We start from the raw sequence: 56120 nt of genomic DNA, 5'->3' as shown, positions 1-56120 counted from the left end.
GTCCTGGAGAACTTCCTGTACCACGGCGCGGGCCTGGCCCCCTCCTGGACCGCAGCCAACATCCTGGACGAGCAGGTCGAGAAGATCCGCGAGCAGGTCGGAGACGGCCGCGCCATCTGCGGGCTGTCCGGCGGCGTCGACTCCGCCGTGGCCGCCGCCCTGGTGCAGCGCGCCATCGGCGACCAGCTCACCTGCGTGTTCGTGAACCACGGGCTGCTGCGCGAGGGCGAAGCCGAACAGGTCGAAACCGACTTCGTCGCCGCCACCGGCGCCAAGCTCTACATCGCCGACGAGCGCGAGCGCTTCCTGACCGCGCTGGACGGGGTCACCGATCCGGAGACCAAGCGCAAGATCATCGGCCGCGAGTTCATCCGCGCCTTCGAGGCCGCGGAAACCGCGATCCTCGCCGAGGCAGCCGACTCCGGCCAGCCGGTGAAGTTCCTGGTCCAGGGCACCCTGTACCCGGACGTCGTCGAATCCGGCGGCGGCGAGGGCGCCAGCAACATCAAGAGCCACCACAACGTCGGCGGCCTGCCCGAGGACCTGGACTTCGAGCTGGTCGAGCCGCTGCGCGCGCTCTTCAAGGACGAGGTCCGCGCCGTGGGCAAGCAGCTTGGCCTCCCGGCCGAGATCGTCATGCGCCAGCCGTTCCCCGGCCCGGGCCTGGGCATCCGCATCATCGGTGCAGTCAACGAGGAACGCCTGGAACTGCTGCGCAAGGCCGACGCCATCGCGCGCGCCGAGCTGACCGCCGCCGGCCTGGACGAGGAAGTCTGGCAGATGCCCGTCGTCCTGCTGGCCGACGTGCGCTCCGTGGGCGTGCAGGGGGACGGCCGCACCTACGGCCACCCGATCGTGCTGCGCCCGGTGTCATCCGAGGACGCGATGACCGCCGACTGGTCGCGACTGCCCTACGACCTGCTGGCAAGGATCTCCAACCGGATCACCAACGAGGTCGACGGGGTCAACCGCGTGGTGCTGGACGTGACGTCCAAGCCGCCGGGCACCATCGAATGGGAGTAGGCCCGAGGACGTAGGCGCCGGAGGGAAAGTTCAGGGGGAGGCCCACGCCAGGGGCTCCCCCTGAACTGTATGTGCGGGGAGCCCCGGCTCCCCGCGCGGCAACGGGGCCGGTGCGGACGTGTTTCGGTCCGGCACCGGAGCCCCGTTTTGCACTAGGTTGGTAAGGGCTGACTGTATCCGTGCGGCAATGCGCCACGCGGCTGCGGTCGCATTCGCGGCAGAGGTGAAGGGACGGTATGGTGACAGAGCACCAGCAACACACAGATGAATTGGTCTCCACGTGGGTTGACTCCCTGGGCCCCGGGGTGGGGACCGACACGCTGCTGCGGTTCGCGCCCTCGGTGTCCAACAGCATCGACATCACCCATGCGCACCCCTCGGGGCTGGCCCAGTTCCTGGCCGGACGACGCACCCGGCTCTCCACGCTGCTGCGCGACTCCGACCAATACGACTCGGCCCGCCGCACCGCCGATGCCCTGCGCGGGAAGATCCGCGAGCTCTGGGATGAGCGCGGCATCGACGTCGGGTACCTCTCCGCCGGCCAGGCCAACTGGCGCGCCGTGCACGAGGGCCGCAGCGAACAATTCAACGCCCCGATCATGCTCGGGCGCATCGTGCTCTCGGTGCGCGAGGACCAGGACGACTTCGAGATCCAGCTGATGGGCCGGGCCGAGTTCTCGCCCGCCCTGCTGCGCTACTTCAAGCGCCAGCACCACCTGGACATCGACGTCGAGGGTATCAATGCCGCCGCCTACTCGATCGCCCGCTTCGACCCGACCCGCGCCATGGATGCGCTGCGCACCCAGGTCGCCGACGTCTCCGGCATGGTCATCGCCCACCGCCTGCTGATCTCCACCTTCGCCGACCTGGCCGATCCGGCCGACCCCGGCACCATCGATCTGCAGCACCCGGTGCTGGCCAGGCTCTTCGACGCGGAAATCAACCGCACCCGTGATTCCGCCCAGGGCACCGGCGAGGCGATTGCCGGCGCCGCGGGCGGCCGCCAGGGCACCAGCCCCCGCCGCACCAGCGACCAGCGCGACCCGGCCGACGAGCTGTTGCTGCTGGATGCCGACGAATCCCAGCAGGCGGCCCTGGACCTCATCGAGGCCGGCGAATCGGTGGCCATCAGCGCCCCGGCCGGCAGCGGGCAGACCCAGACGGCGCTCAACGCCGCCGGCGTGCTCGCCGCCGCGGGCAAGCGCGTGCTGGTGGTGGCCGAGCGCCGCTCCAGCGCCGAGGAATTCGTCTCCCGCTTCGCCGAGCTGGATCTGGCCGGCACCGCGCTGCTGCTTTCCCCGGAGGACGACCCCGATGCGCTGCGCAACCTGCTGACCCGGGCGATCCTGCGCAACGAGCGCGCCACCGAACCGTCGCTGGGCAAGCTGCACGCCGCGCTGCGCGACCACCGCCACGCCCTGCTGGAGCACGTGCACTCGCTGCACTCGACCCGCGCCCGCTGGGGCTGCTCCCCGTACCGGGCCATGCAGGAACTGGCCCGGCTCACCTCGCTGTCCCCGGCCCCGGCCACCACGGTGCGCCTGAAGCGCTCGGTGCTCGACTCGATCACCGACCGCACCGCCACCGCCGCCAAGCTCACCCGCGCCGCCGAGCTCGGCGCGTTCGTGCGCGCCTCGGCCTCCAGCCCCTGGTACGGGGCCCGGCTGCGCAACAAGCGCGACACCGACACCGCCCTGGACCTGGTCACCGGCCTGCAGCGGGACCTGCCGATCCTGCGCGACCACATGCTCAAGGTCGCCGCGCACTCCGAGATCCGCCTGGCCGACTCCTACAACAAGTGGGGCGAGCAGCTGGACCTGCTGGTCGCGGTGCGCGGCTCGCTGGACAAGTTCGAGTCCGACATCTTCGACAAGTCCGTCGAGGACCTGATCTCCGCCACCGCCTCCTCCTCCTGGCGCCGGGAACGCGGCATCGAGATGAGCTCGATGACCCGCTCGCGGCTGCGCAAGGTCGCCAAGGACTACGTCCGGCCCGGCGTGCACGTCTCGGACCTGCAATCCGCGCTCGAGGCCGTTCAGGAACAGCACCTGGCCTGGCACCACCACGCCACCTCCCAGCGCCACCCGATGGTTCCGGCGGGGCTGCTGGACGTCAACGCCGGATACCAGGACGCCGGGGCGCGCCTGGACAAGCTGGCCACGCTGCTGCCCGCCGCATCCGGCGCCCACCTGCGCGACGAATCCATCGCCACGCTGCTCGAGCGCATGGGCAAGCTGCTGGAGCACCAGGGCGAGCTGGCCCAGCTGCCCGAACGCACGTTGATCACCGAGCAGCTGGCCGAACACGGCCTGGGCGAGCTGATGGACGACTTCCGGGCACGCAACGTCGCCCCCGGCGCCGTGCCCGCGGAACTGGACCTGGCCTGGTGGCAGTCGGCGCTGGAGGCCATGATCTCCGGCGACGACTTCCTGGCGATGAACGACGGGGAGAAGCTGCGCCGGCTCGAGGCCGAGTACCGGCTGGCCGACTCCGCGCACGTGGCCTCCGGCGCCTCGCGCCTGCGCTGGGCCCTGGCCAAGAACTGGAAGGCGGCGCTGGCCGACCACCGCGCGGCCTCCCGCGAGCTGCGCGCCATGCTCAAGGACGGGGAACCGGCGGTTTCGGACCTCGAGGCCCTGGGGGACGCGCTGCTGAACTCGCTGTGCCCCGTGTGGGTCGGCTCCCCGCTGCTGATCCCCGCCACGGTCCCGGCCGGAATGGAATTCGACGCGGTGATCCTGCTCGACGCCGACTCGCTGTCGCTGCGTTCGGTGCTCGGCTCGATCTCCCGCTCCAAGCAGGTCATCGCGTTCGGCGACACCATGATGGGCGCCCCGAACCCGTTCGAGGTCTCGGTGGACCCGACCGCGCACGCGCGCATCGAACCCGCCCCGATCTCCGCGATGGAATCCCTGCAGGGGGTGCTGCCGCTGTGCCGGCTGGCCACCGCCTACCGGGGCATCGACGAGGGGCTGACCGAGTCCCTCTCGCACGACTTCTACGCCGACTCGCTCTCCCGGCTGCCTGCCGCCCGCTCGCTGGGTGCCGGCACGCCGGCGCTGAAGGCCGAGTACGTGATGGACGGCACCGGGTCCCTGGGCGCAGACGGCGAATCGGTGGCGACCACCGTCGCGGAGGTCCAGCGCGTCGTGGACCTGGTCTTCACCCACCTGGCCAGGCGCGGCGAGCAGACCCTGGCCGTGGTCGCCGGGAACCGCCGGCACGCCGCCGCGATCGCCGAGGGCATCCGCGTGCAGCTGCCCAACCACCCGTGGGCGACGAAGCACTTCCGCGCCGCCAAGGAGCGCTTCCTGGTCACCAGCGTCGACAGGCTGGCCGGACTGCAGCGCGACTCGATCATCCTGTCGCTGGGCTACGGCCGGACCACCCACGGCAAGGCGGTGCACGACTTCGGCGCGCTCTCGGTGGCCGGCGGCGACGAATTGTTCGTCAACGCCGTGACCCGGGCGCGGGAGTCGATGGTGCTGGTCTCGGCGTTGCGCCCGCAGGACATGGACCTGTCGCGGATGCGCTTCGGCGCCTACCGCTTCCTGGAGCTCTTCGGCCGGGTGCTCGGCGGGGACTCGGGCATGTCCGCCACCGCCACCCCGTTGCAGGACCCGCTGGTCACCGACCTGATGTCGCGGCTCTCCGAGCGCGGGGCCATCGTCACCCAGCACTACCGCGGCGTGCTGGACATCGCCGCGCACGCGCTGGATGTCACCGGCAACGGCACCGCGGTGCCGCTGGCCGTGGTGTACGACGGCACCCAGGGCTACCGGGAACTGTCGGTGCGCGAGCGCAGCCGCCTGCGTCCGCAGCTCTTCGAGGCCCTGGGCTGGCGCTATGTGCCGCTGTGGACCATCGACGTGTTCTCCGACCCCGACAAGGTCGCCAACATGCTGGCCGGCTTCCTGGGCCTCGAGGGCACCGACGAGGGCGCCGGCGCCGGCGCCAATGCCGCGCCCGCGGGTGGCCCGGGGCAGGGTTCCCGGTCCTCCGGGACCCCCGGTTCCGCGGCCCCGAACGCCGCGGGCCCCGGCACCCGCGCCTCGGACCTGGCCGATGCCTAGCCATGCCCGCCGCTAACGACGCGCCGCGGCGGAAAAAGCCGCGGCGCTTCACCGCCCCGCCCCAGCAGGTCAGCGAATCGACGCTGGTCGGGGTCTTCCGGCTGCCCCACGGTGCCGGCCGCCCCGAAGCGGCACCCGGCACCCAAAAAGCGACGCCGGCGAAGCAGCCGGATGCCCCGGGGACCGGCCCGGTCCTGGAACAGCGCGCCGCGGACGACGACCCGCGGCGCTGGGGAGATGCGGACGACGACCTCGGCGACTGGATGAAGGCCCAGCGCCCGCCGCACTGGGACTGACCCGCCCGCCTACGGGTTGACCAGGACCACCGATACCTTGCCGCGCTGCGCCGCGGTGGAAAGCTGCTCGGCACTGCCCGGACCGGCACCCACCACGATCAGCCCGCCCTGGCCCGATCCCGCGGCCACCGACCACGGCGCCTGCCCGTCCGGCTGCGCCTGGGCCCCGGTCCACAGGATCGGCACGGCCCGCGCGAGCACCCGGGAGACCAGCTTGGTCTCGAACCCGTTGCCCTCGGTGAGCACCACATCGACCAGCTGGCCCGCCCGCACCAGGGACGCGGTCTGCTCGTCGTCCAGCCGCAGCGGCACGGCCACCGACCCCGGGGCCAGCCCGGCCAGCAGCCCGGGCCCGATGACCATGCCGGGCAGCACCGGGGTGCCGGCGGGCACGGGTATCGCCAGCCGCGACCCGGCCGCCGGGGGCTGGCGGTCGGAGGTGCCTGCGGGCACCAGCGAGCGCGCCACCGGCTGGCGGCGCAGGTCGCCTTCGCGCAGCGCGGCGCCAACCGGCAGGTCGTGCGCGGCGACCAGCACCTCGACGCGTTCCTCGGTGTCGGGGGCCAGCACCGCCAGGGACACGGCCAGCGAGAGCATCAGCAGCGCCGCGGCAAGGTGCCTGCGGTACTTGGCGAACAGCTCAGGGCCGGTGCGGCGGGGCACCCGGGTGGCGGTGGACGGGCGGGCCATGGCGGAGCGGCGAAAAAGGGACATGCCTTAAGCAACTCATGGGCCCCACCCAAACGGATGGAGCCCATGGCGAAGCGGTGATACGAGCGGCCGGGGCGAAGTCCCTGTGCGAGGAAGTGCGCCGCGGCCCGCCGGGGAAGAAGCCTAGGCCGAAGCCGACGCGGAGGCCGACGCGGAAACCGGTGCCGCGGCAGGAGCCGGCGCGGATGCCTTGGTGTCGGCGGCGGCCGGGGTGCTGGAGCTGGTGGTCGAACGCGAATCGTTGCGGTAGAAGCCCGAGCCCTTGAAGACCACGCCGACGCTGTTGAACTTCTTGCGCAGGGCGCCCTGGCATTCGGGGCAAACGGTCAGTGCCTCGTCGGTGAACGACTGGACGACCTCCAGGCCGTGGCCACAGTCCTTGCAGGCGTAAACATAGGTAGGCATATCGATCCTTTCGCACGGGCAGTGCGTGCATGGCGCGGGCCGCCGGGGCAGCAAAGCGGCACGGCACGGCACCCGGGCAAGCGACTGTTGATGGGGGAGTGCGGGCGCCCGAGGGCGTCCACCTGCACCAATTCTAACGCACCCGCCCGCGGCTACCGGGTGAGGTTACGCACCCCGGAGGGCAGCACGACGGCCTCGACCCGCTGGTCGAAGGGCTCGACGGGGATCTGCCCGGCCGCGACGAACTCGTGCTCGAACACGATGCTCACCAGCTTCGGGCGCTTGCCGGGCCCGGGAAGCGCGGAGATGAAGCGGTCGTAGTAGCCGCCGCCCTGCCCCAGCCGCTCCCCGTTGGCGTCAACCGCCTGCGCGGGCACCAGGATCACATCGACCTGCTCCATCAGCCCGGGGCCGAAGCGCTCACCGACGGGCTCGTCGATGGGTCCGACCGCGCTGCGGGCCATCTCGACGCCGGGGTGCCAGCGCGTCCAGGACAGCTGCCGCCCCGGCTCGCAGATCGGCACGTGGATCGTGTAGCCGGCCGCATGGAGCCGGGCCAGCAGGGCCTCGGTGGGCGGCTCGGCGCCGTAGGACAGGAAGCAGGTCACGGCCCGGCGCGGTGCATTGGCCTCAAGCCACGGCAGCAGGTGCTCGGTGAGCAAGGCCATTTCGGCGGCGCGCTCCGCCGCTCCCATGTCCCGGCGTCGGGCACGAAACCGGTTCCTCACCTCGTCCTTGGAGTTCATCTGTGTCACGATCCACAGTCTAGCCCCGCCGCCGCGGGCCCCGGGGCGGTGCATGCGCGGGGCCCGCGCATCGCTAGGATTGTTGACATGTCCGAATTCGATCGCCACTGGCCCGTCACGGTGCAGGGCCCGCGCGTGGTGCTGCGCCCGATGCGCCGCCGCGACAAGGCCGAATGGATGCATTTGCGCCGCACCAACGAGCAGTGGCTGACCCCCTGGGACGCGACCCTGCCCGAGGGGGCCGGCTACCCGGCTGACTTCGGGCAGATGGTCTCCACGCAGAACCGTTCCGCACGCCTGGGCCAGTGCCTGCCCTGGGCCATCGCCCTTCCGTCGCTGCACTCCAAGCACGCCCCGATCGTCGGCCAGCTGACCGTCTCCTCGATCATGTGGGGTGCTGCGCGCAGCGGATCCATCGGCTACTGGGTGGACGTGCGCCACGCCGGGGAGGGCATCGCGCCGGAGGCCGTGGCGATGGCGGTGGACCACTGCTTCAAGGCGATGGGCCTGCACCGGATCGAAATCAACATCCGCCCCGAGAACGGCCCGAGCCTGCGCGTGGTGGAGAAACTGGGCTTCCGCGACGAGGGGCTGCGCAAGGACTTCCTGCACATCAACGGAAACTGGGCCGACCACCGCAGTTTCGCGCTGACCGCGCCCGAGGTCCCGGGCGGGATGCTCAATCGGTGGCTGGGCATGACGCAATAGCGACACAAGCCCCCCAAACACCCCGAAATCCCGATTTTGGCCAGAGTATTGCCAGACACACCGGGTCGAATGCGGCATCGCACGCGCTTGCATGCTTAATGTGGTTGACGTGGACGTTTCACATTGGTGAGCCAAACCCCGCAGCAACCTGCGCGAGCGGGGCCGAGGCACCGCCAGTGAACCGCCGCGACGGGGTAAACCGGCCACCAGGACACTGGGCCGGGCGGATCCGCCACAAAGAAGTCAGTCGCCAGCCGACGAAGGAGCAACATGGCACCGGTAGCATCCAACGCTTCAGCCGCGTCACGTCCGGCTGCGCAGGCGCCCTTGCGGATTTTCTACGACCGCCTGGCCGTTGCACTGCTCGGATGCCTCGCCGTTCCCACCCTGCTCATCGGCGGGGTGCTCGCCCTGGTTTCGGTGGTCTCCGGCTGGGTGCCGCTGATCGCCCTGCTCGTGGGCCTGGCCAGCTTCTCCACGCTGCGCGGCCTGGCCGTGCGCGACCGGCGCAAGAAGCTCTTGGCCCGCCTGGATGCCACGCGCACCCGTGCCATGGAAACCGGCCGCACCCCGGTGAGCGAACCGGTGAAGAAGACCGCCGTGGTCTTCGACGCCCAGCCGAACTCCAACAAGCGCGCCCCGCGGCTGACGGTCCAGGAATTGCGCGCCGAGGCGCTGCGCATCGCCCACAAGGGGGCAGCGGTCCAGCGGCCCGAGGGCTGGGAGCCCACCGAGGTCCCGCTGCCGCAGTACGTCGTGGCCAACACCGCCAAGCGCCAGGCCCCGGCCCCGCTGGAAGCCGCCGAGGCGCCCCAGGCATCGTCCAACGCGACGCTGCGCTCCCAGGAGGCCGCCGCGCGCCTGGCCGAGGCCACCGGCTCCGCCAACGCTTCCGCGTCCGCCGATTCCTCGATTGCCACCCTTCCCGTGGTCCCGGCAACCCCCGTGGTTCCGGCGGCCGAAGCGACCCCCGCAGCACCGGCCCCGTCGGCCGGATCCGCACCCTCGACCGCGCCGAAGACCGCCGCCGAAGCATCGGCGGCCAACGGCCCCCGCGCCCCGCGCACCGAGAAGGCCGCCGACCGCATCAACCTCGACGACGTCATGCAGCGTCGCCGCGCCTGACCTGGTCCACCGGGTGACCCGATGACCGCCGGCGAATCCGGCCCCGCGCACGCCTTTACCGACGCGGCAGGGAACATCGATGCCGACGCCCGGGAACTTGCCGCCCTGCCCGCCGCCATCCCCGAGCTGGTGCGCCGGCTGGGCGGGCGCGTGCCCACCGGAAACTGGGACTACGAGGCCAACCGGCTGCGCATCCAGCACCGTCCCGGCGCCGGGATCAGCGCGATGTACCGCATGCCCGCGGGCACCGGGTTCAACGAACTGGGCGTGAGCACCGAGGCGATCACCGTCCCGGGAGTCGCCGCCACCAGCGTCCTTGGCACCCACCGCACCCCCGGGGTCCTCGTCAGCGGCTGGATCCACCCCCGCGACCCCAGGCTCCCGGCCCTGGTCCGGGCCGCGGACCGGGCCTTCGTGCAGGAAACCTGGGGCGAGGGGGACTTGCTCACCAAGCTCAAGACCGTCGCGTACCGGCCGCTGCGCCGCGCGGTGTTGCGGGCGACCTTCACCACGCGCGGCCCGCTGCGCATCGACCGGACGATCTACCTGAAGGTGGGCCGGCCCCCGGCGATCGAGGCCCTGAACCTCCGCCACCGGCTGCTGGCCGGAACCCCGGTTCCGGTGCCCCCGGTGCTGGGGCCGGAGATCGCCGGCATCCTCGCCCTGGAGGCCGGGCGCGGGGAGTCGCTGTCCGCGGCCATCCGGCCCCACGCAGGAGCGGACCTGGACCCCCGGGACTTCATTTCCCTGCTCGAGGCCCTGCCCGGGTCGGCCATGGCGCTGAAGCCCAGGGGGGCCTGGAGCGATTCGACCAGGCGCTACCAGCAGGCAGCGACCCTCGCCCTGCCGCATCGCGCCGAACGGATCGAGGAGCTCACCGGGCGGATCGAGGCCCATCTAGCCGCCTCCGACCGCGGGGAGCAGGTGCCGGCCCACGGGGACTTCTACGACGCGAACATCCTGTTGGACGGCGGGAAGATCTCCGCGCTGTTGGATTTGGACTCGTTGGGGCCCGGATACCGGGTCGATGACCTCGCCTGCCTGCTCGGACACCTGGCAATCCTGCCCACGCTGGGGGAGAAGAACGACGGCGCCGGGGCCGCCCTGGAGCGTTTTGCCGCGGTCTTCGAACGCTGCGTGGACCCACGCGCCCTGTGGGCCCGCTCCGCCGCGGTCGCGCTGACGTTGATTGCCGGGTCCCGCGGCCTGGGCGAAGAACGCTGGCTGCAGGTGGCCGAGGCCCGGCTGCGGGTCGTCGAGGCGCTGGTGCGCCGCGCCGACTCCCGCGCCTAGCAGGCACCTAGCCGGCGTCTAACCGGCGCGGACCGGTGCATGCCGGCCTCGTGGATCCCTGCGCGGGGCCTCGGTGCCTAGCGGGCGCCGGCCCGGTGCTCGGCCGGAACCTGGCCGGGTTCCTCCGGGATCGGTCCGCCGGCGCCCTTGTGGTGCCCGAAGACCAACGTGGTTTCGGTGTGCCCCACCGACTCGTCGGTGGCCAGGTTGTCCAGCACCCAGTCGCGCAGGGCCTCGGTGGAGCTCACCGCAATGTGCAACAGGTAGTCGGTGACCCCGGAGGTGTGGAACATCGAGAGCACCTCCGGCAGCTGCGGCATCTTCTGCGTGAACTTGTCGATCAGCACGCGGTCGTGCACGCGCAACCGCACCGAGATCAGCGCCTGCACGCTGCGCCCGACCGCCGGCAGGCTGACCTCCGCGTGGTACCCGGTGAGCACCCCGCGTTCGACCAGTGCACGGGTGCGCAGCAGCGCCGTCGAGGGTGCGATCCCGGTCCGCTGCGCCAACAACGCATTGCTTATGCGCGCATCATTGACCAATTCCTGAATAATCCGACGGTCAACTGCGTCAAGATCAACGGGTTGTTGCGGAAAAGTTGAAGGTGCCATGCTGATATTCCATCACAGTTGCCCGTTGTTCGGGAGATTTGGACCCCGGGATTCCGCCGGCGACACCCTAAAATGGAACAATGACTACCCCTGAACCCCCGGTCCACCGCGGCTTCGACACCCGGCTGGCCGCCTATGCCGTGGTGGTCCGCGACGGCGAGATCCTGCTGGCGCTGTGGGACATGCGCGGCCGCGACCCGCAATTCGTGCCGCGCTGGACGCTGCCCGGCGGGGGAGTGGAGCTCGGCGAGGCGATCGCCGACGGAGCGGTCCGCGAGGTCGAGGAGGAAACCGGGTACCGGGTGCGCATCGACGACCTGCTGTCGGTGGACTCCGGGGTGATCCCCGCGCACAAGCGCTACAGCGGCACCGAGCACCCCATGCAAACCGTGGCGGTGCTCTATTCCGCCTCGGTCACCTCGGGGGAATTGCGCCACGAAGCCGACGGCACCACCAGCCAGGCCGCCTGGTTCCCCCTGGAAGAAGTCTCCTCGCTGAACCGCGTCGAGCGCGTGGATGCGGCCATCGCGCTGTACCGGGAAAACCTGCACAAGGAAAGCACCAAATGAGTCGCACCACCGGCCCCTGGGGCCTTTTGGGCCTCGGCGCGGCGCTGCTGTCCCTTGCCGCCTGCACCTCAAGCACCGAGGTCACCACCTCGCAGGCCGCCACGACGCGCGAGCTGGTGCTGGTCCAGGGCCCCGACGCCACCTCCCAGGCACTGGGCCATGCCTACCGGGACATGCTGGCCGACGCCGGCATCGATGCGCGGATGGCCGACCCGGCCACCGATCCGGTCGGCGAGGTCCTGGCAGGACGGGCCGACTTCACCGCCGCGGGATCCAGCCGGTTGCTCACCGCCCTGGGCAAGCTGCCCGGTGCGCACGGCGCGGATGCCTCGGCGTCCGGGACCTCCGCCGCCGCGTCCGCGGACGCCACCGCCGGCCCCGACACCTCCGCGGGAAACGCCTCCGCTGCCCCCGGGGACCTGGATGCCGCACAAACCAAGCGGGAGCTGCACGCCCTGGCACTGAAGGGCTTCGCCGTGCTGGAATCGGCCGACGCCGAACGCACCGGCACCCTGGTGCTCACGGCCGCCACCAGCGCGGGGGACCGGCTGGTGAACACCTCCGAGCTCGCCCCGCTGTGCCCGCAGCTGGAGTTCGGCATCGCCGGCGGCATCAAGGCGGAACTCACCTCCCAGCTCGCGGCCAAGCTCGCCTGCCACCCCAAGGCCGTCATCGAGCTGAGCGACGCGCAGGGCCGCGGGGTGCTGCCGGTGATCAGCGACGAGGTCCAGATCCAGGCCACCACCCTGGAGAACGCCGGGATCCCGGACAACGCGCTGGTGGTGCTCCAGGGCGCCGAAAAGCTCTTCGCCCCCGAATCCATCACGCCGCTGATCACCACCGACGGGGTGGGGCAGGACGCGGTCAAGGCCATCAACAGGCTCAGCTCCGCGCTGAAGCAGGAAGACCTGCTGAACCTCAACCGCATGGTCACCGGCCGCGACGCGCTGGAACCGCCCAAGGCCGCCGACGACTGGCTCACCGACAAGGCACTGGTCACCAACCCCAGATGACGCCGCGGCTTCACATTCGCCGCAGGCCGCGAGTTGGCTTGCTCACAGTGCAGGCACGCCCCCGGCCCCCAATGAGAAAGTAGAACATGCCAGAATTCAAGCAGTCCACGAAACTCCACAATGTGCTCTACGACATTCGCGGGCCGCTGCTGGAACACGCCCAGCGCATGGAGGCCGAGGGCCAGCGCATCCTCAAGCTGAACATCGGAAACCCCGCGCCCTTCGGCTTCGAGGCCCCCGACGCGATCCTCGTGGACATGATGCGCAACCTGCCCAACGCGCAGGGCTACTCGGACTCCCGCGGCATCTTCTCCGCCCGCACCGCGGTCTCGCAGTACTACCAAACCCGCGGCATCCAAACCATCGGCGTCGACGACGTCTACCTGGGCAACGGGGTCTCGGAGCTGATCACCCTGTCGCTGAACGCGTTGCTGAACAACGGCGACGAGGTGCTGATCCCGGCCCCCGACTACCCGCTGTGGACCGCCTCGGTCTCGCTGGCCGGCGGCACCCCGGTGCACTACCTCAACACCGAGGAAGAGGGCTGGCTGCCGGACCTGGCGGACATGGAAGCGAAGATCACCGCCCGCACCAAGGGCATCGTGGTGATCAACCCCAACAACCCCACCGGCGCGGTGTACCCCAAGTCCACGCTCGAAGGCATCCTGGAACTGGCCCGCAAGCACAGGCTGATCGTGTTCTCCGACGAGATCTACGAGAAGATCCTCTACGACGACGCGGTGCACATCAACACCGCGGCATTGGCCGACGACGTGCTGGTGCTGACCTTCTCCGGGCTCTCCAAGGCTTACCGGGTCTGCGGCTTCCGCTCCGGCTGGATGGCCATCTCCGGGCCCAAGCACCTGGCCCAGGACTACATCGAGGGCATCAACCTGCTGACCAACATGCGCCTGTGCGCCAACGTGCCGGGCCAGCACGCGATCCAGACCGCGCTGGGCGGCTACCAGTCGATCAACGACTTGATCCTGCCCGGCGGGCGGCTGAAGGAACAGCGCGACACCGCCTTCACGCTGCTCAACGAGATCCCGGGCGTCTCGGTGCAGCAGGCCAAGGGCGCGATGTACCTGTTCCCGAAGCTGGACCGGGAGATCTACCCGATCCACGACGACGAGCACTTCGCCCTGGAACTGCTCAAGCGGCAGAAGATGCTCATCACCCAGGGCACCGCGTTCAACTGGGTCGCCCCGGACCACTTCCGGCTGGTCACCCTGCCGGCGGTGCGCGACTTGCAGGACGCGATCGGGCGCATTGCCGAGTTCCTGGCGGAGCTGCGCGAGGGCAAGCTCAGCGTCTAGGCCCGCCGCACGGCCCTCCCGGGGGCGCGTTCCTTCCCAAGCCGACGGCGGGGAAGGAACGCGCCCCCTGGCGTTCCCGCCCGCCCCGGGATGCCCACGCAGACACCACCGACTGCCGCGGTCCGCCTGCGCAGGTTGTTAATGCCCATGCCGTACGCTGATCTCCACAAGCCCCGAGCATGAAGGTTGCAGCCATGAGCAAGAAGCAGAAGTCCAAGTCACGCCCCGTTCCCTTCGCCGATGCCGTGGGCCCCGCGCTTGCGGCCTCCGCGGACTTCGAGCTGGCCGGCGTCGACCCGTCCTCGACCCCGGGCTACACCGGGGACAAGGCCAGCGGCACCCGCGACCTGGCCCTGGTGGGACGCGAACTCGGCGAGCTGCAGGAACGCTTCTATGCCGCCTCGCGCGCCGGCGCCCCGGCCAAGGTCCTGCTCATCCTCCAGGCGATGGACACCGCGGGCAAGGGCGGCATCGTGCGCCACGTCATCGGCGCCGTCGACCCGCAGGGCGTGCAGCTGAGCGCCTTCAAGGCGCCCACGGCCGCGGAGGCCAAGCGCGACTTCCTCTGGCGCATCAACCGGGCGCTGCCCCAGGCCGGATTCATCGGAGTTTTCGACCGCTCGCACTACGAGGACGTGCTGATCCACAAGGTCAGGGGCCTGTCGCCGGCCGGGGAGATCGAGCGCCGCTACGGCGCCATCAACGACTTCGAGGCGCAGCTGGCGGACAAGGACACCACCGTCATCAAGGTCATGCTGCACATCTCCAAGGACGAGCAGCGTGCGCGCCTGGCCGAGCGGCTGGAGCGGGCGGACAAGCACTGGAAGTTCAACCCCGCCGACATCGACGAGCGCGAGGTGTGGGACGAGTACATGGACGCCTACCAGACCGCGATCCGGCGCACCCACACCCCGGAAGCGCCCTGGTTCGTGGTTCCCGCGGACCGGAAGTGGTACGCCCGGCTGGCGGTGGCGACCCTGCTCGCCCAGGCGCTAAAGGGCATCGATCCGCAGTGGCCTGCAGCCGACTTCGACGTGGAAGAGCAACAGCGCCGCCTGGCCGCCTCCTAGCGCCGGCAGCTTCCCGGCACCGGGCGCCAACGGGACCGGCGCCGGACCCTCTCCGGGCCGGCGCCGGCGCCGGATCAGGACGCGGGCGCCGAGGGCCCGTTGGGCTCGCGGGCGGCATCCAGGCGCGCGGTGGCGCCCTGCAACCAGGCCTCGCAGCGGGCGGCCAGCGCCTCGCCGCGCTCCCACAACCCCAGGGACTGCTCGAGGGTTGCGGCCCCGGCCTCGAGCTGCGCGACCACGGCCACCAGTTCCTCCCGGGCCTGCTCGTAGCTCAGCGTGGCGATGTCGGTGTTTGCTGCTTCGGTGTTCATGGGGTTCATCCTTCTTCCGGGGAGTGGCTGTTGGTGACGGTTGCGGCCAGGCGGCCGCGGGCCAGGCGCACCTGGATCCCGGCGCCCGCCGGTGCATCCGCGGCGGAGCGGAGGATGCCGCCGTCGTCGAGCTGCACCACCGCGTAGCCGCGGTCCAGGGTCTGCTGCGGGGACAGTGCGCGGACCTGCGCGCGCAGGTGCCCGATGGAGTCGTGGCCGCGCGCCAGCGCCGAACGCATCGCCAGGGTGCTGCGCTGGCCCAGGCGCACCACGTCCTCGCGGCGCAACTGGACCATGGATTCGGGGTTGGCCAGCACCGGGCGGGCCCGCAGCGAGGCGAGGCGCTGGGCCTCGCGCTCCACGTTCCCCCGCACGGCCCGGTCCAAGCGGTTGCGCGCCATCGCCAGGTTGGCCAGCTCCTCGGCCAGGTCCGGCACCACGCGCTTGGCGGCATCGGTGGGGGTGGAGGCGCGCACGTCGGCCACGTCGTCGAGGATCGGTCGGTCGGCCTCGTGGCCGATGGCGGAGATGACCGGGGTGCTGCAGGCGGCGACCGCGCGCACCAGGTCCTCGGAGCTGAACGGAAGCAGGTCCTCGAGCGCGCCGCCGCCGCGGGCGATGATGATCACATCGACGTCCGGGTTCGCGTCCAGCTCGCGCAGCGCGGCGGTGACCTCGGAGACGGCGTTGACGCCCTGCACCGCGGTGTTGCGGATGTCGAAGGCCACCGCCGGCCAGCGCAGCGAGGCGTTGCGGACGACGTCTTTTTCCGCATCCGAGTCCCGGCCGGTGATCAGCCCGATCCGGTTCGGCAGCAGCGGCAGGGGCAGCTTGCGTGCCGGGTCGAAGAGTCCCTCGTCGAACAAGGCCCGGCGCAGCCGCTCCAGGCGGGCCAGCAGGTCGCCCAGGCCCACCGGGCGCAGGTCGAAGGCGTTCAGCGAGAGCCGGCCGGTCTTGGCGTAGAAGCTGGGCTTGACCCGCGCCACCACCCGGGAACCGACCTCGGGGGGCATGTCCAGCGAGCGCATCACCGAGGCCCAGACCGTCACCGAGAACGACTGGTCGGCATCCACGTCGCGCATCACCAGGTAGGCGTGCCCGTTGCGGACGTTGGCCTCCAGCAGCTGGCCCTCCACCCAGGATTCGGGGGAGTTCTCGATGTGGATCTTCAGCTTGTCGCTGAGCACCCGCAGCGGCCAGGGGTTCTCGGGCGTGGTCGCCGCGGCGGTGCGCGGCAGCGAACCGTCTTGCTTCTGTGCTTGCTCCACGTGTGCTGGGCCTTCCTTGCCGCCGGGTCTGCAGGGGCGGTTTGCCGGGCTGCCGGGATTTGCGGCGGCACCGGTTTTGCAACCACACCAAGTCCATTCAAGCAGTAACGTGGGACAAAACGCAGACGGCGGGGAAACACCGCCCGGCCCGGGACCGACCGGAAGACCACCAGGAGCGCCACAGCCATGCAAACCACCATCCGCAACACCGCCGCGATCGTCCTGATGGTCCTTGCCGTGCTGCTGGGCTCCGCGGCGATGCTCGGCTCCGCCGCAGCCCGCCTGGCCGACACTCCCGGCCCGCTGCAGTCGATCCTTGGCCCGCTGGCCTCGGACCCCGAGCTGCGCCGGGTCCTGCCCGGCACGCTCGGCACCGAACTCGCGGCCCGCATCACCGCCCTAACGGCCGTCCCGCAGATCCTGGCCGGGCCGCTGGAAAGCGCGATCGCCACCGCCGGCGGCGCCCTGCTCGAGGACCCGTCCTTCCGGCCCGCGTGGGACGCGACCATCGAGTCGGCCCGCGCCGACTTCACCGCACGGCTGCAGGCGGCGCAGGACCCAGGGTCGGGAAGCCCCGCGGCGGGAAGCCCCGCGGAGGCCGAACAAGTCACCCTGCACCTGGACCTCGCCCCGTTGCTGGGCTCGGGCTACGGGACCTTGCACGCGTCCCTGCAGGGCTCCGCCCTCGGTGCCGTGCTGCCCGAGGCGATCCCCGCCACGCCCGTGCTCCTTGACACCGGGTGGCCGCGGGCGGACCAGCTGCCCACCGCAACCCTGAACAACTGGCTGTCGCTGGCACGCGGTGCCAGCTGGATGCTCGGTGGCGCGGTGCTGGCTGCGGCGGCCGGGATGCTGCTTGCCACCCGACGGACACGCCCCTGGGCACTGCTCGCCGGCGGGGCCGCGGCCCTGCTGCTGGGCACAGCCACCCGCCTGTGGGTCGGATCCCTGGGCTCGGCCGGCACCGAAGACGGGACAGCCAACCTCCAGGGCCTGGTCACCGACAGGCTCGTGGCCGGGGTGGCGGGGGAATTCGGTGCGGCCACCACGATCCTTGCCACCGGCGGCATCATCGCCATGCTCGGCGGCGCCGGATGGGCATGGCTGGCCTCGCGCACTCCGGACGCCGGCCCGCGCGGCTAGGCCGGTGGCGGAAAGCCGCCCGCCGATTTTGCGCACCCCAGTAGACTTGGACCCATGGCTACCAGTTCCACCGTTCAGGTCTCCCTTCCGATGCCCACCATCCCGCGCTCCCGCCGCTCCCCGGCAGAAATCGCCGCCGCGGCGCCCGTGAGCGGGGAACGCCACGTCCTGCTGGCCGCCCCGCGCGGCTACTGCGCCGGCGTCGACCGGGCCGTCATCGCGGTGGAAAAGGCGTTGGAGCACTACGGCGCACCGGTCTACGTCCGCAAGCAGATCGTGCACAACCTCCATGTGGTCTCCACCCTTGAGGCCCGCGGCGCGATCTTCGTGGAGGAAAACGAGGAAGTCCCCGAGGGCGCCCTGGTCGTCTTCTCCGCCCACGGCGTCTCCCCGGCGGTCGTGCAGTCCGCCGCTGACCGCGGCCTGCGCACCATCGACGCCACCTGCCCGCTGGTCACCAAGGTGCACAAGGAAGCGGTGCGCTTCGCCCGGGAGGACTACGAGATCCTGCTGATCGGGCACGAAGGCCACGAAGAGGTCGAAGGCACCTACGGCGAGGCCCCGGACCACACGCAGATCGTGAACAACCCCGACGAGGCCGACACCATCGAGGTCTCCAACCCCGACAAGCTCATCTGGCTCTCGCAGACCACCCTGTCCGTGGACGAGACCATGGAGACGGTCCGCCGCCTGCGCGCCCGCTTCCCCAAGCTGCAGGATCCGCCCAGCGACGACATCTGCTACGCGACCACCAACCGCCAGGATGCGATCAAGGCCATCGCCCCGAAGAGCGACCTGGTCATCGTGGTCGGTTCCTCGAACTCCTCCAACTCGGTGCGCCTGGTGGAGGTTGCCCTGGAATACGGCGCGAAGGCCGCCCACCGCGTGGACTACGCCTCGGAGGTCGACGAGACCTGGTTCGAGGGCGTGGCCACCGTCGGGGTGACCTCCGGCGCCTCGGTGCCCGAGGTCCTGGTGCGCGACGTGCTCGCGCTGCTGGCCGACTACGGCTACGGCAGCGTCGAGGAAGTCACCACGGCGCAGGAAGACATCCTCTTCTCGCTGCCCAAGGAGATCCGCGCCAAGCTCAAGGAAGCCGGCGACGATTCCCGCGGGCCGGGCGGGCGCATCACCAAGTCCGACATCAGCAGCTAGGCACGTCCCGCAGCGCACCTTGGCGTTGCGGCGCGAAGCCAGTGGCGTGGAGCCCCACCATCCGGTGGAGCCCCACGCCACACCCGCTTAACCGCCGGCCTGGCCCTTCTTGGCCTCGCGCCGCGTCAACGGCGTCAGCGGGCCATCGACGCGCCCGTCGCCGAATCCGTCATCGGCATCGGCCCCGTCCGGGTCCTGCCGGCCACCCGCGTCCAGGTGCTCGAGGAACTCCCCGGCACCGAGCGCGCGCGGGGTCCCCTCGATGACCGGCAGCCCATGCAACGCGGCGGCCGGATCGTGTTCGTCACCGAGCCCCGGGTCCAGGTCCCGGATGCGCCGGGCACTGGGCAGCACCCGCGATTCCAGGGTCCCGACGAATGCGTTGTACTTCTCCACGCTGGAACGCAATGAGGATCCCAGCTTGGCCACGTGCCCGCCCATGGTCCCGAGCCGTTCGTAGAGTTCGCGCGAGCGCACAAAAAGCTCGCGCGCGTTCTCGGTCAGCAGCTCCTGCCGCCAGGCGAACGCCAGCCCCTTGAGCATCGCCAGCAGCGTGGCGGGGGAGGCCAGGGCGACGTTCTTACCGAAGGCGTGGTCCAGCAGGGAGGGGTCCGCGGCCAGCGCGTCGGCCAGGAACGACTCGGCGGGAAGGAAGCACACCACCAATTCCGGGCTGCCCGCAACCGCATTCCAGTAGGATTTGGAGGCCAGCGCATCGACGTGCAGGCGCAACGCCTTGGCATGCTCTTTCATCGATTCCTTGGCCCGGGCCCGGGAGGGGGCATCGAGGGAGGCCGAAAGCTGCTGCGCCTTCAGGTAGGCCGCCAGCGGCACCTTCGCGTCCAACACGATCAGCTTGTTCCCCGGCAGCCTCACCACCATGTCGGGGCGCAGGCCCTCGCCGGTGCGCAGCTGCTCGGAAAAGTCCACGTGCGCCAGCATGCCGGCGGCCTCCACGACGCGGCGCAATTGCGCCTCGCCCCAGGTGCCGCGCACCGAGTTGTTGCCCAACGCGGCGGCCAGCGATCCGGTGGCGCGCAACAGCTCGGCATCGTTGGCCGCGGCATGCACCAGCTGCTCGCTCAGCTGCCCGAACTGTTCGACGCGGTCCCTCTCCAGCACCGAGACCTGCGCCCTGACCTGGCGCAGCTGCTCCGCCACCGGTGCCAGGGCATGGAGCACGGACTGGTCCTCGCTGCCGCGCAGGCGTTCCTCGGCAACGCGGTCGCGCAATTCCAAGACCTGCGCCTGCGCCCCGGCCAGCAGCTGTGCGGTCCGGGCCAGCTCGTCGCGTGCAGAGCCGGCGGCGGAAATGGCCGCGGCCCGCGGTTTCCGGTTCACGTACCACCACGCAACAACACCCAAGACGAACCCAACAACCAGCGAGCAGAGGGCCGCCACCCAGACCAAAGCATCCATGGACAAATCATCCCAGCAAGCACCGACGGTTTTTCCCCGGTAGACTCTATTCCCGTGGCTCTTACAATCGGAATCGTCGGACTGCCCAATGTCGGCAAGTCAACCATGTTCAATGCTCTTACCCGCGCGCAGGTCCTCGCGGCCAACTATCCGTTCGCAACCATCGAACCCAACGTGGGTGTCGTGCCGTTGCCGGACGCGCGCCTGAAGGTGCTCGCCGGAATCTTCGGCTCCGAGCGCATCCTGCCGGCGACGGTGTCCTTCGTGGACATCGCCGGCATCGTCAAGGGCGCCTCCGAGGGGGAAGGCCTGGGCAACAAGTTCCTGGCCAACATCCGCGAAGCCGAGGCCATCTGCCAGGTGACGCGCGTCTTCTCGGACCCCGACGTGATCCACGTCGACGGCAAGGTCGACCCGGCCTCGGACATCGAGACCATCGCCACCGAGCTGATCCTCGCGGACCTGCAGACCATCGAGAACCAGCTGCCGCGCCTGGAAAAGGAGCTGCGGGCCAAGAAGATCGAGGCCTCGTTCATCGAGACGGTCAAGGCCGCGCAGAAGGTGCTCGAAGAGGGCAAGACCCTCTACGCTTCCGGCAAGGCCGCGGGCATCGACATCGACGAGCTGGCTCCGCTGCAGCTGATGACCACCAAGCCGTTCATCTACGTGTTCAACACCGACGAAGAGGGCCTGGCCAACACCGCCATGCAGGAAGAGCTTTCCGCCCTGGTCGCACCGGCCGAGGCCATCTTCCTTGATGCGCAGTTCGAATCCGAACTGGCCGAGCTGACCGAGGAAGAAGCCGAGGAAATGCTCGAGGACGCCGGCTACACCGAGTCCGGCCTGGACAAGCTCGCCCGCGTCGGCTTCGACACCCTGGGCCTGCAGACCTACCTGACAGCCGGCCCGAAGGAAACCCGCGCCTGGACCATCCCGAAGGGCGCCACCGCCCCGCAGGCTGCCGGCGTCATCCACACCGACTTCCAGCGCGGCTTCATCAAGGCCGAGGTCTTCGGGTTCGAGGAATTGGTCGAAGCCGGTTCTGTGTCTGCGGCCAAGGCCGCGGGCAAGGCGCGCATCGAAGGCAAGGAATACATCATGAAGGACGGCGACGTGGTGGAGTTCCGCTTCAACGTCTAATTCCATTCCCGCAAGGGACGCGGCAACATTCGGCCCCCGGCTCCATTTCATGGAGCCGGGGGCTTTGTCGTTTTATGGTGATGGAGCGATTTTGCAGATGGAAGCTGAACGTGTCCCGGCCTGGCAATGCTTTACCCACGAATACAATCGCAGTTGGGTTCGCCGGGCATTGGCGGACTCTCAGCTCAACATCCGGGTTCGTAACGTCCCGGAGAGATTCAACTAGCGAGGAGCAAGCGATGGCTGCTATCGAGACCATCACGATGGAAGCGGAGCTCGTCGACGAGGACGCAGCACGTGACATCGCGAAGGCGGTCAGTGCTCGTCATTCGATCGCTCGCAAGTACATCATGAGGATCCGCCGCCGGAATCCGGAAGCCACCCCTGCTGAAGTGATCCAAATGCTCGAGCGTCACTACGGTACGTCTATCACAACTGCCGGTGCCGTCATCACCGCAGGCGTGATCGCGGCCGATATCGGCATCGCGATGATTCCGGGTGTCGGGGCCGCAGCAGCCGGTGTAAAAAGTGCGGGCCAGCAGGCTGCGAAGAAGACCGGCAAGGAAGCTGTGAAAATTGCTGCGAAACAAGCCGCCAAGCAAGCTGCTAAGAATGTGGCGCTGGGCACCGCGAAGAACGGCGCACTGCGAGCCGCGGCGCTCCTCCCTGCGGGCGATGAGCAGCTGCAGTTCGAACTAACCGCGATCTTCGGACTCGCAATAGCCGACATTCACGGAATGGACCTCGACCAGGACCAGGCTCATGCCCTTGTCTACGGATTGTCGAACGAACGCATTAGCCAGCAGCAGATCGCGACGATGGCTGCGGACCTCTCGAACGCCTCCTCCGGAGGTGTTGTCGGCGTCGGCAACAGGATCGCAGCTGGCCGCACGGACTGGTCCCATTGGGCGAGCACGCTCGCGGACACGCTCCCTGGGGGAGCAGCTCAGAGCTTGGTTCGGACTATGCAGACGGGGCAGCTGGACACCGTGCGCGAGAACTTGAGTCAAAAGCAGCAGGCAACGATCGAGTACGGAGTTGGAGCCTTGGCAGGAGGGGTCACGCGCTTCGTATTCGGTCGAGAAGTCATCCTCGCGGCCCGGGCCGCGTTTGCCGCCGCCCCAGACATGTTCCCGGCACATTTAGCCGTCACGGCCAAGACGAAGCCTGACACCGATGACCGGGAAGACGAATCGAACAGAGCTCTCGCTGCATTGGAAGACGCAGCAAAGGCGACGGGAAACTGGATCTCCGATACTGCCAGCACCGTTGGTGGCGGCGTCGCGACGGGGGCTGTCGCAGCGGGTACCGGCATGGCAAGCGCAGTCGGCACGGTGACTCGCCAGTTTCGGAGCGTAGACATCGACGGGGACGGGATCCCGGATGAGCCGGCAGCGCTTACCAGGGTCAAGGGCATCGGGGGCACCATTGCCGGTACGGCGGGCTCGGTCGGTGGGAACGTCGCAGGGCTATTCAAACGGAAGAATCGAGGCGCAAAGACGGACGGCGTGCCGGAGGCCGGCAGCGAGGAAATAGTCGAGAAATAGCCCGGTGTAGCAGAGGTTATTCACCTACGGCACGTGGTGGAGTTCCGCTTCAATGTCTAATTCCGTTCCCGCAAGGGACGCGGCAACACTCGACCCCCGGCTCCATTTCATGGAGTCGGGGGCCTTGTCGTCTTATGCTGATGGAGCGATTTTGCAGATGGAAGATGAGCGTGTCTCGACCCTGCAATTCTGCATCCACGAATGCACCCGCAGTTGGGGCCGCTGCGGCACCATCCTCAGACGGCTGCATCCATCCCGCGGTCCTTCAACCGCTCGCGCTGGTTCGGGTTGACCGAGTCGCGGAACGGCATTTCGACCACGCCGGCGCTGACGGGCCGCCCGGGCTCTGAGGCATAGGAATCGGGCAGGTGTATCCACAACTCCGTGCCGAGCGCAGCAAGGCCCACTGGGACCATTCCCATCGCAATGTTGGATTCCAGCTCCGGAGAGTACCAGGGCGAGGTGACATAGCCGATCGGATCGCCGTCCTGCGCTGCGCTGATCAACCAGAAGTCGGGCGCATAGTCGTCGATCGGCCGACCACCGAGCTTCATGCCCACGAGGGTGTGGGTATAGGGAGGTGATCCCGCTTCCACTGCGTCGCGTGCCGTCTCCAAGGCTGCTTTTCCGATGTAGTCCGCGGTCTTCTGGCGGGGTACCTGATAGCCCAGATTCACCTGGAACGGCAACGTCTCGGCGTCCATATCCTGGCCCCAGGATAGAATTCCCGCTGCGATCCGCCGGTGGTGTGCCGGAGCAACCACCATGAGGTTGTGGCGTTTACCTGCCTCCAGAACGGAATTCCAGAGTTCTTCCGCGTGCAGGGATGCGTCACGGAGATAAATTTCGTACCCCTTCTCGCCGGTGAAGCCAGTCTGGGAAACGATGACCTCACACCCGCCAACCGAAGAGGCGAGTAGCCCATAGGAAGGAATGTCCGCGGCTGCCTGACCAATCAGGTCCACCATAAGGTCAACGGATTTCGGTCCTTGAATCTGCACGGGTGAAACGTCGATTTCCTCGATACTCACATCGAAGCGCTTGCCTACATTGACGCCCTGAAGCCATAGCCAGAGGTCGGAGTCGGAAATACTGAACCAGAACTCGTCCTCGGCCACGCGAAGCAACACCGGGTCGTTGAGGATCCCGCCAGCTTCGTTGCACAGGATCACGTACCGGGCCCTCATCGGGGGAATCTTTGTGGCATCGCGCGTAATAACGAAGTCCACAAAGGCCTCCGCATCCGGGCCCTTGACCTGGATCTGCCGTTCCACGGCAACGTTCCACATTGTCACGTGATTGACCAGGGCCTCATACTCGGCCATCATTCCGCCGTCTTCGGGCCGAATGTAGCCTCTCGGGTGGTACATCCGGTTGTAAACTTGGGCACGCCAGCATCCTGCTTCATGGGAAAGCTGCCAGTACGGTGATTTGCGGACCCGGGTGTCGATCTGCATCTCCACCGGCGTCGGGCCGGATTGGCGGAGATTGATCGGAACGGTTCGGTCACGTTGGTCAACAGATGGAACGTTGTGATGCATTGTGAACTCCCTATCGACCGGCTCAGGGGAATTACGGACCGAAGCAGTCGGCCTAGTCTCATAATGTGGAACTTAAGTCCCACACGACGAGTGTATAATCACGCGGATGTGGCAGGCAAGGGGCTTCGCGAAGCCTTCGTAGCGCAGGCTGCTGAGCATGCCCGGTATGAAGTCCTGCCGACGGCATCCATGGTGGATGAGGTGATGGCGCACCGAGATCACTTCGCTCGATGAAAATGGGGATCCAGGTGAAGCGGTCGAGCTTCTGGTTGTGATTGCACCAGACATTCGTGGCATCTTGCCACAATTGGTTCGGAATACCGTTCAACATGCAAATGGGCGGAGGAGTGGAAACCCGGACACGTGGACCCCTGCGGAAGTCCCCATCAACCTTTGCAGCCCGGTAGCGATCTGAATTGGTCCCGGCCACGTGACCTCCAAAACGATTGCGCTTGGAAATCACACTGGCTAGGGTTCAAATGTTTCCTGATTTCAACTACGCAGGGAGTTGCCATGGTCCGGACGCGGGTGCACAACCTGTTCGTTTCTTCGGATGGATATGCCGCTGGTGATCACGTGACGCTCGAAAAGCCCATCGGTGGAGCCGAAGCGCTCTTCGGCAGGTTCGACGGACGCGTCATCCATGGCATCCATGGCGTGGACGAACCCGTGACCGTGGATCGAGCCATGTTCAGCATGTGGGGCCAGGGCATCGGGGCGGAAATCATGGGCCGACGCAAATTCGGTCCGCAGTCGGGCGAATGGCCCGACGACGGCTGGGAAGGATGGTGGGGTGATGAACCGCCCTTTCTCACCCCGGTCTTCATCCTGACCCACTATCCCCGCAAGAGACTCGAGTTCGCCAACGGCACCAGCTTCCACTTCGTGGATGCGTCCCCGGAGAAAGCGCTCGCCCTGGCGCAGGATGCTGCCGGCGGGTTGGACGTTCGGATTGGCGGCGGGCCCTCGACCGTGAGCGAATTCCTCCAGGCTGATCTCATCGACTTCCTGCATGTGGCGATCGTTCCCATCGTGCTCGGCTCCGGTGTCAGGATCTGGGATCACCTTGCTGGCCTGGAAGACCGGTTCAGCGTCGAATCCATCAGTACCTCCAGTGGACTGACGCATCAGCTGTGGAACAGGGAGGACCGCGTGTGAGGGCTCCACGTCCTTACCAAGAAGTTGCCATGCACCGAAATAAGGTGGAGTCCCGCTGCAACGCCTAAGCCGCCTTCAGGCGGGGGCGCGATCGAGCTGCCTGCCAACGAACGACGATCCTTCGTTTCATGGGATGTTTCCCTGGGACGGAGGATCTTTTCGTTTCCGGCACCGGCAAGGACCCCGCGGGCCGGATCAATATGTCGACATGCCCCGGTCAGCTCGCACTTTCGTCCCGGTGGTCGCAAGGCCAACAGCGAGACGACTCATGGACTTGTTGTTTCTTGCAAGCGGTTATTGGCGGAGGAAGAAACACTCGAACGGTGTCAACCATGCGCTTGGACAGTGCATTCGCGTTGTGGGGAACCGCCGGTTGCGGTGAATTCGTTGTTCATGCCGGTTAGGGTCACTGAAAACGCGGCTTCATCAGCGCCAACGTTGGTTGTTTTAGTGTGGCAAAACATGTTTTCTATAGTCAGCACACTATTCGGAAAGGACAGCGGTTCGCAGGCACGATTCCTCCAAGTGAAGGATTTCTCATGAACATGGAAAGTTTCGATTGGACCGGCATGGCGCAAAAGGTTGCCATCGCCGTAATCATCCTGCTGGTGACTTGGCTTCTGGCCAAGTTGGTCAAGTGGGGTATTGGAAAACTCGTGGGGCGGGTTAACCCGGCCTTTCATGAAGCGGGGCGTCATTAAGTGCCTTTAACGTCGAAAAGGTGAGCTGATCTGGGAAAATAGAGGTACCACACCTTTTTATCCACCAGAACAGGGCTCACCTTTTCGATGCTTAACGATACCCGTGCTTTCCCGTCCCTCCCGGCAGCCCCGACCGGCCAGTCGCTGGTTTCCCACGCCGGCCTGAACGTGCTCACCTCCTTCCTGGACGCGACCGGCTTCGGCGCCCTGTGCGAAGAGCAACTGGCCGGGTTCGTTCCCGAGACGGCCACCCACCGCCCGGGACGGGTCCTCGGCTCCCTGGCGGTGATGCTCCCCGACGGCGGCGAACACGTCTCGGACCTCGACACCCTGCGCGACAGCCCGGACCTGTTCGGCCCCGTCGCCTCCAACGCGACGGTCTCCCGCTTCGTGGAACGAGCCACCGAGGAGCCCGAGGCCTTCACCTTGGGCTTCGCCGCGGTCGCCAAGGCCCTGCGCTCCAGGATCTGGGAGGCCGCCGGCCCACGGAACCCCGCCACCCTGGCCACCAGGCTGGACCCGCTGATCATCGACCTTGACGCCACCCTCGTGGACGCGCATTCCGAGAAGGAATTGGCCACCGGCCATTACAAGCGCGGTTTCGGGCATTCCCCGTTCGTTGCCAGCCTCGACTAGGCAGGGGAAACGGCACCGGAGAGGTCCTGGCCGCGGAACTGCGGGCCGGCAACCAGGGTGCCAACAGCGCCAAGGACCACATCCGTGTGCTCGACAAGGCCCTGGCCCAGCTGCCCGACTCGATGCGCGACGAGCACGGGAAACTGCATGCCGACAGGATCCTGGTGCGCACCGACAGCGCCGGGGCGTCTCGCGAGTTCCTGAACCACCTGCACTCCCTGGGACTGCAGTTCTCCACCTCCTACACCCTGCCGGTTCCCAACGAGCGCTTCGTCCACTGGATCAATGACAAGGACCTCTGGGAGCGGGTCATTGAGCAGGACGGGTACGAACGCCGCGACGCGTGGGTCATCGATGCAACGAAGGTCATCAAGCTGCATGGCTACCCGGCAGGAACCCGTCTGTATCTCCGGGCCGAACCCTTGCATCCCGGGGCCCAGGCCTCCATCTTCGACGTCGACGGGCACCGGGTGACCGCGTTCCTGACCAACGCCCCGCGCTGGAACGTCGCGTTCCTTGATGCCCGGCACCGCGCCCGGGGACGGTGCGAAAACCGCATCAAGACGCTCAAGAACAGTGGCATGGGGAAGCTGCCCTTTTTCCGGGCTTCGGCGAACCAGCTCTGGACGGACCTCGCGATGCTCGCGATGAACCTCGTCGCGTGGATGCCACTGGCGATCCTGCCCGCCGGCCACGACGCCGGTACCTGGGACATGAAGCGGTGGCGCTACCGGATGTTTTCGATTGCCGGAAAAATCATCAGCAGCGCCCGGCAGAAAAGGCTGCTGATCCCCGAGTCCGCCCCCGAATCACCACTCTTCTTCACCCTCGTCGAGGGAACCGCCCGGCTGCGCGAACGCTGGCGCAACGGACACCTCGCGGCATAGGACCCCCTGCCGCGACCCCTTCGAAACGACAGAAGCGAGCCCCTTTCGGAAGATGGAACCCGACGCCCCCGGCCGGCGACCTGGCCGTTCCTGGCGTGCCCGAAAATACGACAGGCCGCCGAATCCGGGAAAATCACGGATTCGGCGGCCCGTCGGCGTTCCATGAAAAATCAGGGTTAAGGGGTTGCAGCGTCAGGGCAACGACGGACAACAACTTGGGGAATCACTCGGCAAGATTGCGGCACTGATCATCTGGCTTTTTGGGCTCGTTGCCATTTTGCAGGTCTTCGCACTATCCGAGGTCTTGGCCCCGGTGCAGGATCTGCTTGGCAAGGTCATGGCCTTCGTCCCGAATCTCATCGGTGCGGGCATCATCTTCTTCATCGGCTACATGATCGCCAAGATCGTACGCCAATTGGTGACGACCGCCCTGGGTGCCGTCGACTTCAGCAGGTTGACCGCCAGGTTCAGGCGCGGAGCCATGGAGCCCGACCTCGTGCAAACCCGTGAACAGAACGCCAAGATCATTTCGATCATCGGCAACATCCTTTTCGCGATAATCGTCATCGTGGTCGGCATCAGTGCCTTGCAGGTGCTGGGCATCGCGGCCATCTCCGATCCAGCCCAACAGATGCTGGCCTTGATCCTGAACGCCATACCGCAGATCATTGCCGCATTGATCTTGCTGGCCATCGGCTTCGTCATCGCCAAATTTGTCGGAACGATCCTGGAAAGCACGCTGCAGGGAATCGGCACCGACCCGGTCGTACATCGGTGGGGAATCGTCCCCGCAGACAGGAGCCCCTCGGGCATCATCGCGCTGTTGGTGAAGATCGCCATCATGCTGTTCTTCGGCATCATGGCAGCACGCCTGCTGAACTTCCCGGAAGTCACGGTCATTCTCAACGAGATCCTGGCCTTGGGCGGCAACGTCCTCTTCGGCGGTTTGATCATCGCGGCGGGCTTCCTGATCGCCAACGTCGTGGTCTCGATCGTCGGACCGGGAACGCCTGCGACCATCATCCGGTGGGCTACGATCGTGCTTTTCGTCGCGATGGGCCTGAAGTACATGGGCCTGGCCGATTCGATCATCAACATGGCCTTCGGTGCGTTGGTCATCGGAGCCGCTCTCGCCGCGGCCCTCGCCTTCGGGCTGGGCGGGCGTGAGACTGCCGCTCGGACGCTGCAAAAACTGGAACAAAGGCAGCCTCCTGCGGCACCTGCCGGGCCGGTGGCCCCTCTCGCCTAAGCGGCAGCCAAGCAAGCAGTAGTTGATTTCTGCAAGTTCCACGGGAAGATGGGGGCGGCGACGGGTTTCCCGCAGCCGCCCCCTTTCCGTCGGATCGGACCACTCGTGGCCGCCGCGGCATCGTGGCCGTGGCCGCAAAATTCCCGGGATGACGGGGCGCAGCAGCCCTTCGCGCAAATTTGTCCACGTGAGATAAGGCACGTTTTACACCAGATTTCCCATTGGGACTAGAATGGTTAATTGGGTCAGTCGTGGCCCCGATCCCCGAGACCCAAAATTCTCTAGAAGAAGTGAGCCTTTTCGCATGTCAGATACCACCACCATTCGTCGTGAAGACCTGCGCAACGTTGCCATCGTTGCCCACGTCGACCACGGCAAGACCACCATGGTCAACGCAATGCTCCAGCAGACCGGTGCGTTCGACAGCCACGGTGAAACCGAAGACCGCGTGATGGACTCTGGCGAGCTGGAACGCGAAAAGGGCATCACCATCCTGGCCAAGAACACCACCGTGTTCTACAACGGCCCGGCCGCCAACGGCCACAACATGACCATGAACATCATCGACACCCCGGGCCACGCCGACTTCGGCGGCGAGGTCGAGCGCGGCCTGTCCATGGTCGACGGTGTCGTTCTGCTCGTGGATGCTTCCGAAGGTCCGCTGCCGCAGACCCGCTTCGTGCTGCGCAAGGCGCTTGTCGCCAATCTGCCGGTCATCATCGTGGTCAACAAGACCGACCGCCCCGATGCCCGCATCGACGGCGTCATCTCCGACTCCATGGACCTGCTCCTGGGCCTGGCCTCGGACCTGGCCGACGAAGCACCGGACCTGGACCTGGACAAGATCCTGAACGTCCCGATCGTCTTCGCCTCGGGCAAGGCCGGCTACGCGTCGGTCAACCAGCCTGCAGACGGCACCCTGCCGGACAACGAGGACCTCGAGCCGCTGTTCGAGACCATCATCAAGCACGTCCCGGCCCCGACGTACACCGAAGGCGAAGTCCTTCAGGCACACGTCACCAACCTTGACGCCTCCCCGTTCCTGGGTCGCTTGGCCCTGCTGCGTATCTTCAACGGCACCCTGCGCAAGGGCCAGCAGGTTGCCTGGGCCCGCCAGGACGGCCAGCTCAAGACCGTAAAGATCACCGAACTGCTGGCCACCAAGGGCCTGAGCCGTGTTCCGGCCGAGTCCGCAGGACCGGGCGAGATCGTCGCAGTTGCAGGCATCGAAGATATCATGATCGGTGAAACCCTCACCGACCTGGAGAACCCGAAGCCGCTGCCGCTGATCACCGTCGACCCGCCGGCCATCTCGATGACCATCGGTATCAACACCTCGCCGCTGGCCGGCAAGGTCAAGGGCGCCAAGGTCACCGCACGCCAGGTCAAGGACCGCCTCGACAAGGAACTGATCGGCAACGTGTCGCTGAACATCCTTCCGACCGAGCGTCCGGATGCCTGGGAAGTCCAGGGCCGTGGCGAATTGGCCCTGGCCATCCTCGTGGAGCAGATGCGCCGCGAAGGCTTCGAGCTGACCGTTGGCAAGCCGCAGGTTGTCACCAAGATGATCGACGGCAAGATCAACGAGCCGATGGAGCACATGACCATCGACGTGCCCGAGGAATACCTTGGCGCCGTGACCCAGCTGATGGCTGCCCGCAAGGGCCGCATGACCAACATGGCCAACCACGGCACCGGCTGGTGCCGCATGGAATTCATCGTTCCGGCCCGTGGCCTGATCGGCTTCCGCACCCGCTTCCTGACCGACACCCGCGGTGCAGGCATCGCTTCCTCGCTGGCCGAGGGCTACGAGCCGTGGCACGGCCCGATCGAATACCGCAACAACGGTTCGATCGTGGCTGACCGCTCCGGCGTCGTGACCCCGTTCGCGATGATCAACCTCCAGGAACGCATGTCCTTCTTCGTGCAGCCGACCTCCGAGGTCTACGAAGGCATGATCGTGGGCGAGAACTCGCGCTCCGATGACATGGACGTGAACATCACCAAGGAAAAGAAGCTCACCAACATGCGTGCAGCTTCCTCGGACACCTTCGAGAACATGACCCCGCCGCGCCAGCTGACGCTGGAAGAGTCCCTCGAATTCGCCCGCGAGGACGAATGCGTTGAGGTCACCCCGGAAGCGATCCGCATCCGCAAGCTCATCCTGAACGCCAATGACCGCGCCAAGGCCTACCGTGCCCGGGCCAAGGCCTAACCAGGCCCAAGGCGCCGGCGCCTCGGCAATCGGCAGCGTCCTGGTCGCCTTGGCGGCCGGGGCGCTTGCCGCGGTGGTCGGCACGATCCTGCATGCCTCGCTGGGCTATGTTGGCGACGTCCCGGTGCCGTGGGGTGCCGCCCTCGCCTTGCTCCTTACCGGGACCCTGACCTACTGGGTCGGCCTGGTCCGGGGAAAGCTGTGGGTCAGTGCGCTGACGGGCCTGGCGACGTATGTGTTTGTCGCGTTGATCTCGACCGACCAGCACAACCAGATGATCGTCTCGACCCAGTTCTTCAAGATGTTGCCCGGCCCGGCTTTGGCCGGCGGCATCTGGGTGTACGGCATCATCGTCCCGGTCGTCGTGGCGATCCTGCTGGTCTCCAAGCAGTTGCGACTCCTGGCGCGCTCCGGGCGCTGATTCGTCGGCTGGCCCGGACAACGCAGGAACCTAACATCTAATAAATAGCTTGGCCCCCGCAAGGATTCTTGCGGGGGCCAAGCTATTTGGTTTACGGGGCGGCTACGCCGACTTGAGATCCAGGTGGTGGGCCAGGAAGAGGGAGGTGGCCACTCCGTCGGGCTCGGCGTCGCGCATGGCGTAGTCCTCGATGACCGAATGGATGCGGGCCATCATTTCCTTCTGCGTTCCTTCACTGAGCTTCAGCCCCACCCGCATGACCTGGATCTCCTGCGGGGCCAGGCCGTCGATTTCCTGCAGGAACGTGTCGACGAGCAGGGGTGCGGCGTCCGGCAGCTTGGTGCCCCAGGAGAGCTTGGTGCTGCGGTAGGGCACTTCCTTGGCCCCGCGGTTCCCCCGGCGGGTTTCCTCGGCCGCGAGGAACCCGTTTGAGAGCAGCGTGCGCACATGGTGGAGCGATGTTGCCGGATTGATCTCCAGCAGGTCCGCTATTTCCTTGTTGGTACGAGATTCGTGCAAGCAAAGTCGCAAAATGCGGAGACGGAGCGGGGAGCTCAACGCCCGTGCACGGGCCTGTACCTCTTCATCTGTGGCCATGGAATCAGCATACGGGAAAATCCGCCACTGATTGAATCATTCAAATCACATGTCCGGGGAGTGCGAATTCACGGCGTCGGGGGCCTGCACGCGGCTTGCCGGCTCAGCCGCCGGGAGCGGAGCGCCTGCGCGCCGGGGGCGGGGGCACCCGCTTGGCGTGGGTGATGGCCGCCCGGCTGACCTGCACATCCCCGGTGCGGGTCTGGACCGTCACGGAGTGCTCGTCGACCGCCAGCAGGTATCCCAGCGCGTCACTCATCTGTTCGCCCGCCTGCCCTTGCTCGCCGGGGGAGAGGCGATAGCGAAGCACCACGCGGGCGCCGGGGTCCAGGGAATCCAAGAAGTCCGTGCTCATGCACCAATCCTAGGTCCTGGGCTGTGCCCGCCGTTGGTGACGCAATTCGTAAGATTTCCAGCATGGCGGGTTCCTGCGGGTTCCGGATGCGATGCGGGACGTAAGAATTCGCCGGGAGCGGCAGCGGGGGCGACCCGCACTGTGACTCAGAACGTAAGAATTCCCCGGCGGGGGAGCTGCTGCGGCATTCGGGGCAGGTCGGGACTAAGCTGGTGTCATGCATGTCTAGCCGCATGCAAATCACCGAATGTTTCTGTAGTGAAGGAAGGCCCCGGGTACCGTGACCTACATCATCGCCCAGCCGTGCGTCGACGTCAAAGACAAGGCGTGCATCGAGGAATGCCCCGTGGATTGCATCTACGAAGGCGAACGCTCGCTGTACATCCACCCCGACGAATGCGTTGACTGCGGCGCCTGCGAACCGGTGTGCCCGGTCGAAGCCATCTATTACGAAGACGACACCCCTGAGCAGTGGGCCGAATACTACAAGGTCAACGTCGAGTTCTTCGACGAGGTGGGGTCCCCGGGCGGGGCCGCGAAGCTCGGCAACATGGGCATCGACCACCCGATCGTGGCCGCGCTTCCGGCGCAAGCACAGGGCTGATCCGCGACACCATGCTGACGCTCCCTGACTACCCGTGGAACGCCCTTGCCCCCTACCTGGCGCGTGCCGCCGAGCATGAAGGCGGGGCGGTGAACCTGTCCATCGGCACGCCGGTCGACCCCACCCCCGAGATCATCATGAACGCGCTGCGCGACGGCGCGAACGCCCCGGGATATCCCACCACCCACGGCACGCCCGCGGTGCGCGAGGCCATCGTGAACTGGTTTGCACGCCGGCGCGACGTGCACGGCCTGTCGAGCGACGACGTCATGCCGACGGTCGGCTCCAAGGAACTGGTCGCCTGGCTGCCGCTGCTGCTGGGCCTGGGCGCCGGGGACCTGGTGGTCCGTCCACTGGTTGCCTACCCCACCTACGACATCGGCGCGCAACTGGCCGGTGCGGACTCGATCGCCGCCGACTCGCTGGCGTCTCTCTCCGACGCTGACCGTGCACGGGTCAAGCTGGTCTGGGTCAACTCGCCGGGGAACCCCACGGGCATCATCCGCGGGGCCGCGGACCTGAAGGCGCTGGTCGATGACGCGCGTTCGCTCGGTGCCGTGGTGGCATCGGACGAATGCTACGCGGAACTCGGTTGGGGCGAACACGAGGCCGGGGTGCCCAGCATCCTGCACGAGTCGGTCAGCGGCTCGGACCACAGCGACCTGTTGGCGGTGTACTCGCTGTCCAAGCAGTCGAACCTTGCCGGATACCGTGCGGCCTTCGTGGCCGGGGCGCCGAACCTGATGCCCGCGCTGATCAACAACCGCAAGCATGCCGGGATGATCGTGCCGGCCCCCGTGCAGTCCGCCATGGTTGCCGCACTGAACGACGACGAGCACGTCAAGGCGCAAAAAAACACGTACCGGGCACGCCGCGAGGCGCTGGTTCCGGCGCTCAACGCCTTCGGGCTGCGCATCGAGGAATCGGTGGGCGGACTGTACCTGTGGTGCACCGCGGACGAGGACTGCTGGACCACCGTTGGCCGGCTTGCCGACCTGGGCATTGTCGCTGGCCCGGGGGCCTTCTACGGAACGGCCGGGGAGAACTTCGTGCGCATTGCCCTGACCGAGAGCGACGAGCGGATCGCCAGCGCCGTTCAACGGCTCAATGCGGCAGCCTGATACACAAACGTGACCAACCAATTGGTGTCAAGAGCCTACTAAAAGGTAGCGTGACAGTGATTACTGACCATCGGACTCATCTGCATTCCGGTTAGGAGAGACAATGACGGAAAACAATTCTGCTCAGCTCAGCTTTGGCGGCAACAGCATCGAACTACCTGTTGTGCCCGCGGTAGAAGGCAACAACGGCTTTAACATCGCGCCGCTCTTGAAGGCGACGGGTGGCGTGACGTACGACCCCGGCTTCATGAACACCGCTGCGACCAAGTCCGCTATCACGTTCATCGACGGCGACGCGGGCATCCTGCGCTACCGCGGTTACCCGATCGAGCAGCTGGCGCAGAAGTCCAGCTTCCTCGAGACCAGCTACCTGCTGATCTACGGCAACCTTCCCTCGGCCACCGAGCTGGAGGCCTTCGACCAGAAGATCCGCCGCCACACGCTGCTGCACGAGGAGCTGAAGGGCTTCTTCGGCGGCTTCCCCCGCGACGCGCACCCGATGCCGGTGCTGTCCTCCGCGGTTACGGCACTGTCGACCTGGTACCAGGACTCGCTGGATCCCTTTGACGAGGAGCAGGTCGAGCTCTCGACCATCCGCCTGCTGGCGAAAATGCCGGTGCTTGCCGCCTACGCCCACAAGAAGTCCATCGGCCAGGCCCTGCTGTACCCGGACAACTCGATGAACCTGGTCGAGAACTTCATGCGCCTGAGCTTCGGCCTTGCCGCCGAGCCATACGACATGGATCCGGTCATCGTCAAGGCCCTGGACCAGTTGCTGATCCTGCACGCCGACCACGAGCAGAACTGCTCCACCTCCACGGTGCGCCTGGTGGGTTCGTCCAACGCCAACATGTTTGCCTCGGTCTCCGCAGGCATCAACGCGCTTTCCGGCCCCGCACACGGCGGCGCCAACGAAGCGGTGCTGAAGATGCTGCGCGAGATCCAGTCCGAGGGCCTGAAGCCAGCGGACTTCATGGAGAAGGTCAAGAACAAGGAAGACGGCGTCCGCCTCATGGGCTTCGGGCACCGCGTCTACAAGAACTACGACCCGCGCGCCAAGATCATCAAGTCGACGGCCCACGAGATCCTCAACAAGCTCGGCGGAAACGACGAACTGCTGGACATCGCCATGTCCCTGGAAGAGCGCGCACTGAGCGACGACTACTTCATCTCGCGCAAGCTCTACCCGAACGTGGACTTCTACACCGGCCTGATCTACAAGGCCATGGGCTTCCCGGAGAAGATGTTCACGGTCCTGTTCGCCATCGGCCGCCTGCCGGGCTGGATTGCCCAGTACCGCGAAATGCTGCAGGACCCCGAAATGAAGATCGGCCGTCCGCGCCAGCTCTTCGTCGGCGAAACCGAACGCAACTACCCGAACCGCTAAACCGCCGGCCTTCCTGCGGGTCATTGCATCCCGTGGGCCCAGGTGCACGGCAGCGTTCCCTCAGGGGGCCGGTGACGTGGAAGGAAAGCTCCTTCCACGACACCGGCCCCCTTTGCCGTGCCGGGGCAGCTGCCCGGTCCCCGGTTTTTCGGGCCAATTGTGCGGTTTCGGGCTTATCCTTGAGATAGGCGAGGGAATGGAAAGAAACGAGTGTGCCCGCATGGTGCAGGATTCTGGATCCGGTTGGAAGGTTTCGGCTGATACCCACACGGAGATGATGCTGGCACTGTACTTTCGGGACCTGGCGGCCATCGAGCCACTTGGAACCCCGTGCCTGGCACCACTGACCCCCAAGGTCAAACCTGCTGCAGCCAGTGAACTGGGGGACCATTCCGCCGGGGAACTGCGCCAGGAATGGCAGAGCTGGTGGGAGAGCATCATTTCCGACACCCACCCGGCCATCGACATCCATGCGGAGCCGGACTTCGCGGACTTCTCCGATTCCCCGAGCCTGCAGCACCTTCTGCGTGCCCATTACGGCAATGCCTACACCTGGACGCAGAACAGGCTGGGGGAGTACCAGGAATCCTGCCAGGACAACACCAAGGAGCGCCTGGCGTTGGTCGCGCAGCTCTTTGCCGAGCGCGAGCTCGAAGGCAAGAACGTCTCGGACCTGCACCTGAAGCTGGTGGAGCTGCCGCTGGCCGAGCGCCGCGCCTGGTTCGTGGAGCCGGACACCGTGATCCTCAGCCAGGACCTGATGCGCGATGCAACGCTTTTCCGCAGCTACCTGCAGCCGATCATCGACATGCTGGCCTAGTTCCCGGCCGGCTATTTTCCGCTGTCGGCCAGGGACACCACGACGTAGCCGTCGCTGGTCGCCGAGGGCACCCAGTGGCCCTCGGAGCGGTTCCACACCAGACCGGCGTAGGAGACCGACTCGGTGTGCTGCTTGTCCGCGTTGGCCACGGCCCATTGGGCGATGGCCCAGCCCTGCTTCCCTTGCACCGGGATCCGCACCCGGTTCCCGCCCAGCACCTGCGCCGCCTGGCCCGTGGCCGCCTTCAGGTCCGCGGCCAAGTCCTTGGCCGACCCGGCGCCTTCGGCCGGGCGCAGCGTGCAGTTCAGCGTCGAGGGCGAGGCCCCGGTCAGCGCCGAGGCGAACGCCGCGGCCTTCTCCTCGTGGGGGGCGTAGGCCAGCGGGAACGCCGAACGCTGCACGCGCTGCGCGGCGTCCGTCAGCGACATGGAGGCGTAGTCGAAGGTCTCCAGCTCCTGGAAGAAGCGGTTGGCCGCGTACAGCGGGTCCATGACCTGGGCTTCGGTGCCCCAACCCATCGAGGGCCGCTGCTGGAACAGCCCCCGGGAATCGGGTCCGGCATTGTCGCCGTAGTCGATGTTGGTGAGCTTGGATTCCTGCAGCGAGGTGGCGATGCCGATGGTTGCGGCCCGCGTGGGCATTCCGCGCCGGGTGGCCACCGCGGCGATCAGTGCCGCGTTCGAGGCCTGGTCGGGGCTCAGGGTGTGCAGCGTCGAACCCACCAGCGCGGTGCATTTTTGCCTCACCACCGCGGTGTCCAGCCCGATGAAGTTCACCGCCGCGTAGAGCCCGCCGCCGATCAGCCCGGCGGCCAGGGTCAACGCGAGCAGCGTGCGGCCCCAGCGGCGCGGCCCGCGGTGCCGTCCGTGCTGGTCTTGCGCCTGCCGCGAGCCCAGCGCGAGCACGCGTTGGTGTGCGTCAATTGGCATGCAGGATGCTGTTCAATTCAACGTGTTGGCCGGCGCGCGGCAGCGCCTCCACGGCACCGGAAATCGAGTTGCGGCGGAAGAGCAGGTTGGGCACGCCGGAGAGTTCCACGGCCTTGACCACGGCGTCCCCGAGCTGGACGAGGGTGCCGGCGGTGACGTACAGCCCGGCTTCGACCACCGAGTCGTCTCCGATGGAGATGCCCACGCCCGAGTTGGCGCCCAGCAGCACGCGCTGGCCGATGGTGATGCGCTGCTTGCCACCGCCCGAGAGCGTGCCCATGATCGAGGCGCCGCCGCCCACATCGGACCCGTCGCCGACCACGACCGAGGAGGAAATGCGCCCCTCGACCATGGAATGGCCCATGGTGCCGGCGTTGAAGTTCACGAATCCTTCGTGCATGACGGTGGTGCCCTCGGCCAGGTGCGCGCCCAGGCGCACCCGCCCGCCGTCGGCAATGCGCACGCCGGTGGGCACGACGTAGTCAAGCATGCGGGGGAACTTGTCGACCCCGAACACCGTCAGGGCGCCGCGCGAGCGCAGCTTCAGGCGGGTGGTTTCGAAGTTGCCCACGGCGCAGGGCCCGAAGTTGGTCCACACCACGTTTTGCAGCAGGCCGAAGGCCCCGTCGAGGTTGACGTTGTTCGGCGCCACCAGGCGGTGGGAGAGCAGGTGCAGGCGCAGCCAGACATCCGGTGCGTCCGCGGGGGCCACATCGAGGTTGATCTCCAGCGAAATGACCGACTGGGTGGTGCCGCGGGCTTCATCCTTCGAAGCGGCGGCGGCCAGGTCGCCGGAGACCTGCGCGGCGTCCTCGAGGAGCGCCATCACCGGATGGGGGAACCAGACGTCCAGGACCGTGCCGTCGGATGCGTAGGTGGCCAGGCCGTGGGCCGAGGCGATCCTGAGGTCTTGGGTGGAAGCATGCGTCAGTCTGGTGTCTACCGGAGTCATGAATCAATCCTAGCGCGGGCACCGGTACTAATCTTGGATTGTGCACAGCAAACCCAGCCCCGCTTCCGCCATCCGCCCCGCCGCGCCCATCGACCTGGACCTGCAGGGGGACGTGGCCGAGCTGACCGCCCGCCTGATGGACATCGAGTCGGTTTCCGGCAACGAGGGGCCCCTGGCCGACGCCGTCGAATCGGCCCTGCGCAAGCTCCCGCACCTGGTGCTGCACCGGGACGGGGATGCGATCGTGGCCCGCACCATGCTCGGCCGCCCGGAGCGGGTGGTGCTGGCCGGGCACCTGGACACCGTGCCGCTGCCCACCACGCCCGGGGCGCGGGGAACCGTCCCGGCCAGCTGGGACGGCGAGACGCTCTACGGGCGCGGGGCCACCGACATGAAGGGCGGGGTTGCGGTCCAACTGGCGCTGGCGGCCACCCTGGAAAACCCCAACCGCGACGTCACCTTCATCTTCTACGACCACGAAGAGGTCGAGGGTTCCAAGTCGGGCCTGGGCCGCCTCTTGCGCAACAGCCCGGAACTGCTTGCCGGCGACTTCGCGATCCTGCTCGAGCCCACCCACGGGACGGTGGAGGGCGGCTGCAACGGCACCAGCCGCTACAAGGTGCGCACCCGCGGAACGGCGGCACACTCGGCCCGCGCCTGGATGGGAGAGAACGCCATCCACGCCGCGTCGCCCATCCTGCGCATCCTGGCCGGCTACACTCCCAGGACCGTGGACGTGGACGGCCTGGCCTACCGCGAATCGCTCAACGCCGTGCGCATCACCGGGGGCATCGCCGGGAACGTGATCCCGGACTTCTGCGAGGTCGAGGTCAACTACCGCTTCGCCCCGGACAAGGATGTGGCGGCCGCCGAGGCCCATGTGTTCGAGCTGTTCAAGGGCTTCGAGATCGTCCGCACCGACGGCGCCCCGGGGGCGCGGCCCGGGCTGCAGCACCCGGCGGCGGCCTCCTTCGTGGCGGCCGTGGGCCGGGAGCCGAAGCCGAAGTTCGGGTGGACCGATGTCGCCCGCTTCACCGAGCTGGGGATCCCGGCGGTGAATTTCGGCCCGGGCGATGCGCTGCTGGCGCATTCGGACGACGAACACGTCACCCGCGCGGCCATCCACGAGTGCCTTGCCGCCCTGGAACTCTGGCTGGGCGGGCCGCCGGCCACCGGCGACGGGTCGTAGCCCGGGAACCCCACGGCGCGCGCACAAGCAAAGGGCCGGGCGGCGGTCGGGGCCTCGTTCAATACGAGGTCGACTGCTGCCCGGCCCTTGGCCGCACCGCACGGGCGCGTAGCCCGATCGGGCGGGATCAACCCTTGGGGTTGCCGCCCGGAACCGTGGTGTTCAAATCCGCGACGACCACGGGGACCGCGGGGTCCAGGGGCTTGCCGGCACTGATGCCGCGGCTGCTGAGCCGGCCCGCCACCACGGTGGCCAGCTTCGAGAGCCCGAAGTTGATCAGGATGAAGATGGCTGCGACAACCACCAGCGCCTGCAGCACGTTCGCGTTGCCGGTGCCGATGAGCTTGCCGTTGAAGAGCAGTTCGTTGAAGTTGATGATGTACCCCAACGCGGAGTCCTTCAGGATGACCACGAACTGTCCGATCAGTGCCGGCAGCATCGCAATGAGCGCCTGCGGGATCTCGATGTTGCGCAGCGACTGCCCGCGGGTCAGGCCGATGGCAATGCCCGCCTCGCGCTGGCCCTTGGGCAGGCCGAAGACGCCGGAGCGGATCAGTTCGGCAACCACCGAGCCGTTGTACAGGGTCAGGCCCACGACCACTGCGACGAACGGGGCATCGCTCGGAGCCACGATCCCGGAGCGAGCCAGGATGATCCACAGGAAGATCATCATCAACAGCACCGGGACGGCGCGGAAGAATTCCACGACGACGGAGCTGATCCAGTTGATGACCTTGTTGGTGGACAGGCGCCCGATGCCGAAGATGAACCCGAACACCATCGAGGTGACGATGGCGACGGCTGCCGCCCTGAGGGTGTTCAGCAGGCCCGGGATCAGGTAGTTCTCCCAGATGGAGCCCTTGCCGAACACGGCCCACTTTTCGGCCGTCAGCTGCCCGGCGTCGTTCATGACCTTGTACAGGTAGTAGACCAGGGCGAGGGCGATCAGCACGCCAATGATGTTGACGATGACGACGCGACGGCGGGCCTTGGGGCCCGGGGCGTCGAAAAGGACCGATTCGGAGACTTTCATCGTGCCACCGCCAACTTCTTGGATAGGTAGGTGGTCAGCAGGCCCACCGGGATCACGACGATCACGAAGAACACGGCGATCGTAAGGAAGATCAGGATTCCGACATCGGCCCGAAACTCAAGCATGGTCTTCATCAGGCCGGAGATCTCGGCCACGGATCCGGCCACGGCGACCGTGGTGTTCTTGATCAAGGCGATCAGCACATTGCCCAACGGGGCGATGGCCCCGCGGAAGGCCTGCGGCAGGATGACCAGTCGGGCGGCGGGCATGAAGCTCAACCCGATTGCACGGGCCGCCTCCGCCTGGCCCAACGGCACGGTGTTCACGCCGGACCGGATGGCCTCGCAGACGAATGCGGAGTGGTAGATCGTCAGGCCCACGATGGCGATCTGGAAGAAGTTGAGATTGAAATCCGAGCTGAACTGGACCTTGAAAACGCCGAAGAGCACCAGCACGCCAAAGGTCATGATGATGGTCAGCGGTGTGTTTCGGAAGATGTTCACGTAGGAGGTCCCGAAGGCACGGAAGCTTGGCACCGGCGAAATTCGCATCAGTGCCAGGATCGTGCCCAGGACCAACGACCCGATGGCTGCCCAAAATGTCAGCTGCAGGTTGCCCCAGAAGGCGGACAGCATTTGTCCGCCGTATTCATCCCATAGGGAAAGGTAGCCTTGCACGGCTTACTCCTTTAGGGTGCGATTGGTGGAGGACCCACCCGGCACGGATTGCGTGCCGGATGGGTCCGATGAAGAAACAGTCAACGACTAGGCGCAGGGCTCAGGCGTCGGAGGGTTCAGCTTGGCATTCGGGGTGTAGCCGGTGCCCTCGGTGTTGGCCTTGAGCGACTTCTCCCATTCACCGGAATCGATCATCTTGGTGATGGCCTTGTTGATGTCGGCGCAGGTGGTGTTTTCCTTGTTCAGGCCAACTCCGTACTTCTCCTCGGAGAAGGTGTTGCCAACGACCTTGAACTTGCCCTTGTTTGCCGGGGTTGCTGCCAGGCCGGCGAGGATGATGTCATCGGTGGTGACGGCGTCGATGCCGCCGGTCTCCAGCAGGCCGAGGCAGTCGGCGTAGCCGCCCTGCTCAACGAGGGCGACACCGGGGTAGGAATCGGAGACCTTCTTGGCCGAGGTCGAACCGGTCACCGAGCAAAGCTTCTTGCCCGTCAAGGTGTCCGGGCCGGTGATGGACGTGTCGTCCTGGCGGACCAGCAGGTCCTGGCCTGCGACGAAGTACGGGCCGGCGAAGGCAACGCGCTCCTTGCGGGCATCGGTGATCGAGTAGGTTGCGAAGATCATGTCAACCTGCTTCGTCTCCAGCAGGGTTTCGCGGTTGGCCGACGGTGCGGAGACCCACTCGATTTTGTCCTCGGCGAAGCCGAGTTCCTTCGCCACGTACTTGGCGACATCGACGTCGAAGCCCTTGTATGCCTCGCCGTCCTTGAACCCGAGACCCGGCTGGTCGAACTTGATGCCGATCTTGACTGTGTCGCCGCCGTCGCCGGTATCTCCGCCGGAACCGCCGCAGCCGGTCAGGGCCAACGCCGCGGCCGCTGCCATGGCTGCTACTGCTGAAATGCGAGACTTACGCATCGTTTCTCCTTGTTTGGTCAAGGATGAGAGCGAGTTTCTCATCCATCGAGCATGAAATGTCCTGTGGGTGGCCCTAGCTCGTGATGAGCTTGCCAAGGAAGTCCTTGGCGCGGGCACTTTGGGGGTTGGTAAAGAACTGGTCGGGCGTGGACTCTTCGACAATCTGGCCGTCGGCCATGAAGATCACTCGGTCGGCGGCCTTGCGGGCGAAGCCCATCTCGTGGGTCACCACGATCATGGTCATGCCTTCCTTGGCCAGGCCGACCATGGTGTCGAGCACCTCGTTGATCATTTCCGGGTCCAATGCGGAGGTCGGCTCGTCAAAGAGCATGACCTTCGGACGCATGGCCAGGGCGCGGGCAATGGCAACGCGTTGCTGCTGACCGCCGGAGAGCTGTGCCGGAAGCTTGTCCTTCTGATTTGCAACACCAACCCGCTCCAGGAGGGTGAGCGCGAGCTTGTCGGCTTCGGATTTCTTCATCCCCTTGGCCTTGATCGGGCCGAGGGTTACGTTCTCCAAAATCGTTTTGTGTGCAAAAAGGTTAAACGACTGGAAAACCATGCCGACATCGGCACGGAGTTTGGCCAGCATCTTCCCTTCTTCTGGCAACACCTTTCCATCTATCTCGATGGTCCCGCTATCGATGGTTTCCAGGCGGTTGATGGTGCGGCATAGGGTCGATTTGCCCGAGCCCGAGGGGCCCAGAACCACGACGACCTCACCCTTGGTGACTTCAAGGTTGATGTTCTGCAGAACATGGAGTTGGCCATAGTGCTTGTTCACTGCGGATAGCCTGACGATGGGAGTCAGGTCCGACTTAGCGCTATTCGAGTGGGAATCAGTGCTCATGACATGAACCCTATCCGAAGTGACGCGCTTCACGGCGACATTTTGGCTAGTCGATGCCAAATCTTTGCCTAAACGCGCCGTGACGCGGCCAGTGGGAGCGGGTATTGCCGATACAGTGGGGGGCATGCAACGCCAGAATTCGCAATCCAAGAACTTTGATTCCCTGCCGGATCCCGCACGCAGGAAGGGCTCGGTTGTCTTGCGCCGGGCACAGGCGAAAACCGAGCAATCCGACGCCTACTTGCTCGATACGCGCGAAAACCAGGATTTCACCCATTCCGACCCTTGGCGGGTGCTGCGCATCCAGAGCGAATTCGTTGAGGGGTTCGGCGCGCTTGCAGGGTTGGGGCCGGCCATCAGCGTGTTCGGCTCGGCCCGCACGCAGCGTGGATCGGAACGGTACATCCAGGCCGAGAAGATCGGCGAGCTCATTGCCGCCGCCGGGGTGGCAGTGATCACCGGCGGCGGACCCGGAGCCATGGAAGCCGCGAACAAGGGCGCCGTGGCAGCCGGTGGGATCTCCGTCGGCTTGGGCATCGAGCTCCCCTTCGAAACCGGTCTCAACGAGTGGGTGGACCTGGGAATCAATTTCCGGTATTTCTTTGCCAGAAAGACGATGTTCGTCAAGTACTCGCAAGGATTTATTGTCTTGCCGGGCGGCTACGGAACCTTGGATGAACTATTCGAGGCGCTGACCCTGGTCCAAACGGAAAAGGTCACGGGATTCCCGATTGTTTTGGTGGGCACCTCCTATTGGGGTCCGCTTCTGGAATGGCTGAGAAACACTGTTGCCGAAGAGGGTGCAATTTCCGTTTCGGACATTGACTTGGTCCACATCACCGACGATATCGAAGAAGCCGTGGATATCGTGGTGAATTCCGCCCGCCCCAATGGGTTTATCGCTGCCGAATAAAACCCAACAGATTCATTCCCACACCGAAGGAGCCCAGGTTGGTGTACATGTTGTTGGTGGTCGCCATCGTGATACTCGGTGCCGGTGTGTGCCTCGGCGTCGGCACCAAACGCAGTCGCACCAGCCAGGACGGACGCCGTTTCGAACCGATTCGTGGTCCGCTCCAAGGTCTGGTGGAGCCGGTCGCCAGCTTGCCTCCGGTGCTCCTTCCCGCGCGGCCGCGCGCCGAGGACGTTGACTCGGTGAATTTCTCCTTGGGCCTGCGGGGGTACCGCTGCGATCAGGTCGACGAGGTCCTCGATGCGCTTTCGGCCGAGATTTCCCGGTTGCATGAGGTCATCGCGGCACACGGAAAAGACCCTGTGATTAGCAACACGAGCCATTCTTCGGAATAATAGGACGTAGCAAGTTGAAAGCGGATCACTAACGTCATGATTTGCCGATTAACTCACCACTGGGTGAAGGACCAAAAGCCCTTTACCTCAAATGAAAGGGAACAGCGCTAATGGCTGCGATGAAACCACGTACCGGGGATGGTCCGATGGAAGTCACAAAGGAAGGCCGTAGCCTGATCATGCGCGTACCGATTGACGGTGGCGGACGTCTGGTTGTCGAGCTGAATGCCGACGAGGCCGCCGAGCTGCGCGAATGCCTTGTAGGTGCCACCGAGTAGTGCTCGGTGTCGAAATGCCGCGGGGCGGGACTTGGCCGGTAAGGCCAGGTGCCCGCCCCGAGGTGTGTCACGGGGCGGATGAGGCCCGACGCTGTTGGAACCCTGCGGCGTCCCAGACCGCGGGGGTCAAGTTAGCCGATGCGGGCTGCGATCTGCAGACCCAGTCCCGTGGGCACCAGCGTGGAGACGAATCGTTCATCCTCGCGCAGCATGCGGGTCGCATTGCGCGTGGCCACGGTGCTGGGCCGTCGGACCGCGGGCTTGGGGACCCGATGCTGGTCGAAGGCGTCGTGCATGATGACCATCCCGCCGACCTTGACCAGGCGAATGGCCTGGGTGACGTACTCGAGCAGGTGCGTCTTGTCGGCATCGATGAACACCAGGTCGTACGCGCCGTCGGTGAGCCTGGGCAGCACGGCCTGGGCCCGGCCGGAAATGGCGCGGGTGCGGGAACCGTCGACGCCGGCGTCATGGAATGCCTCGCGGGCGGCGGCCAGGTGGTCGACATCGATGTCGATGGTGGTCAATGCGGACTGCTTTCCCGCCCCGCGCAGCAGGCTGGTGCCCGACACCCCGACTCCGGTCCCGATTTCCACGATGTTCCGGGCCCCGGAGACGGCAGCCAGGACCGTGAGGAAACCGGCGGTGGCAGAACCCACCGATTCGACCCCCAGCTCGCGCCCGCGTTCGCGGGCCCGCTCGAGCACCGCATCCTCCGGGGCTTGGGCCTGTGCATATGTCCAGCTGCTAAAGATGTCCAGGTTCATGGTTGTGCAGCAAGTCCTTTGCGGTGCGAAAGAGAGTACGTGTGCGAGCGGTGCGGCCGGGATGCGGCAGCGGAACCGATCGCGTCGGAGGGAAAACCCTGCGCCCATCTTATCCCCGCGCGGTCGGCCCCGCCCGGGGACGCCAAACCAAAGTGGGGGCACAGGCCGCTTTCAGCTTCTGCTCAGGAGCCTACGCGAGACTTGTTGTCGTGAATGCATCGAAATTGTCCGTGACCAGCAACGTACGCTCCCTTGAGGAGCCTGCGGAGCACACGGTGCCCAGCTGGGACGAAATCGTCAGGGACCATTCGCCGCGGGTATACCGCCTGGCCTACCGGCTGACCGGCAACAGGCAAGACGCCGAGGACCTGGCCCAGGAGACCTTCGTCAGGGTCTTCCGCTCCCTGCACACCTTCACCCCGGGCACCATCGGCGGCTGGCTCCACCGCATCACCACGAACTTGTTCCTGGACCAGGCCCGCCGCAAGTCGCGGATCCGCTTCGACGGACTGGCCGAGGATGCCGAGGCCAAGATCCCCGGGACCGCACCGGGACCGGAACGCAGTTTTGAATACAACAACCTGGATGTCGACGTGCAGGCGGCGCTCGAAGCGCTGGGCCCCGAATTCCGGGCGGCCGTGGTCCTGTGCGACTTGGAGGGACTGTCCTACGAAGAGGTCTCCGAAGCGCTAAACGTGAAGCTTGGCACGGTCCGCTCACGCATCCACCGCGGGCGGGGGATGCTGCGCGAGAAGCTGGCGCACCGCAACCCCGCAGCCCGGCAGCCTGCAACGATCTCGTTGCCCAAGATTCGGCGGACGATCCCGGGAGTGCGCTAGGGCATGCATCGTTATGAACGTTGGATGGGTGAATACGTCGCCGGCTCCCTGGATGGGCGCCGCGCGCAGGCATTGGAACGGCACGTGCAGCATTGCGCGCAGTGTTTGGCGGCGCTGGGACATGCCCGGCGCGTCGGGTCGCGCGGGCCGGCGTCGGTGCCCCGTCCACTGGGCCCGCTGAACGCCCAAACCCTGCTGGGCACACACTACTCGCTGCCGCGTGAACGCGAAGCCGGATCCCGCAGTGCCGCCGCCTTTGTGCCCATGGCCGTGTTGCTGATGGTCTTCGCCCTGGTGGGCACGATCGCCGCGATGTCATGGTTCCTCGGTGCACCGGCTGCCCAGGGGACACCGGAGCGTGATCCGGCCGAATCCTTCAGTGCCTCGGCCCGCAACCTGGATGCCGAAGCCATCAACCAATTGCGCCAGGCCGGCTGGACCTGCCCGGTGATCGAAGCCGCGGGGTTCACCCTCACGTCCGCCACCGGGTCGCTGAACCAGGGCGAGGCGACCGTGACCCTGGTGCTGAGCGACAGCCGGCACACCGTGCAGGTGGCCGAGACCCGGGCCCTTTCCGGCAGCCCGGCCGCGTCGCTGCAGAAGTCCGTGGCCGCCGGGGCAACCGCCGACCCGACCTCGGGCATGCTCACCGAGCTGGGGCACCGCCTGGGCGCCAAGGCGGCGGCAGCGGTCACGTATGCTGATGGAACCGCCACGTTGAACATGGAAGACGTCAAGTACAAGGTCACCACGAATCTTTCCAAGTCAGACGTGGAAGGAATCCTGCAGCGGCTGGTCGTGGGGGAGCACACGCGCATTGTGTCGCTGGACCCGGCGGCCGAGAATTTCTCCCAGCGCCTGCTGCGGGGCTTTTCCCGTCTCATGGTTTTGGACTTCCAATAGCAAATGGCCTCACCGCCGCTCGAAAGCAGGTAGTCTACAAAGGTGTTTTTGGGAATCAATGGCAGTGAACTGCTCGTGCTTGCGGTGTTGGCCGTGGTTATTTTGGGACCCGAAAAGCTGCCGGAATACGCCGCCCAGCTGGCGCGCCTGGTCAAGGAGCTGCGCCGCATGGCCACCGGGGCCAAGGAACAGCTGCGCGAAGAGGTCGGCGACGACATCGCCGACATGGATTGGCGCAAGCTCGACCCGCGCCAATACGACCCGCGGAAGATCATCAAGGACGCGCTGCTCGAGGACTTCGAGGATGCCGTGTCCGCGGTGAAGGAAACCCCGGCCATCGCGCAGCGTCCGGTGGCGATCGCCCGCAGCGCTCCGCTGGCCCCGCACGAACCGGCGCCCTTCGACAACGAGGCGACCTGATCCCACGGCCCGTGGCCCCGGGAGTTGACCCCCGCATCGGGGCCCGGACAAGGAATGTGAACGGCGAAGGCGGCATCCACCGGATGCCGCCTTCGTTCTGCCCGCCGGGCGGGTGTCCGGCCTGGCCGGTCGGCGGGCAGGAGCCCGGTGGGGGCGTCGGGGCGCCTAGACCGGGGTGACACCCAGTTTCAGGCCCGCCAGGCCGCGTGGGCGGCGGGTGAGGGCCCGTGACATGGCAACGATCTGCACCGCTGCCGGCGACTCGGGGTGCGAGAGCACCAGCGGGACCCCCGCGTCGCCCCCGGCCCGCAGCATCGGATCCAGTGCGACCTGCCCCAGCAGCGGAACCTCGGTGCCCAGCACCAGCTCCAGACGCTTGGCCAGCTCCGCCCCGCCCCCGGCGCCGAAGACCTCCATGGTGGACCCGTCGGGCAACACCAGCCAGCTCATGTTCTCGATGACGCCCACGACCTTCTGCCCGGTCTGCACCGCAATGGACCCGGCGCGCTCGGCGACCTGGGCGGCGGCGGCCTGCGGGGTGGTGACCACCACCAGCTCGGAGCCGGGCAAAAGCTGGGAGACGGAGATGGCGATGTCCCCGGTGCCCGGGGGCAAATCCAGCAGCAGCACGTCCAGGTCCCCAAAGTGCACGTCGGTGAGGAATTGCTCCAGCGCCCGGTGCAGCATCGGCCCGCGCCAGATCACCGGCTTGTTGTCCGGCACGAACATGCCGATGGAGATGACCTTCACCCCGTGGGCCACGGGCGGCAGGATCATCTCGTCCACGCGGGTGGGCTTCGCCTCCGGGATGCCCAGCAGCCCGGGGATGGAAAAGCCGTGCACGTCGGCGTCGATGAGCCCGACGCGCAACCCGTCCGCGGCCATCGCACAGGCCAGGTTGGCGGTCAGCGAGGACTTGCCGACCCCGCCCTTGCCGCTGGCGATGCCGATGACCCGGGTCAGCGAGGAGGGGTCGGAGAACGGTACGGAGCGGCTTTTCAGCGACTCGCGCAGCTCGGCCCGCTGCGTCGGGCTCATCACGCCCAGCTCCAGCTTCACCTCGCGGACCTCGGGCAGGCCCGCCAGGGCGGCGGAGACGTCGGACTCGATGGTGGAGCGCATCGGGCAGGCGGCGATGGTCAGCAGCACCTTCACATGTGCGGCGCCATCGGCCAGGACGGCCGATTCGACCATGCCCAGCTCGGTGATGGGGCGGCGCAGCTCGGGATCCTGGACGGTGGCCAGTGCTTCAAGGAGCCGGGGTTCAAGGCTCATGGGGTGTCGTTCCTTCGGGTGCGCCGTTCGCGGCGCGGCGCGGGGACCTGGGGGATCAGCCCGGTGTTGGTGGAGGTGCGGTCGCGGCGCCGCGGGTTCCGGGCGCGCAGGTTCAGCTCCTCGCCGTCGCTGGTTTCCAGCAGGTCCTCCAGGGCCGAGCGCAGCTCGGAGCGGACGTAGTCTCGGGTCGCGACGTCGCGCAGGGCAATGCGCAGCGCGGCCAGCTCGCGGGTGAGGTACTCGGTGTCGGAAAGGTTGCGTTCGGCCCGGCCGCGGTCCTCGGACAGCGAGACCCGGTCGCGGTCGTCCTGCCGGTTCTGCGCCAGCAGCAGCAGCGGGGCCGCGTAGGAGGCCTGCAGCGAGAGCATCAGGGTCAGCGCGGTGAAGCCCAGTGCCGCGGAGTCGAAGCGCCAGCCCTCGGGGGCCATGGTGTTCCAGATCAGCCAGAACACGCAGAAGATCGTCATGTAGAAGAGGAACTGCGGGGTGCCCATGAAGCGAGCGAACTTCTCGGTGCTGGACCCGAACCTGTCGGGGTTCGGGGAGAAGCGCGGGAAGAAGCGGGCACGCGCGGTCATCGGGGTGTCGAGGCCGGTCGACACCCGCCGGTTTTCAGCCATGGGGCCCTCCGTTCACTGGTGGTTTCGGGGTGCCGGACACCTCGGTGTCCGGGACATGCACGGCGGCGCCGTCGGGGTGGTCGTCGTGGGTGCGCCAGTCGTCGGGCAGCAGGTGGTCCAGCACGTCGTCGACGGTCACCGCCCCGACCAGCCGCCCGTCGTCGTTCACCACGGCCAGCGAAGTCAGGTTGTAGCTGGCCAGGGTGCGGGCGACCTCGGCGACGCCCGCCTGGTCGTCGATGGGCTCGACGTCGGAGTCCAGGATGTTGCCCAGGGATTCCGGCGGCGGGGTGCGCAGCAGCGCCTGGATGTGCACCGCCCCCAGGTAGCGCCCCGTCGGGGTCTCCAGCGGGGGACGGGTGACGAACACGGTGGAGGCCAGCGCGGGGCTCAATTCCTCGCGGCGGACCGCGGCCAGGGCCTCGGCGACGGTGGCCTCGGGCGAGAGGATCACCGGGACCGGGGTCATCATCGACCCGGCGGTGCCCTCGGCGTATTCGAGCAGGCGGCGCACGTCGCGCGCCTCCTCGGGCTCCATCAATTCGAGCAGTGCGTGCTTGGTGTCCTCGGAGAGCTCGCCGAGCAGGTCGGCGGCGTCGTCGGGGTCCATTTCCTCCAGCACGTCGGCGGCGCGTTCCATGTCCAGGGCGGAGATGATCTGCACCTGCTCGTCGTCGGGCATCTCCTGCAGCACGTCGGCCAGGCGTTCGTCCTGCAGCTCGGAGGCGACCTCGACGCGGCGCTTTTGGTTCATCTCGTGCAGCGCGTCGGCGAAGTCGGCGGGCTTCATCTCGTCGTGGGCGGCGACGTAGGTGCTCGCGGCCTGCGGCTCGTGCAGCGCGGTGTGCATGATCGCGTCCCAGGGCACCAGCAGCCGCTCCCCGCGCGCCCGGCGCAGTCCCAGCAGCCCGGAGGCCGGGTCGCCGCGGCGAACGTAGTAGTCGGAGATGATCCAGTCCCCGTTGCGTTCGCGGGCCAGCCCGATGTCCTCGACCACGGCGTTGCCGCTGCCGTCCTCGAAGACCACGCGCCGGTCGAAGAGCTCGGCCGCGACCAGGATCTCCGCGCCGCGCTGGACGAAGCGGCGCATGTTCACCAGGCCGGTGCAGATGATCTGCCCGGACTCCATGGCCTGGATGCGCGTCATGGGCACGAAGACCCGCCGTTTGCCGGGCACCTCGACGACCACGCCGACGCATTGGGCGGGCTTGGTGGCCAGGCGCGAGATGACCACGACATCGCGCAGCCGTCCCAGGCGGTCGCCCAGGGGGTCAAAGACGTCAAGGCCCAGCAGGCGTGCGATGAAGACCTTCGTAGAATTGCTGCTCACGCTCTCTAGGCTACTGCCTGCGCTGCACCCGGACCCGGTTTGGTCGATGTGTTGAGCGCGACGCCGCCAAACCCCGCGGCTCGCCGCCCGCGCTTTCACCTTCAGCGATCAAGCCCGGTCTTCTGCCCGCACAACGTGCACAATGGATATATGTCTTCCCCACTTGGTGCGTCCCCGTCCAACCCGAACTCGCTCGGCCTGCCGCGCGGCGAGCTTTTGGGGCGCTACAACACGTACCTGGACGCGCAGAAAGTGGTGGACTACCTGGCCGACAACGACTTCCCGGTCGCGAACCTCACGATCGTGGGCAACGACCTCAAATCCGTGGAGCGGGTCACCGCCAAGCTCAGCTACCCGAAGGTGGCCGCCGCGGGTGCGGCGCAGGGCGCGATGTTCGGCGTGTTCGTCGGCCTGGTGCTGACCATCTTCAGCCCGGGCTCCAATGCGCTGGCGCAGATCCTGTCCTCGGTGGGCATCGGCATGGCCATCTGGATGCTGGTGGGCGTGGTGAGCTACTCGTTCAGGCGCGGCAAGCGCGACTTCGCCTCGCAGTCCCAGGTGCTGGCCACCAGCTACGACGTGGTGGTGTCGTTCTCCCATGCGCATGCTGCACGCGCGATGGCCGCCAAGCTGCCGATGAGCCGCACGGCCGCTGACGCCGGGGTCGGCGCCAACCACGGCACGCACCAGCCTCCGGCGCAGACCCAGGCACCCGCCCAGCCCGAGGCACCCACGGTGCCGTCCGCCCCGTCGACGGGCAGCTATTCGGACCTGCCCGACGGGCGCCCCCAGTTCGGCATCCGGATCCAGGACAACCCACCTGCCGTTGTTCCCGCACCCGAGCCGGCACCCGCACCCGCGCCCGAGCTGGCCGCGGAGCCGGAAACGAAGCCCGAAGCGGACGCACCTGCTGATGGCGATGCACCGGCGCCGAACGGATCGGGCCCAGAGGCGCACAAGCACAACCAGGCGGAACACGGCAAGCACTCCTAGGCCGGGCAGGGCGCGACCCGGCCAAACCGGTACGCGAACCGGAGGGACGCAAGGCCACAGGCGGCCCCGTGATACAACGTGAAACACCAACGGCGGTCCTTCACCCGAAAGGGTGGGGGACCGCCGTTGCCATGCCAGGGGTCATCCGCCGGGTCGCAGCCGGATCTAGCCCTTGCGGACCTGCGCCATCCAGGCCTCGACGTCGGCCGGGGTGCGGGGAAGCGCCGCGGAGAGGTTCACGCATCCGTCGGCCGTGACCAGTACGTCGTCCTCGATGCGCACGCCGATGCCGCGGTATTCCGCCGGCACGGCAAGGTCCTCGTTCTTGAAGTACAGCCCCGGCTCGATGGTGAAGACCATGCCCTCCTCCAGGATCCCGTCCAGGTACAGATCGGCCTTGGCCTGCGCGCAGTCGTGCACGTCCAGGCCCAGGTGGTGGCTGGTGCCGTGCGGCATCCAGCGGCGGTGCTGCTGGCCCTCGGGGGACAGCGCCTCTTCCAGCGACACCGGCAGCAGGCCCCAGGCGTCGAGGTTCCGCGCCAGCACCGTGACGGCGGTGGTGTGCAGGTCGCGGAACCTGGTGCCGGGCTTGGCGACGGCGAAGGCGGCATCGGCCGCGTCGAGCACCGCCTGGTAGATCTTGCGCTGCACCTCCGTGTAGGTGCCGTTGACCGGCAGGGTGCGGGTGACGTCGGCCGTGTACAGCGACTCGGCCTCCACCCCGGCGTCCAGCAGCAGCAGGTCGCCGTCGTTGACGGTGCCGTTGTTGTTGATCCAGTGCAGCACCGTGGCGTTGTTGCCCGAGGCGGCGATGGTGTCGTAACCCAAGTCGTTGCCCTCTTCGCGGGCACGGGCGAAGAAGGCGCCCTCGACCACGCGCTCGCCGCGCTCGTGGGTCATGGCACGGTCCAGCGACTTGACCACTTCGTGGAAGCCGTTGACGGTGGCGGCCACCGACTTCTTCATCTCGCCGATTTCCCAGGCGTCCTTGACCAGGCGGATCTCGCTCAAGGCCTCGGTGAGTTCCCCGTCCAGGGCGTCGGAGGCTTCCAGGTCCACGCCGGTGTTGATGCGGGAGGTGTCGACCAGTGCGTCGCAGTTCAAATCGACATCGCGCAGCAGGCGGATGCGCATGCCGCCGAATTCCACCACGCCGGCATCGGTGGTGATGGCGAACTCCAGGCCGGTGAGGTCTGCGGTGGGCAGGCCCAGGCGGGCCTGCAGCAGGGCCAGGGTCGGGCGCGGGCCAATCCAGAATTCGCCGCTGCGGGCGCTGGAGTAGAACTCCTCGGAATCGCGACCGGCCATCGGGGCGAAGTAGAGCGTGGAAACATGGTTCGAACCGTTGTCCCCGGAACCCTCGGCGGCCGGCTCCATGACCAGGACCGCGTCGGGCTCGTGGTCAAGGCCCAGGCCGGTCAGATGGGCGAAGCCCGAGTGCGGGCGGAAGCGGTAGTCGGTGTCGTTGGAGCGGACCTTGTGCGGTCCGGCCGGAATGACCAGGCGCTCGCCCGGGAAGCGGGCGGAAATCGCGGCGCGGCGATTGGCCGCATACGGTGCCACTTCGTCCTGGCCGGGAAGTTCGGCGGTGTCGGGAGCCCAAGAGGACGCCATGAATGCCTTGAAAGCCTCGGAGTTGGGGCGCTGGGAACGGTTGTTCACGCGCTCTTCGAGGGGCTGGTCGCTGCCGGTGGTGGTGGTTGCATCAGTGCTCATTGACCAATCGTCTCAAAGCCCGGGCGCATACGCCAAGGCGCCCGGCACTGTGCGTGGTGCCAACGCGGGCGCGGCCCCTGATATCGGCCCGATCAGGCACCCCCAGCTGTCCGTCGAAGTCGCGGCATCGACCCACGGTGGTCCCGGAGGTGTTCGTCCCGGGAAGAACACCGGGGGACCGCGCCCGTTGCCAGTCAGGGAGGGGATACCCTGAGAGCTATGCGGATCGACCTTCATGCTCACTCACACGTTTCCGACGGGACGGAGCCTCCCGCCGATTTGGTTGCCTCGGCCAAGCTAGCTGGACTGGACGTGGTTGCCTTGACCGACCACGACCAGACCGCCGGGTGGCAAGAGGCCGGTGAAGCCGCTCTCGAGCTTGGCATCGGGCTGGTCCCGGGGATGGAGATCTCCTGCAAGACGGAGCTCGGCATCAGCGTTCATTTGCTTTCCTACCTGCATGATCCTTCGCATCCGGGGCTGATCGAGGAAATCGACAAGGCCCGCGACGCCCGCATCACCCGCGCGCGGCGCATGGTGGAGTTGCTCGCGGAGGACTACCCGGTGGACTGGGACATGATCTCCCGCCACACGGCCCCCGGCGCAACCATCGGTCGACCACACATTGCCGACGCGTTGGTGACCGCAGGGGTCGTCAGGACGCGCACCGAGGCCTTCGCCCAGGTGCTGACCGCGCGTTCACGCTACTACGTCGGGCATTACGCCATGGATCCGGTGACCGCCGTCAAACTCGTGCGCGAGGCGGGGGGAGTGCCCGTATTTGCGCACCCCGTTGCATCCGCCCGGGGCAGGGTGGTCGGCGAGGAAACATTCGAACAAATGATTGAGGCCGGTTTGCTGGGCCTGGAAATCAACCACCGTGACAACCCGGAAGAAGGCCGGAGGTACTTGCGTTCCATCGCCGCCGAACACGACTTGATCATCACCGGGTCATCCGATTACCACGGCACCGGCAAGCCGAACATGCTTGGTGAAAACACCACCACCGTCGAGATGCTCCAGAGGATTCTCGAAGCAGGTACCGGCACAACCCCGGTGGGCATGCCCGACCTGTTCTGAACAGCTTCTTTCGGAGCACCTCCGCTGCCCGTCCTGAACGGGCAACGGGTTCTTTTTTGGTGCAATTCCCGACTCTGAGCTGTGCGCTGAATGGCTCATCATCCGGCGCGTTATCCACGGTTTCGACGAGCCAAGTTCGTCGCTAAAGATAAGCGGCCGGTATCGCAATAACCAACGCAATAATGATTCGGAGAATTCTATATCTTTCCAATCAGCATTGCCGTTTATGAGTGCATCAGCGTAGGGAGTGGCGGGCCGTTCCCAGCTACGGTGTCCCGGATCGTTACCTCTCCCGCGAGCGATCTCATCGCATTCCTGCTACTATCGTTTTAGTTGCTTCGCTGAGTGAAATATTTTTGTTGAGCTTAGTTCCAAGGTTTCACGAAGCAACTCACAACCACGACGGCATGAGTTTCGCCGTCATATTGGACATGGAACGGCGTCGCGTTGGTGAGGATAACCTCCCGCGACCAATAGCCGAAGTCCAATAGTCCGGCGTGATGACCGGGTGGTTTAGCGCGCTCTGAATGCGTCCACGCCGGATGCCTTGCCGATTTCGTGTACACGAAGTCGATCTCAATTGTGCCCTTTGTTGGCCAGCGCGCATGTAAATAGGAATTTTTCCGGCGGCATTCCTATGATGAGAGGACAGATATGGATCTCCAAAGCGGAGAATATCAACTTCTCGCGGGATCGGTTGTCCTGGGGTTGTTGGTGCTTTTTTACGGAGGCACATTCGTGATGACTCTGTTTATTGGCAAGAAGAAAGAAAATGCCGATGGTTATATGACTGCCGGCAATAAAATTGGATTCGGTGTCTCGGCGGCAAGTATGACCGCGACATGGATATGGGCTGCGTCGATGTACGCTTCGGCTACGTCTGGCTACACCTATGGCATTTCCGGGCCGATTCACTATGGCCTTTGGGGGGCCTTGATGATTCTATTCATCTACCCCTTTGGTCGGAGGATCCGTGCGGTTGCGCCAAAGGCACACACCCTGGCCGAGGTCATGTATGCCCGTCACGGACGGTCCAGCCAGCTCATGCTCGCAGGCTCAAACATCCTGGGCAGCGTCATCTCCCTGACGTCCAACTTCATCGCTGGCGGCGCGCTGATTGCGCTGCTCTCGCCTTTCAGCTTCCGCCAAGGAATCATCGCAGTTGCCGCAGGCATCTTGCTCTACACGCTATGGTCCGGATTCCGTGCCTCGGTGTTGACCGACTTCGCGCAAGTGGTGGCGATGCTCGGTGCAGTGGTCATCATCATCCCGGTGGTGTTCTTTGCCGCCGGAGGACCCGGACTCTTTGAATCCGGCGCCTCGAACCTGACGGTGCAGCAGGCCAACTTCTTCTCGTCCGAGGCATTCCTGAACCAGGGTGCTCCGTACATTGCAGCCGTTCTGGCCTA

General features: G+C 66.7%; 54 protein-coding genes and 1 pseudogene (2 of these 55 running past the window's edge). 34 read left to right on the top strand and 21 right to left on the bottom strand.

The window, feature by feature from the left end; genetic code table 11:
* The 3 genes from guaA to FPY90_RS07135 all read left to right on the top strand — a co-directional run.
* Nucleotides 1-1023, top strand: the 3' portion of a protein-coding gene (gene guaA / locus FPY90_RS07145; RefSeq protein ID WP_498684724.1) for a glutamine-hydrolyzing GMP synthase. It extends 564 nt beyond the left edge of the window; only the last 1023 of its 1587 coding nucleotides appear in the window; its start codon lies off the left edge, out of view; the stop codon is at nt 1021-1023.
* Between the two features lie 236 nt (nt 1024-1259).
* Entirely contained in the window at nt 1260-5096 is a 3837-nt protein-coding gene (locus tag FPY90_RS07140) for a DNA helicase (RefSeq protein WP_498684722.1), read from the top strand.
* A 2-nt stretch (nt 5097-5098) separates the two neighbouring features.
* Nucleotides 5099-5392 (top strand): hypothetical protein, encoded by a 294-nt coding sequence (locus FPY90_RS07135; RefSeq protein ID WP_498684720.1) that lies wholly within the window; start codon nt 5099-5101, stop codon nt 5390-5392.
* 9 nt (nt 5393-5401) lie between these two features.
* Here the strand turns inward: FPY90_RS07135 and cpaB are convergent, their stop codons facing one another.
* The 3 genes from cpaB to FPY90_RS07120 form a co-directional block, all read right to left on the bottom strand.
* On the bottom strand, nt 5402-6106 hold the full coding sequence (cpaB, locus tag FPY90_RS07130; RefSeq protein WP_083410941.1) for a Flp pilus assembly protein CpaB: 705 nt from the start codon (nt 6104-6106) through the stop codon (nt 5402-5404).
* 120 nt (nt 6107-6226) lie between these two features.
* Complete coding sequence (locus FPY90_RS07125; RefSeq protein ID WP_071213028.1) at nt 6227-6508, bottom strand: FmdB family zinc ribbon protein; 282 nt, start codon at nt 6506-6508, stop codon at nt 6227-6229.
* A 152-nt stretch (nt 6509-6660) separates the two neighbouring features.
* Nucleotides 6661-7254, bottom strand: a complete 594-nt coding sequence (locus tag FPY90_RS07120) for a 5-formyltetrahydrofolate cyclo-ligase (RefSeq protein WP_498685532.1) — start codon at nt 7252-7254, stop codon at nt 6661-6663.
* Between the two features lie 87 nt (nt 7255-7341).
* Here FPY90_RS07120 and FPY90_RS07115 point away from each other — a divergent pair, with 87 nt between their 5' ends.
* The 3 genes from FPY90_RS07115 (at nt 7342) to FPY90_RS07105 (ending at nt 10380) form a co-directional block, all read left to right on the top strand.
* Nucleotides 7342-7962, top strand: a complete 621-nt coding sequence (locus FPY90_RS07115) for a GNAT family N-acetyltransferase (RefSeq protein ID WP_071213031.1) — start codon at nt 7342-7344, stop codon at nt 7960-7962.
* Nucleotides 7963-8232: 270 nt separating this feature from the next.
* Nucleotides 8233-9087, top strand: coding sequence for a hypothetical protein (locus FPY90_RS07110; protein WP_071213032.1), 855 nt, complete (start codon nt 8233-8235; stop codon nt 9085-9087).
* A gap of 21 nt (nt 9088-9108) precedes the next feature.
* Nucleotides 9109-10380 (top strand): phosphotransferase, encoded by a 1272-nt coding sequence (locus FPY90_RS07105; protein ID WP_498684718.1) that lies wholly within the window; start codon nt 9109-9111, stop codon nt 10378-10380.
* Nucleotides 10381-10457: 77 nt separating this feature from the next.
* On the opposite strand, the gene FPY90_RS07100 is transcribed toward FPY90_RS07105, so the two are convergent.
* Nucleotides 10458-10991, bottom strand: coding sequence for an Lrp/AsnC family transcriptional regulator (locus FPY90_RS07100; RefSeq protein WP_498684716.1), 534 nt, complete (start codon nt 10989-10991; stop codon nt 10458-10460).
* An 80-nt stretch (nt 10992-11071) separates the two neighbouring features.
* Here FPY90_RS07100 and FPY90_RS07095 point away from each other — a divergent pair, with 80 nt between their 5' ends.
* The 4 genes from FPY90_RS07095 to FPY90_RS07080 all read left to right on the top strand — a co-directional run bounded on the left by FPY90_RS07095 (nt 11072) and on the right by FPY90_RS07080 (nt 14959).
* Nucleotides 11072-11560, top strand: coding sequence for an NUDIX hydrolase (locus FPY90_RS07095; protein ID WP_498684713.1), 489 nt, complete (start codon nt 11072-11074; stop codon nt 11558-11560).
* Nucleotides 11557-12573, top strand: coding sequence for a type 2 periplasmic-binding domain-containing protein (locus FPY90_RS07090; RefSeq protein WP_498684711.1), 1017 nt, complete (start codon nt 11557-11559; stop codon nt 12571-12573). The genes FPY90_RS07095 and FPY90_RS07090 overlap by 4 nt, the downstream gene beginning before the upstream one ends.
* Before the next feature lie 86 nt (nt 12574-12659).
* Complete coding sequence (locus FPY90_RS07085; protein WP_498684709.1) at nt 12660-13889, top strand: pyridoxal phosphate-dependent aminotransferase; 1230 nt, start codon at nt 12660-12662, stop codon at nt 13887-13889.
* A 194-nt stretch (nt 13890-14083) separates the two neighbouring features.
* Nucleotides 14084-14959 carry a PPK2 family polyphosphate kinase gene (locus FPY90_RS07080; protein ID WP_498684707.1) on the top strand — a complete coding sequence of 292 codons (876 nt, stop codon included), beginning with the start codon at nt 14084-14086 and terminating at the stop codon, nt 14957-14959.
* A gap of 74 nt (nt 14960-15033) precedes the next feature.
* Here FPY90_RS07080 and FPY90_RS07075 read toward each other — a convergent pair whose 3' ends face one another.
* Together FPY90_RS07075 and xseA are read right to left on the bottom strand one after the other, a co-directional pair.
* Nucleotides 15034-15270 (bottom strand): exodeoxyribonuclease VII small subunit, encoded by a 237-nt coding sequence (locus tag FPY90_RS07075; RefSeq protein ID WP_113764737.1) that lies wholly within the window; start codon nt 15268-15270, stop codon nt 15034-15036.
* 5 nt (nt 15271-15275) lie between these two features.
* Nucleotides 15276-16538, bottom strand: a complete 1263-nt coding sequence (gene xseA, locus FPY90_RS07070) for an exodeoxyribonuclease VII large subunit (RefSeq protein WP_498684706.1) — start codon at nt 16536-16538, stop codon at nt 15276-15278.
* Between the two features lie 186 nt (nt 16539-16724).
* Between xseA and FPY90_RS07065 the strand changes: the two genes are divergently transcribed.
* Together FPY90_RS07065 and FPY90_RS07060 are read left to right on the top strand one after the other, a co-directional pair.
* Entirely contained in the window at nt 16725-17681 is a 957-nt protein-coding gene (locus FPY90_RS07065) for a hypothetical protein (RefSeq protein ID WP_498684705.1), read from the top strand.
* 54 nt (nt 17682-17735) lie between these two features.
* Nucleotides 17736-18836 (top strand): 4-hydroxy-3-methylbut-2-enyl diphosphate reductase, encoded by a 1101-nt coding sequence (locus FPY90_RS07060; protein WP_498684704.1) that lies wholly within the window; start codon nt 17736-17738, stop codon nt 18834-18836.
* An 87-nt stretch (nt 18837-18923) separates the two neighbouring features.
* On the opposite strand, the gene FPY90_RS07055 is transcribed toward FPY90_RS07060, so the two are convergent.
* Nucleotides 18924-20255: a DNA recombination protein RmuC gene (locus tag FPY90_RS07055; RefSeq protein WP_498684702.1), complete on the bottom strand. Its 1332-nt coding sequence runs from the start codon at nt 20253-20255 to the stop codon at nt 18924-18926.
* A 54-nt stretch (nt 20256-20309) separates the two neighbouring features.
* Here FPY90_RS07055 and ychF point away from each other — a divergent pair, with 54 nt between their 5' ends.
* Complete coding sequence (gene ychF, locus FPY90_RS07050; RefSeq protein ID WP_498684700.1) at nt 20310-21395, top strand: redox-regulated ATPase YchF; 1086 nt, start codon at nt 20310-20312, stop codon at nt 21393-21395.
* A 239-nt stretch (nt 21396-21634) separates the two neighbouring features.
* Nucleotides 21635-22942, top strand: coding sequence for a hypothetical protein (locus FPY90_RS07045; protein ID WP_498684698.1), 1308 nt, complete (start codon nt 21635-21637; stop codon nt 22940-22942).
* 236 nt (nt 22943-23178) lie between these two features.
* Here the strand turns inward: FPY90_RS07045 and FPY90_RS07040 are convergent, their stop codons facing one another.
* On the bottom strand, nt 23179-24483 hold the full coding sequence (locus FPY90_RS07040; protein WP_498684696.1) for a glycine cleavage T C-terminal barrel domain-containing protein: 1305 nt from the start codon (nt 24481-24483) through the stop codon (nt 23179-23181).
* A gap of 513 nt (nt 24484-24996) precedes the next feature.
* Here FPY90_RS07040 and FPY90_RS07035 point away from each other — a divergent pair.
* The 6 genes and pseudogenes from FPY90_RS07035 (at nt 24997) to FPY90_RS07010 (ending at nt 31750) form a co-directional block, all read left to right on the top strand.
* Nucleotides 24997-25641: a dihydrofolate reductase family protein gene (locus FPY90_RS07035; RefSeq protein ID WP_498684694.1), complete on the top strand. Its 645-nt coding sequence runs from the start codon at nt 24997-24999 to the stop codon at nt 25639-25641.
* Between the two features lie 539 nt (nt 25642-26180).
* Entirely contained in the window at nt 26181-26342 is a 162-nt protein-coding gene (locus FPY90_RS07030; protein WP_498684692.1) for a hypothetical protein, read from the top strand.
* Nucleotides 26343-26429: 87 nt separating this feature from the next.
* A pseudogene (locus FPY90_RS07025) lies at nt 26430-27865 on the top strand (IS1380 family transposase).
* 184 nt (nt 27866-28049) lie between these two features.
* Nucleotides 28050-29114: a mechanosensitive ion channel gene (locus FPY90_RS07020; RefSeq protein WP_498684690.1), complete on the top strand. Its 1065-nt coding sequence runs from the start codon at nt 28050-28052 to the stop codon at nt 29112-29114.
* A gap of 304 nt (nt 29115-29418) precedes the next feature.
* A complete protein-coding gene (typA, locus tag FPY90_RS07015) occupies nt 29419-31329 on the top strand; it encodes a translational GTPase TypA (RefSeq protein WP_071213052.1) in 1911 nt (636 codons plus the stop codon).
* The gene (locus FPY90_RS07010; protein WP_071213054.1) at nt 31310-31750 is read left to right on the top strand and encodes a hypothetical protein; all 441 of its coding nucleotides are present in this window, start codon (nt 31310-31312) and stop codon (nt 31748-31750) included. Before typA ends, FPY90_RS07010 begins: the two co-directional genes overlap by 20 nt.
* A 102-nt stretch (nt 31751-31852) precedes the next feature.
* Here the strand turns inward: FPY90_RS07010 and FPY90_RS07005 are convergent, their stop codons facing one another.
* Complete coding sequence (locus FPY90_RS07005; RefSeq protein WP_071213056.1) at nt 31853-32347, bottom strand: helix-turn-helix domain-containing protein; 495 nt, start codon at nt 32345-32347, stop codon at nt 31853-31855.
* A gap of 103 nt (nt 32348-32450) precedes the next feature.
* Entirely contained in the window at nt 32451-32702 is a 252-nt protein-coding gene (locus FPY90_RS07000; RefSeq protein WP_498684687.1) for a putative acetyltransferase, read from the bottom strand.
* A gap of 280 nt (nt 32703-32982) precedes the next feature.
* On the opposite strand from FPY90_RS07000, the gene fdxA reads away from it, so the two are divergent.
* From fdxA to FPY90_RS06980, 4 genes are all read left to right on the top strand, one after another.
* Nucleotides 32983-33306, top strand: a complete 324-nt coding sequence (gene fdxA, locus FPY90_RS06995; protein WP_071213059.1) for a ferredoxin — start codon at nt 32983-32985, stop codon at nt 33304-33306.
* A gap of 11 nt (nt 33307-33317) precedes the next feature.
* Nucleotides 33318-34427: a succinyldiaminopimelate transaminase gene (dapC, locus tag FPY90_RS06990; RefSeq protein ID WP_071213061.1), complete on the top strand. Its 1110-nt coding sequence runs from the start codon at nt 33318-33320 to the stop codon at nt 34425-34427.
* Nucleotides 34428-34530: 103 nt separating this feature from the next.
* On the top strand, nt 34531-35814 hold the full coding sequence (locus tag FPY90_RS06985) for a citrate synthase (protein ID WP_071213063.1): 1284 nt from the start codon (nt 34531-34533) through the stop codon (nt 35812-35814).
* Between the two features lie 220 nt (nt 35815-36034).
* Nucleotides 36035-36634 carry a hypothetical protein gene (locus FPY90_RS06980; protein WP_498684685.1) on the top strand — a complete coding sequence of 200 codons (600 nt, stop codon included), beginning with the start codon at nt 36035-36037 and terminating at the stop codon, nt 36632-36634.
* Nucleotides 36635-36645: 11 nt separating this feature from the next.
* Here FPY90_RS06980 and FPY90_RS06975 read toward each other — a convergent pair whose 3' ends face one another.
* Nucleotides 36646-37563: a hypothetical protein gene (locus FPY90_RS06975; protein WP_498684683.1), complete on the bottom strand. Its 918-nt coding sequence runs from the start codon at nt 37561-37563 to the stop codon at nt 36646-36648.
* Entirely contained in the window at nt 37553-38515 is a 963-nt protein-coding gene (gene dapD, locus FPY90_RS06970; protein ID WP_498684682.1) for a 2,3,4,5-tetrahydropyridine-2,6-dicarboxylate N-succinyltransferase, read from the bottom strand. The genes FPY90_RS06975 and dapD overlap by 11 nt, the downstream gene beginning before the upstream one ends.
* 37 nt (nt 38516-38552) lie before the next feature.
* On the opposite strand from dapD, the gene dapE reads away from it, so the two are divergent.
* Complete coding sequence (dapE, locus tag FPY90_RS06965) at nt 38553-39704, top strand: succinyl-diaminopimelate desuccinylase (RefSeq protein WP_498685530.1); 1152 nt, start codon at nt 38553-38555, stop codon at nt 39702-39704.
* A 127-nt stretch (nt 39705-39831) separates the two neighbouring features.
* Here dapE and FPY90_RS06960 read toward each other — a convergent pair whose 3' ends face one another.
* From FPY90_RS06960 to FPY90_RS06945, 4 genes are all read right to left on the bottom strand, one after another.
* Nucleotides 39832-40737 (bottom strand): amino acid ABC transporter permease, encoded by a 906-nt coding sequence (locus FPY90_RS06960; RefSeq protein ID WP_498684681.1) that lies wholly within the window; start codon nt 40735-40737, stop codon nt 39832-39834.
* Nucleotides 40734-41414: an amino acid ABC transporter permease gene (locus FPY90_RS06955; protein WP_071213069.1), complete on the bottom strand. Its 681-nt coding sequence runs from the start codon at nt 41412-41414 to the stop codon at nt 40734-40736. Before FPY90_RS06955 ends, FPY90_RS06960 begins: the two co-directional genes overlap by 4 nt.
* A gap of 87 nt (nt 41415-41501) precedes the next feature.
* A complete protein-coding gene (locus tag FPY90_RS06950) occupies nt 41502-42332 on the bottom strand; it encodes a glutamate ABC transporter substrate-binding protein (RefSeq protein WP_071213070.1) in 831 nt (276 codons plus the stop codon).
* Nucleotides 42333-42405: 73 nt separating this feature from the next.
* Entirely contained in the window at nt 42406-43182 is a 777-nt protein-coding gene (locus tag FPY90_RS06945) for an amino acid ABC transporter ATP-binding protein (RefSeq protein WP_071213071.1), read from the bottom strand.
* Nucleotides 43183-43306: 124 nt separating this feature from the next.
* On the opposite strand from FPY90_RS06945, the gene FPY90_RS06940 reads away from it, so the two are divergent.
* The 3 genes from FPY90_RS06940 (at nt 43307) to FPY90_RS06930 (ending at nt 44768) form a co-directional block, all read left to right on the top strand.
* Nucleotides 43307-44095: an LOG family protein gene (locus tag FPY90_RS06940; RefSeq protein WP_071213072.1), complete on the top strand. Its 789-nt coding sequence runs from the start codon at nt 43307-43309 to the stop codon at nt 44093-44095.
* 47 nt (nt 44096-44142) lie between these two features.
* Nucleotides 44143-44490, top strand: a complete 348-nt coding sequence (locus FPY90_RS06935; RefSeq protein ID WP_071213252.1) for a DivIVA domain-containing protein — start codon at nt 44143-44145, stop codon at nt 44488-44490.
* A 110-nt stretch (nt 44491-44600) separates the two neighbouring features.
* Complete coding sequence (locus FPY90_RS06930; protein WP_007269948.1) at nt 44601-44768, top strand: DUF3117 domain-containing protein; 168 nt, start codon at nt 44601-44603, stop codon at nt 44766-44768.
* Between the two features lie 131 nt (nt 44769-44899).
* Here FPY90_RS06930 and FPY90_RS06925 read toward each other — a convergent pair whose 3' ends face one another.
* Entirely contained in the window at nt 44900-45535 is a 636-nt protein-coding gene (locus tag FPY90_RS06925; protein WP_071213073.1) for an O-methyltransferase, read from the bottom strand.
* A gap of 224 nt (nt 45536-45759) precedes the next feature.
* Here FPY90_RS06925 and sigE point away from each other — a divergent pair, with 224 nt between their 5' ends.
* The 3 genes from sigE to FPY90_RS06910 are packed head-to-tail and all read left to right on the top strand — an operon-like array spanning nt 45760 to nt 47697.
* Nucleotides 45760-46374, top strand: coding sequence for an RNA polymerase sigma factor SigE (sigE, locus tag FPY90_RS06920; RefSeq protein WP_071213253.1), 615 nt, complete (start codon nt 45760-45762; stop codon nt 46372-46374).
* 24 nt (nt 46375-46398) lie between these two features.
* Entirely contained in the window at nt 46399-47277 is an 879-nt protein-coding gene (locus tag FPY90_RS06915; RefSeq protein WP_498684677.1) for a zf-HC2 domain-containing protein, read from the top strand.
* 42 nt (nt 47278-47319) lie between these two features.
* Complete coding sequence (locus tag FPY90_RS06910) at nt 47320-47697, top strand: sec-independent translocase (protein ID WP_071213075.1); 378 nt, start codon at nt 47320-47322, stop codon at nt 47695-47697.
* A 165-nt stretch (nt 47698-47862) separates the two neighbouring features.
* On the opposite strand, the gene FPY90_RS06905 is transcribed toward FPY90_RS06910, so the two are convergent.
* Genes FPY90_RS06905 through FPY90_RS06895 form a run of 3 tightly spaced genes read right to left on the bottom strand, consistent with a single transcriptional unit; the run spans nt 47863 to nt 50922 of the window.
* A complete protein-coding gene (locus FPY90_RS06905) occupies nt 47863-48972 on the bottom strand; it encodes an Mrp/NBP35 family ATP-binding protein (protein ID WP_071213076.1) in 1110 nt (369 codons plus the stop codon).
* The gene (locus FPY90_RS06900; RefSeq protein WP_071213077.1) at nt 48969-49592 is read right to left on the bottom strand and encodes a DUF1003 domain-containing protein; all 624 of its coding nucleotides are present in this window, start codon (nt 49590-49592) and stop codon (nt 48969-48971) included. Before FPY90_RS06900 ends, FPY90_RS06905 begins: the two co-directional genes overlap by 4 nt.
* A complete protein-coding gene (locus tag FPY90_RS06895) occupies nt 49585-50922 on the bottom strand; it encodes a magnesium transporter MgtE N-terminal domain-containing protein (protein ID WP_498684675.1) in 1338 nt (445 codons plus the stop codon). Before FPY90_RS06895 ends, FPY90_RS06900 begins: the two co-directional genes overlap by 8 nt.
* Before the next feature lie 150 nt (nt 50923-51072).
* Between FPY90_RS06895 and FPY90_RS06890 the strand changes: the two genes are divergently transcribed.
* Nucleotides 51073-51915, top strand: coding sequence for a YflT domain-containing protein (locus FPY90_RS06890; protein ID WP_498684673.1), 843 nt, complete (start codon nt 51073-51075; stop codon nt 51913-51915).
* Between the two features lie 165 nt (nt 51916-52080).
* Here the strand turns inward: FPY90_RS06890 and FPY90_RS06885 are convergent, their stop codons facing one another.
* Complete coding sequence (locus FPY90_RS06885) at nt 52081-53631, bottom strand: aminopeptidase P family protein (protein WP_498684672.1); 1551 nt, start codon at nt 53629-53631, stop codon at nt 52081-52083.
* A 219-nt stretch (nt 53632-53850) separates the two neighbouring features.
* On the opposite strand from FPY90_RS06885, the gene FPY90_RS06880 reads away from it, so the two are divergent.
* Both FPY90_RS06880 and FPY90_RS06875 read left to right on the top strand, forming a co-directional pair.
* Nucleotides 53851-54711 (top strand): PHP domain-containing protein, encoded by an 861-nt coding sequence (locus tag FPY90_RS06880; protein WP_498684670.1) that lies wholly within the window; start codon nt 53851-53853, stop codon nt 54709-54711.
* A 654-nt stretch (nt 54712-55365) separates the two neighbouring features.
* Nucleotides 55366-56120, top strand: partial view of a sodium:solute symporter family protein gene (locus tag FPY90_RS06875; RefSeq protein WP_498684668.1) — the beginning only. 928 nt of this gene lie beyond the right edge of the window; the window shows 755 of its 1683 coding nt (coding positions 1-755); it begins with the start codon at nt 55366-55368; its stop codon lies beyond the right edge, outside the window.

Origin of the sequence: Arthrobacter sp. C2 (assembly GCA_024207135.1) — a bacterium.
GTDB lineage: Bacteria > Actinomycetota > Actinomycetes > Actinomycetales > Micrococcaceae > Paeniglutamicibacter.
Note: the sequence above shows the minus strand (reverse complement) of the source record. Positions and strands in the feature narration are given on the sequence as shown.

What these genes read in the sequence shown, in the direction of transcription:
- FPY90_RS07140 (WP_498684722.1), top strand. Translation starts at nt 1,260, where the DNA reads ATGGTGACAGAGCACCAGCAACACACAGATGAATTGGTCTCCACGTGG.
- FPY90_RS07135 (WP_498684720.1), top strand. Translation starts at nt 5,099, where the DNA reads ATGCCCGCCGCTAACGACGCGCCGCGGCGGAAAAAGCCGCGGCGCTTC.
- cpaB (WP_083410941.1), bottom strand. Translation starts at nt 6,106, where the DNA reads ATGTCCCTTTTTCGCCGCTCCGCCATGGCCCGCCCGTCCACCGCCACC.
- FPY90_RS07125 (WP_071213028.1), bottom strand. Translation starts at nt 6,508, where the DNA reads ATGCCTACCTATGTTTACGCCTGCAAGGACTGTGGCCACGGCCTGGAG.
- FPY90_RS07120 (WP_498685532.1), bottom strand. Translation starts at nt 7,254, where the DNA reads ATGAACTCCAAGGACGAGGTGAGGAACCGGTTTCGTGCCCGACGCCGG.
- FPY90_RS07115 (WP_071213031.1), top strand. Translation starts at nt 7,342, where the DNA reads ATGTCCGAATTCGATCGCCACTGGCCCGTCACGGTGCAGGGCCCGCGC.
- FPY90_RS07110 (WP_071213032.1), top strand. Translation starts at nt 8,233, where the DNA reads ATGGCACCGGTAGCATCCAACGCTTCAGCCGCGTCACGTCCGGCTGCG.
- FPY90_RS07105 (WP_498684718.1), top strand. Translation starts at nt 9,109, where the DNA reads ATGACCGCCGGCGAATCCGGCCCCGCGCACGCCTTTACCGACGCGGCA.
- FPY90_RS07100 (WP_498684716.1), bottom strand. Translation starts at nt 10,991, where the DNA reads ATGGCACCTTCAACTTTTCCGCAACAACCCGTTGATCTTGACGCAGTT.
- FPY90_RS07095 (WP_498684713.1), top strand. Translation starts at nt 11,072, where the DNA reads ATGACTACCCCTGAACCCCCGGTCCACCGCGGCTTCGACACCCGGCTG.
- FPY90_RS07090 (WP_498684711.1), top strand. Translation starts at nt 11,557, where the DNA reads ATGAGTCGCACCACCGGCCCCTGGGGCCTTTTGGGCCTCGGCGCGGCG.
- FPY90_RS07085 (WP_498684709.1), top strand. Translation starts at nt 12,660, where the DNA reads ATGCCAGAATTCAAGCAGTCCACGAAACTCCACAATGTGCTCTACGAC.
- FPY90_RS07080 (WP_498684707.1), top strand. Translation starts at nt 14,084, where the DNA reads ATGAGCAAGAAGCAGAAGTCCAAGTCACGCCCCGTTCCCTTCGCCGAT.
- FPY90_RS07075 (WP_113764737.1), bottom strand. Translation starts at nt 15,270, where the DNA reads ATGAACACCGAAGCAGCAAACACCGACATCGCCACGCTGAGCTACGAG.
- FPY90_RS07065 (WP_498684705.1), top strand. Translation starts at nt 16,725, where the DNA reads ATGCAAACCACCATCCGCAACACCGCCGCGATCGTCCTGATGGTCCTT.
- FPY90_RS07060 (WP_498684704.1), top strand. Translation starts at nt 17,736, where the DNA reads ATGGCTACCAGTTCCACCGTTCAGGTCTCCCTTCCGATGCCCACCATC.
- FPY90_RS07055 (WP_498684702.1), bottom strand. Translation starts at nt 20,255, where the DNA reads ATGGATGCTTTGGTCTGGGTGGCGGCCCTCTGCTCGCTGGTTGTTGGG.
- FPY90_RS07045 (WP_498684698.1), top strand. Translation starts at nt 21,635, where the DNA reads ATGGCTGCTATCGAGACCATCACGATGGAAGCGGAGCTCGTCGACGAG.
- FPY90_RS07040 (WP_498684696.1), bottom strand. Translation starts at nt 24,483, where the DNA reads ATGCATCACAACGTTCCATCTGTTGACCAACGTGACCGAACCGTTCCG.
- FPY90_RS07035 (WP_498684694.1), top strand. Translation starts at nt 24,997, where the DNA reads ATGGTCCGGACGCGGGTGCACAACCTGTTCGTTTCTTCGGATGGATAT.
- FPY90_RS07030 (WP_498684692.1), top strand. Translation starts at nt 26,181, where the DNA reads ATGAACATGGAAAGTTTCGATTGGACCGGCATGGCGCAAAAGGTTGCC.
- typA (WP_071213052.1), top strand. Translation starts at nt 29,419, where the DNA reads ATGTCAGATACCACCACCATTCGTCGTGAAGACCTGCGCAACGTTGCC.
- FPY90_RS07005 (WP_071213056.1), bottom strand. Translation starts at nt 32,347, where the DNA reads ATGGCCACAGATGAAGAGGTACAGGCCCGTGCACGGGCGTTGAGCTCC.
- FPY90_RS07000 (WP_498684687.1), bottom strand. Translation starts at nt 32,702, where the DNA reads ATGAGCACGGACTTCTTGGATTCCCTGGACCCCGGCGCCCGCGTGGTG.
- dapC (WP_071213061.1), top strand. Translation starts at nt 33,318, where the DNA reads ATGCTGACGCTCCCTGACTACCCGTGGAACGCCCTTGCCCCCTACCTG.
- FPY90_RS06985 (WP_071213063.1), top strand. Translation starts at nt 34,531, where the DNA reads ATGACGGAAAACAATTCTGCTCAGCTCAGCTTTGGCGGCAACAGCATC.
- FPY90_RS06980 (WP_498684685.1), top strand. Translation starts at nt 36,035, where the DNA reads ATGGTGCAGGATTCTGGATCCGGTTGGAAGGTTTCGGCTGATACCCAC.
- FPY90_RS06975 (WP_498684683.1), bottom strand. Translation starts at nt 37,563, where the DNA reads ATGCCAATTGACGCACACCAACGCGTGCTCGCGCTGGGCTCGCGGCAG.
- dapD (WP_498684682.1), bottom strand. Translation starts at nt 38,515, where the DNA reads ATGACTCCGGTAGACACCAGACTGACGCATGCTTCCACCCAAGACCTC.
- FPY90_RS06960 (WP_498684681.1), bottom strand. Translation starts at nt 40,737, where the DNA reads ATGAAAGTCTCCGAATCGGTCCTTTTCGACGCCCCGGGCCCCAAGGCC.
- FPY90_RS06950 (WP_071213070.1), bottom strand. Translation starts at nt 42,332, where the DNA reads ATGCGTAAGTCTCGCATTTCAGCAGTAGCAGCCATGGCAGCGGCCGCG.
- FPY90_RS06945 (WP_071213071.1), bottom strand. Translation starts at nt 43,182, where the DNA reads ATGAGCACTGATTCCCACTCGAATAGCGCTAAGTCGGACCTGACTCCC.
- FPY90_RS06940 (WP_071213072.1), top strand. Translation starts at nt 43,307, where the DNA reads ATGCAACGCCAGAATTCGCAATCCAAGAACTTTGATTCCCTGCCGGAT.
- FPY90_RS06935 (WP_071213252.1), top strand. Translation starts at nt 44,143, where the DNA reads ATGTTGTTGGTGGTCGCCATCGTGATACTCGGTGCCGGTGTGTGCCTC.
- FPY90_RS06930 (WP_007269948.1), top strand. Translation starts at nt 44,601, where the DNA reads ATGGCTGCGATGAAACCACGTACCGGGGATGGTCCGATGGAAGTCACA.
- FPY90_RS06925 (WP_071213073.1), bottom strand. Translation starts at nt 45,535, where the DNA reads ATGAACCTGGACATCTTTAGCAGCTGGACATATGCACAGGCCCAAGCC.
- FPY90_RS06915 (WP_498684677.1), top strand. Translation starts at nt 46,399, where the DNA reads ATGGGTGAATACGTCGCCGGCTCCCTGGATGGGCGCCGCGCGCAGGCA.
- FPY90_RS06905 (WP_071213076.1), bottom strand. Translation starts at nt 48,972, where the DNA reads ATGAGCCTTGAACCCCGGCTCCTTGAAGCACTGGCCACCGTCCAGGAT.
- FPY90_RS06900 (WP_071213077.1), bottom strand. Translation starts at nt 49,592, where the DNA reads ATGGCTGAAAACCGGCGGGTGTCGACCGGCCTCGACACCCCGATGACC.
- FPY90_RS06890 (WP_498684673.1), top strand. Translation starts at nt 51,073, where the DNA reads ATGTCTTCCCCACTTGGTGCGTCCCCGTCCAACCCGAACTCGCTCGGC.
- FPY90_RS06885 (WP_498684672.1), bottom strand. Translation starts at nt 53,631, where the DNA reads ATGAGCACTGATGCAACCACCACCACCGGCAGCGACCAGCCCCTCGAA.
- FPY90_RS06880 (WP_498684670.1), top strand. Translation starts at nt 53,851, where the DNA reads ATGCGGATCGACCTTCATGCTCACTCACACGTTTCCGACGGGACGGAG.